The sequence below is a fragment of the Methylobacterium sp. 092160098-2 genome (assembly GCF_028920805.1).
GTDB classification, from domain to species: domain Bacteria; phylum Pseudomonadota; class Alphaproteobacteria; order Rhizobiales; family Beijerinckiaceae; genus Methylobacterium; species Methylobacterium fujisawaense.
The window spans coordinates 1-56992 of the sequence record NZ_JAQPZJ010000003.1 but is presented as its reverse complement, the minus strand read 5'-3'; the positions used below and the strand labels follow the sequence as shown (position 1 = coordinate 56992).

Here is a 56992-nt window from a genome sequence, read left to right as displayed (position 1 = left end):
GTCGAAGTCGGGGAACCAGCCGGTCGCCTCCAGCTTCGCATTGGACACGATGTAGTCGCGCTTGTCCGGATCCTCACCGATCGGGGCCTCGACATAGACGAAATTCGGCACATGCGCCTTGATGCGCGCGCAGAGTTCCAGCTTCGACAGGTTGGCGCTCGACAGGCCGAGATTGTACGCCTCACCGCGCATCCGGTCGTAATTGTCGATCGCGTGGATGAAGCCTTTGGCCACGTCGCGGATGTGGATGTAGTTGCGCTTGAAGTGGCCCTCGAAGACCAGGAGCGCCCGGTCGGTCACGGCCCGGTGGGTGAAATCGTTGACGAGGAGGTCGAGGCGCATGCGCGGCGCCATGCCGAACACCGTCGCGAGCCGCAGGCTGACGCCGCGCCCGCTGTCGAGCACGGCCGTCTCGGCCTCGACCTTGGTGGTGCCGTAGAGCGAGATCGGCCGCAGGGGCGATTCCTCGGTGCAGAACTTGCCGGCCTCGCCGACGCCGTAGCCCGAATTGGTCGTCGGGTAGACGATCCTCTGCTCGCCGCCCGCGCGCTGGACCAGGGCGATCACGGCGTCGCGGTTCAGGGTCGTGGCGCCGATCGCGTCCTCCTTGCACAGGGGTGCGCCGACCAGGGCCGCGAGGGGGATGAGCACGTCGTGCTTCGGGATCAGGTCGTCGAGGATGCGCGTATCGCGGGCGTCGCCCTTGATCGGCTCGAACGTATCGTACTGGCAGGCCGAGGACAGGTCCGGCCCTCCGGACTTGAACGTGTCGAGAACCGTGACGTGATGCCCGCGCTCCAGGAGCATCGGCACCAGGATCGTCCCGATATAGCCGGCGCCGCCGGTGATCAGAATTCGCATCGTTGCCTCTCGTCGCGATGAGCCGTCGGGCCGCCTGCGGCCGGGCTGGAATGATGGGCGGGCGCCGCTCAGCGGGTCTGGCGATAGATCAGGGTCGACCCGTCGACATCGATGCCGATCGGAACGACGGATAGCGGCGCCACCCGTTCGGTCAGAGCCGGAAGCCGGTCCGGATCGATGAGGGCGAGGAAGAAGCCGCCCCCGCCCGCGCCGCACAGCTTCGCCCCGTAGGCCCCCGACGCGATGATCGCCTCGAACAGATCGTCGAGCACCGCATTCGAGACCTCACGCGACAGGGTCCGCTTGATGCGCCACGAGGCGGAGAGCATCTCGCCGAGCTGCGTGAGCCAGCCGCTCGTCCCCGCCTCCAGCAGCGAGACGCATTCCTCGACGAGGCGGTAGAGTTCGGACAATTCCTTGTCGATCGCGCGCGCGCGCGTCACGGCGATCTGGGCGGCGACCGTGGTCGTCGCGCGCCGCGCGATGCCCGTATGGACCAGCACCATCGACGCATTGAGCTGCTGTGTGGCCGTAGAACTCATCTGAACGGGGGAGATGCGAATCGCGGAACCGCTGAAATCGAATCGGTTGATCCCGCCGAAGGCGGCATGGAGCTGGTCCTGCACGCCGACATTCTCGCGCAGGATCTCGCGTTCGACTTCGATGGCCTTCTTCGACAACTCGATTTTTGTCGGCTTCTGGTTCAGAATTGTATAGATTGTCCGAAGAAACCCGACAGTGAAGGCCGACGAGGATCCGAGTCCGCTGCCTGCCGCAGGCAAATCGGATATGATGCTTATGTCGAGCCGACGATTGACATCGAAATGCTTGAGGACTTCCCGGACAACCGGGTGCTCTATGTCCTCAACATTGTTACAATGCTCGATCCGGGAATAGCTCAATCTATAATTGTAATCCTGGCAACCAATCAAATCGAGCGCAGCGATGATAATGTATTTGTCAATCGCCGTCCCGACCACCGCACCGGGCGCGCGCTCAAAATATTCAGGATAATCAGTGCCGCCACCGAAAAGGCTGATTCGAAGTGGCGTCCGAGTGACCGTCAGCATCTAGGCATTCCAGATCTTGCATGCGCGTCGTTGTTTTGAACATTGAAAACACGGTCTGACCGGATCAATCGAGCGCACTGCGACGCGCACACGCAAGAAACAGTGTCATGGCGCCTGTGACAGGAGCAACGGCAAGGGCTTTTCCTCAAGCGCGACACGTCAAATGTCCTTTTCGGTCTATTTATCGACAATCCTTCAAATCGAACGGGCGAAGATTTTCATATGGCTTTGAACCCGGGATCCCATGAGAACCGGATTTCGTCCTGCGCGGGCTGAGGCCGAACGGCCTCGTCCCGGGCGCTCTCTCGCGGAACGATGCGGGACCAGCCCATCCTGAAGCCGACCGCGCACGCCCCCGATCGCAGCGGCGAAGGCGCCAGACCGGACATCCTCGGCCCGCCGGAGAGCGCCCCTGCGGCGTTCGCGCCAACGCGTTACGCCGTTGCAGATCGCGCGCCCCAACTGCGAAGATCCCGTGGACACTCGTCTCCGGCCGCCGAGCACTGTCCCGGCCGTCACGATCCCGTCGGCTGTCGTCGATCGTCCCACCGGCCCCGTCCCGGCGCCGCGCCCTGCGGGAGGGATCGATATACGCATCCCATCGGACGACCGGTGATCCTGGCCCATATATCCCGACTGCGACCGCAGTTTCGAAGCGGTCGTTCCTGTGGATGCAGCTTCCGAAATCAGGGTTAAAGGTTCGTAAACGATCGTTTGGGCCCAGGATGAGGATCCGCGCATCCGTGTGCATCGGTCCGTCGGTTCGACGGCCTCCCGGCACGGCAACGGACAGCCCCGCGCCGGCCACGAAGTCTGCACGGCTGCCGGGTTCCCTCTGCAAGCCGTCTGCCGCCATCGGTCGGCCCGGCCTCCGGCAGCGCCTCGAACGGCCTCGCTGAAACCGCGGCGCGCCATCACGCAGGGCTCGCGGCGGCGTCCGTGCCGCGAGCACCGGGGCGGGTTCACCGGCTCAGGCGGCCCGCACGCCGGGCCCATCCCGCCCATGCGCCTGATCCATGATCTCGCCGATCCGCTCGCCGACGGCGACGGCGATCTCGACCGAGGCCGCCCCTTCCGAACCCTGCCGGCAGATCCGGGTGAGGACGTCGGTCACGCGCTGCTCCATGACCCCGAGGATCGCCGCGGCCGCCTGCGGCTGCGCGCCGCGCAGCACGGCGGCGAGGTCGCAATAGGCGTCCTGAAGAAGTCGGAGCGTGAGCCGCTCGACCGCTTGTTCATCCTCCGCCGACAAGGCTTGCATCAGACCCCACTCCCGACAGCGCCCCCAGCCTTGCCCCGACATCTTAACAAGCCGTGAAGGACGCCGCGGGACCGCAAGATTCGGCTAACCCTGCCGCAGGGCCGGGGGACGCCCGCTCACGCGCGGCGCGGATTCCGGGCGGCCGAGGCGGCGCGGTGCGATCCGCGGCCGGGCGGAGGGAACTTGGCGGGCCCTCGGCGGGTCGACCCCGCAAGATCCGTCAGCGCGAGAGCCTCCCCATGCGCCTCCTCATCACCACGAGCCTCTGTCTGGCCGCCATCGCCGCGACACCGGCATCGGCCCAGGTGCAGCAGGCCAATCCCAACGCCGCCAACCGATCCATGGAAACCGGCGGCCAGTTGCGCGCCCTGCGGCAGGAGCAGACGACCCAAAGCAACACGCTGCGGATGGACATCCAGCGCAACCAGGCCGCGACGCCCGCCCCGAATACCGGACCGAACGCGATCGGCCCGACCGGCGGTACGGGTGTGATCGGCCGCTAGGACCGGGACGGTGCTGGCCGGAACCGGTCCACGCTCCCTACACGTCCGGCAGGCGCCGCCCCTTCACGACCACCCGCGGCCACCGGTCCAGCCCGATCGGCATCAGCACGGCGATCCCGGGCGGCACCGCGGCGTCGCCGAGCAGGCTCTCGAGGGAGACCCGGCAGGCTTCCTCGAGCTCGCCCCGCGTGCGTGCGCCGGACGTCTTGATGTCGGCGATCAGGAGCGCCGCGATCTCGTGGGCAAAGGCGTCGCCGTCCAACATGCCGGGCTCCTGTTCTACGCGTGATCCCGTAGAGCCTCTCGCACAACGCCCGGAGCGCGGTTGCGGTCGGAGGCGAAGCCGCCGGCGCCCGAGAGTCTTGTGGGAAACCCTTAGCCGTCTCGGGCCCCCGCGAGCAGCCGGACAGAATTACGTATCCCCATACCGATTGCGGATGGTGTCACCGTCCGGTCCCGGGCGGCTATCCCCCGCGAGACGACCGTGTCGGCCCCCTACCCATAAAGGAGAGATAGTCCGCCCCGGACGGCCCGTGCCACGTCGGACCGGCAGATCGCGGCTCGGAAGCCGCTTGCCGATCGGCGGCGCGCTCCTGGGCTCGCGTGACGGGGACCAGGGTCCGGGTGCCGTGGGGACGCAGCCCGCGATGGCGCCAGAGGGATCGAGGACCGGACCGATGATCATCGTCGACGAGCGCTCCGGCCCCTTGAGCCCTGGCGCCGCCCCCGCCCGCATGCGCGCGTCCGCGGAGAGCTCGCCCGCCGGACGCCGGGGCGCCGGGCGACTGGCGATCCTGGTGTCGGCGGGCACGATCCTGTTTCTGATCCCGGCCCTCTGGAACGGCCACCCGTTCCTGTTCCCCGACAGCGAGCACTACTTCATCATCGGCCGGAGCATCCTCGGCGGTCTCGCCCGGCTCGGCGGCTCGGCGGCGGCGGCCGGCAGCGGCGGCGCCGTCATGGCCGATCCGGCCGCGAGTTCGGATGCGGCGGGCGGCCTTGCCGCGATCGCGGGCGGGCGCTCCCCGGTCTATGCGCTGCTGCTCTACGTCCTGTCCGCCCTGGCGAGCGTGTGGTGGATCATCGTCCTCCAATCCGTCCTCGTCTCCTGGCTGACCGTGACATTCCTCGATCTCGTCTGGGAGCGGCCCCGGCCCGGTGCGGTCCTGGCCGGTCTGGCGGCCTTGGCGCTGCTCACCTCCGCCGGGGCGTTCAGCGGCTTCCTGATGCCCGACGTCTTCGCGGCGACCTTCGTCCTGGCGGCCCTGCTGCTCGTCTTCGACACAGCGGCGTCCCGCGGAAAAACCCTCGCCTATGCGGGCGTTGTCGCCCTCAGCCTGGTGATGCATGCCACGATCGTCCTGCTGGCCGGATCCGCGCTCGTCCTGATCGCGCTGTGCCGGCTCGTCCCCTTCGCAGACCGACATGTCCGCAGGGCGTCGCTGCTCTCGATCGGCGGCGCGCTGATCCTGGGGCTCGCCTTCAATGCGGCCTATCTCCGGCTCGCGGAACGCGTCTCCGGGCATCCGGTCGGAACGCCGCCCTACCTGATGGCGCGCGTCATCGCCGATGGGCCGGGGCGTCTGCTCCTCACCGAGACCTGCACGCCGTCCGATCGCCCCTTCGCGGCCTGCGCCTTCGCAGGCCGGCACTTCGTCGACCACAATGACTTTCTCTGGGGCAGCGGGAGCCCCGGTCCCAACTTCAGCACCGCGCCCGCCGCCCTGCGCACGGCGCTCGGCGCCGAGGAGGGGCGCTTCGTCCGCGCGGCAATCCTGCATCATCCGATCGCGCAGGCGGCGGCCTCGACGCGCAACGCCCTGCGGCAGCTCGTCAGCGTGGACATGACCGAGTTCGTGATCGGGACGCATCTCCTCGTCGACGATGCCGAGTTCAGGACGGCCGCGATCCTGAAGACGATCCCCAAGCTCGACCGGTGCCTCGCGCAACCCGGCGTGTGCCCGCCGGAGGCCGCGCTCATCCCGACCCTGCAGGGTGCCTTCGGCGTCAACCTCCTATCCTGCTTGGCCGCGATGGCCGTCACCGCGCTCTACTGGGCACTGCGGCACCGGCTCGGGGCCGACACCCGGGCGCGTCTGGATCGCCTCATGCTGATCGGGACCGGGATCTGCCTCCTGCTGCTCGTCAACGCGGTGGCCTGCGGCGCTCTGTCCGGACCGCATGACCGCTACCAAGCGCGCCTGGCTTGGCTGAGCGCGCTGTTCATGGTGGCGCTCGCGGTCCATGCGGACGGGCCGGGCGAGCCGCAGCCGGCGCGCAAGCCGGTGTGACGGGCGCTGCGCGCGCCGAGCCGACCCGTCCGCGGCGGGACGGACGGCATGCGCCGGCGGAGACGCGAAGCGGCCGCCTCCGGGCGATGCACGGCGGCGGTCCCCCCGCGGTCGGGCATTCAGGCGCGGATCGCGCCGCCCGGACCTTCAGACGATCTCGCCGGGCAACGAACGGGCCCGTCCCGAGGCTGAACCGGCTCCAGCGCCTTCCGGCAGCCGAAGCCGACGGTGCGGACTGGTCCAGCACGGCCGGACCGAGAGGCCGGCTCCATCCAGGGAGCGATCCGGACACGGCCGTCCCCTGCGGCCGGACCCGTCCCGATATCGCGGCGCGGCCTGCGGATCGGAGGCTGGCCTGGGCAGCCGCGCCGCCCGGCTATCGAAGCTCGGGGGCGGACGACAAGTCGACCCGGGAGCCGACCCGGGAGAAGACGAGGAGGCGCGCGCCCGCATAGTTCAGGACGAGGGCGACCGCGGAGGCCAGGGCCAGGGCGGCGAGGGGGGCGGAGAACGGCTCGGGAAGCCGGAGGATCGCCAGAGCGAAAACCAGCATGTTGCAGGCGAAGCCGAAGGCCTGCACCAGCAGGTAGCCGGCCAGGGCGCTCAGGACCGGGCGCCCCCGCAGATCGGCGAAGCTGAGGCTCCTGTTGAGCAGGAACGTGACCAGCACCGCCACCGTGAAGGACACCGCCCGGGCGGCGAAGGGCCCGCAGCCGAAGCCGTGGATGCAGAGCGCCATCAGCCCGGCATCGGTGACGAATCCGATCCCGCCGACGAGGCAGAAGCGCGCGAAGCGCTCCGCCTCGCTGCGGGGTGCCCGGGCCTCAGCGGACATCGAGCTGCCGGGCCACCGAGAGGTAGAGCAGGCGCTTCAGCTCCTGACGGGTGCGGGTCGTCAGGTCGAGGACGATCCCGGTGAAGAAGGTCAGCACGCTGAGGATCACGATGCCGAGGCTCAGGACCGCCGTCGGCAGGCGCGGCACGAGGCCGGTCTCGACGAAGGTGACGATGACGGGCGCGACCAGCACGAGCGCGGCGAGCAGCAGCGCCACGCTGAGCGCGCCGAAGAACTGGAGCGGCCGCTCGTCCTTCATCAGGCGCAGGATCAGGTACAGGATGCGCGCACCGTCCCGGTAGGTGCGCAGCTTGCTGACCGATCCCGCCGGCCGCTCCTGATAGGCCGTCGTGACCTCGGCGGCGGGCATGCGCAGCTCCAGCGCGTGGACCACGAGTTCGGTCTCGGTCTCGAAGCCGCTGGACATCGCCGGGAACGACTTCACGAAGCGGCGCGACATGACCTTGTAGCCCGAGAGCATGTCCCGGAACTCGCGCCCGAACACGCCCTGGACGAGGCCGGTGAGGACGCGGTTCCCGAGGCGGTGGCCCGGCCGGTAGGCCTGCTGCGAGACCTCCGCGCGGGCGCCGTTGACGAAGTCGAGGTCGTCCTTGAGCACGCGTCCGACCAGGAACGGTGCCGCCGCGGCGTCGTAGGTGCCATCCCCGTCGACCAGGATGTAGATGTCGGCCTCGACGTCGCCGAACATCCGCCGGACGACGTTGCCCTTGCCCTGGCGCGGCTCGATCCGGACGATCGCGCCCGCGGCCCGGGCGACCTCGGCGGTCCCGTCGGTGGAGTTGTTGTCGTAGACGTAGATCTGCGCCGTCGGGAGGGCCGCGCGGAAATCGCCGACGACCTGCGCGATCGTCAGGCTCTCGTTGTAGCACGGGACCAGAACGGCCAGGCGGGGCGGGCGCGCGGTTTCGGCGACGAGGCCAAGGACGGACATGGCGGGGCTCCGCGGCCTCTGCCTGAGGCCTGCCGCCACCGTGCGGGCCGTCCGGATCGACCACAATCGGCCGCGCTCCGGAGCCGGACCGCGCTTTCGACGTAGCGGCGCCGGCCGAAGGAGGGCGGGCTACGTCCTTCGGCGGACCCGGCCGCGCGGGCTCACGCCTCGGCCCGCGCCCGCTTCCGCGCCTCCGGGACGGCGGCGGGCGCCGCGCGGCCGGGTCCGCCGAAGGGCAGGCGCAGGCCCGCGACCACCGGATAGACCGCCGGCAGCACCACGAGGGTGAGCAGCGTCGCGGAGATCAGGCCGCCGATCACCACGGTGGCGAGCGGCCGCTGCACCTCCGCGCCCGCGCTCGTCGAGAGCGCCATCGGCAGGAAGCCGAGCGCGGCGACCAGGGCGGTCATCATCACCGGCCGCAGCCGCATCTCGGCGGCGCGCGTCGCGGCCTCCTTGGCGCCGAGGCCGGTGGCCTCGAGGTCCCGGATGTAGCTCGTGAGCACCACGCCGTTCAGGACCGCGATGCCGAAGGTCGCGATGAAGCCGATCGCCGCCGAGATCGAGAACGGCATCCCGCGCAGGGTCAGCGCCAGGATGCCGCCGGTGGCCGCCATCGGCACGTTGAGGAAGATCAGGCCGGCGATGCGGATATCGGCGAACATCACCACCAGCAGGATCAGGATCGCGGCGAGCGCCGCCGGCACCACCACGGTCAGCCGGCCGGTCGCCTCCTGCAGGTTCTGGAACTGGCCGCTCCAGACCAGGGCGTAGCGCGGCGGCAGCGTGACCTGCTGCGCCACGGCGGCCTGGGCGGCCGCGACGAAGCTCTGCACGTCGCGGCCCCGGACGTTCGCCTGAACGGAGATCCGCCGCTGCAGCCGCTCCCGGCTGATCTGCGCCGGTCCCGTCGCGACCTCCACGCTGGCGACCATCGCCAGCGGCACCATCATCCGGCTGCCGGCCTCTCGACCCGCCTCCTGGCCGGAGCGGCCGACCGGCAGGGCACGGATGCGCTCGATGTCGCCGCGGTCGGCGGGATCCAGGCGCACCACGATGTCGGTGATCGAGTTGTCGTCCCCGTAGACCATGCCGGCGGTGCGGCCGCCGATGCTCTCGACGACGTCGAGCACGTCGGACACGGTGATGCCGTAACGGGCGGCCCGGGCCCGGTCGACCTGGATCGAGAGCGCCGGCATGCCGGCCTGCGCCTCGGCCTTCACGTCCGCGGCGCCCTCGACCCCCGACACCGTCCGCACGATGGCATCGGCCGTGTCCTTCAGGACCTTGAGGTCGTCGCCGTACAGGCTGATCGCGACGTCGCCGCGCACGCCCTCCAGCAGGTCGTCCATGCGCATCTGGATCGGCTGCGAGAAGCTGTAGGCGACACCGGGCACCTCCTCCTTCAGCCGCGTGTCGAAGGCGGCCACGAGGCCGTCCTGCGTCGCGGCGGTGGTCCAGGTGGCGGGGTCGGCGAGGGTGATGAAGCTGTCGGTCGATTCGACGCCCATCGGGTCGGTGGGGATCTCGGCGCTGCCGGTGAGGGAGACCACCCGCTTCACCTCGGGGAAGGATTTCAGGACCCGCTCGATCCGGCCGACCGTGGCCAGCGACGCGTCGAGGGCGATGCCCGGCAGCTTCTCCGAGGTGACGACGATCGCGCCCTCCGACAGCTTCGGCAGGAACTCGCCGCCGAGGCGCGTGGCCAGCACGCAGGAGCCGGCGAAGAGCGCGAGCGCCACCCCGACGGTCAGGACCACGTGCCGCTCGGCGCCGCGCAGCAGCGGCCTGTAGGCGGCGCGCATCCCCCGGACGAGGCGCGTCTCGCGCTCGCCGACGCCGCGACCGGCGAGGAAGAGGGCGGCCAGGGCCGGCATCAGCGTGAGGGTGACGACCAGAGCGCCGGCGAGCGCGAGGATCACGGTCAACGCCATCGGCACGAACATCTTGCCGGCCACGCCCTGCAGCGCGAGGATCGGCACGTAGACGAGGATGATGATCGCCACCGCGAAGATCACCGGCCGCGCCACGGCGGCGGTGGCGTCCCGCACCACCTCGGTGGCCGGCCGGTCCGGATGCTCCCCGCGCGCGCGCAGCACGTTCTCGATCATCACCACGGCGCCGTCGACGATCAGACCGAAATCGATGGCGCCGAGGCTCATCAGGTTGCCCGACAGGCCGAGCAGGCGCATGCCGGCGAACGCCATCAGCATCGCGAGCGGGATCGCGACGGCGACGATCAGGCCGGCCCGCAGGTTGCCCAGCAGCAGCAGCAGGACCACGATCACCAGCACCGCCCCCTCAAGGAGGTTGTGCGCGACCGTATGGATCGTGCGATCCACGAGGGCGCTGCGGTCGTAATAGGGGACGATCGCGACCCCGGGCGGCAGTTGCGGGCGCAGGTCGTCGATGGTCTTCTTGACCCGCTCGACCACCGCGCTGGCATTCTCGCCGTAGCGCATGAGGGCGATGCCCACGACCGTCTCGCCCGCGGCGTCGTGGGTGACGGCGCCGAGCCGGACCTTGGGCGCCTCCTGCACGGTTCCGAGCGTCGCGAGCGTGACCGGGACGCCGCCGGGGCCGGTCGCCACCACGACGTCGGCGATGTCCTGCGGGCCCTTGGCGAGGCCGAGGCCGCGGATCACCTCCTGCTGATCGTTGTGCTCCAGATAGGCGCCGCCGCGCGCGGCATTGTTGTCGGCGAGCGCCGTGTAGACCTGGGCGAGGGTGACCCCGTAACGGCGCAGGGCATCGGCGGAGATGCGGGCCTCGTAGGTCGGCATCTGGCCGCCGTAGATGTTCACATCGGCGATGCCCGGCGTCAGCTTGAGCTTCGGGGCGATCGTCCATTGCAGGATGCGCTTGAGCTGCATCGGCGTGTAGGCCGGCCCGCGCAGCTCGAACTGGTAGATCTCGCCCAGGCCCGTCGCCATCGGGCCCATCTGCGGGTCTCCGACGCCGGCCGGCATCAGGCTCTTGGCCTGCGGCAGGCGCTGGAACACCTCGGCCCGGGCCTCGGTCACCGATACGGATTCGTCGAAGGTCGCGTAGACCGCCGAGACCCCGGCCCGGGACGTGGAGCGCACATTGGCGAGGCCCGGCGCGCCCGCCATGGCATTCTCCACCGGGAAGGTGACGAGACGCTCGACCTCCAGGGGGCCGAGCCCCGGCGACAGGGTCAGGACCATCACCTGCCGGGGCGAGATGTCCGGCACCGCGTCGATGGAGAGGCCCTCGAGGTTGGCGATCCCGCCCGCGGCGGCCGCGAGCGCCACCACCAGGACCAGGAACCGGCGGCGCACCATCAGGGCGAACCAGGTCTTCATCGCGGTGCTCAATCCGTGGAGTCGAGCAGGCTGCGCATGAGGATCGCCTTGAGGCCGAAGCTGCCCGCCGTCGCGACGCTCTCTCCGGCCGCGACGCCGCGTGTCACCTCGACCCAGTCCGCCCGCTGGATCCCGAGGGTCAGGACGCGCCGTTCGAAGCGGTCGGGGGCGACGCGCACGAAGGCGATCGGGCCCGCCTCGGTCTGCTGGATCGCGGCGGCCGGGACGGTGACGCCCGACCGGCCGAGATCGGCGGCCACCGTGACCGACACGAACATGTTGGCGCGCAGCAGATCCTCGGGATTGTCGAGTTCGAGCCGCGCGGGCGCGGTGTTGGTCGCCGGATCGAGGGCGGCGTTGACGGAGCGCACCCGGCCCTCGAAGGGCGGCTGGCCGGGGATCGGGCTGTCCACCGTGGCCGCGTCCCCGGCCTTCACCCGGGTGATGTCGGGACCGTAGAGATTGGCCAGCACGACGACGCGGGCCGGATCGGCCACCGTGAACGCGTCGCGGGCGGTGTCGACGACCTCGCCGAGGGTCACGCCGACCTGCGTCACGACCCCGGCGATCGGGGTGACGACCGCGCTGGTGCCGGGCGCGGCGCCCTCCGCGGGGGCGAGGCGCTGATACTGCGCCCGGTACATGTCGGCATTGGCCTGGGCGGACTGGACCGCCGCGCGCGCCTTGGCGAGATCGACCTGCCGCCGCTCGACCTCGGCCTGGGCGACGCCGCCGAACTTGAGCTGCTCCTGGCCGCGCTTGAGCTGTATCTCCGCGGCCCGCTCGGAGGCCTGCGCCTCGCCCAGGGTCGCCTGGGCGGCCTGGAGGCCGTTGCGCGCGTCCAGGATCCCGGCGGCGTCGAGGGTCGCCAGGGTCTGGCCGGCCGCGACACGGTCGCCGGGCTGGACCGCGAGGCTCAGGACCCGCCCCTGCGTGCGCGGCTTCAGATGCGTCACGCGCCGCTCGTCGAAGGCGACGGTGCCGGGGGCGCGCACCGGCAGGACGATCCGGCGCGTCTCGGCCGTCCCGAAGGCGAGGCCAGACCGCTTCTGGCCGGCCGCGTCGAGGGTGACGAAGTCCGATTGTGCCGGCGCGTCCTCCGTCTTCGCGGCGGACGAGGCCGTCATCGAGGCGTCGTCCCCGGTTTGGGCAGGCCCCAAGCCGAGCCGGTCGCGCAGCGCGTCGCGCGAGATCCAGCCGGCGCCCAGGAGCGCGGCGAGGATCAGGACGAGCCAGGCCAGGCGTGCGCCGCCGCGCCGGGCCTTCCCGGGCCGGGCCTCCGGAGCGCCTGCAGCGGTCGGCCCCACATCCGGATGCGGCGCCTGCGCGTCGGTCTCGGCCTCCCGCGCGGCGTCGGAGGCGTCCATGGTCAGCGCCATCCGGTCCACCGCAGGCCTCCCCATCGCCCGGCGCCGAGCGCCGCAGCCGACTCGACCGGCCGCCTCACGCGTCGAGGCCCGGCTTGAGCACGTCCTCGGTCACGAAGCGCCCGGTCTCGACCTCACGGACCACGACCTCGTAGCCCGCACTGCGCAGATCCTTGAGGTGATCGAGGGTGACGTAGGCCCGGGTCTCGACATCGTACAGGCGGCTCGCCGCGTAGCGGTTGATCAGGCGCCGCGGGCGCCGCTTCCTAGGCATGCACCGACGTCCACGGATCGGGCGCGAAGCGGCGGGACGGGCAGGGAAGGCGAGACCAAGTCCGCATCGAGGGAATCCGGAAGCGCACCGTCCGGCGGCCAGGGGCGGGCGGGTACGGGCTAGAGTCATTCCAATAAAGAGGGCCAACGCGATGCGGTGCCATTAAATTCGGGTTCATGCGGACGGTCGCGGGGCGATTTGCGCCGCGAAGTCCGGCACAAGGGTCCGGGACCGGGAAACAGCCGCGCCTGCGCCGGGGCGTGGAACCGGGGCGGGGGCCGCGCGTGGCGAAGCTGCTGCTGATCGAGGATGATGCGGAGACGGCCGGGGACGTGCTCGACGACCTGCGCGGGCGCGGCCACGAGGTCGTCTGGACCGCGACCGGTCCGGACGGAGCCCGGGCGGCCCGGGACGGCGGCTGGGGCGCGATCATCCTCGACCGGATGCTCCCCGGCCGGGACGGCCTGAGCGTCCTCCAGGATCTGCGCCGCGACGGGGATCGGACGCCGGCGCTGGTCCTGAGCGCCCTGGGCGACGTCGACGAGCGGATCCGGGGCCTGCGCGCCGGCGGGGACGACTACCTCGCCAAGCCCTTCGCGCTGGCCGAACTCGCCGCACGCATCGAGGCGCTGCTGCGGCGGCCGGTCGACAGCCGCGAGACCGTCCTGCACGTGGGCAACCTCGCGATCGACCTGATCGCCGGCACGGGCCGGCGCGGCGCCCGCGACCTGGAGTTGCTGCCGCGCGAACTCAAGCTCCTGGCGTATCTCATGCGCCGCCCCGGCCAGATCGTGACCCGGGCGATGCTGTTCGAGGAGGTCTGGAACTACCGGTTCACGCCCAAGTCCAACCTGATCGACGTCCATGTCGGGCGCCTGCGCCGGAAGCTGGAGGCGGGGGGAGAGCCGCCCTTGATCCACAGCGTGCGCGGCACCGGCTTCACGCTGACGCCCGATGGTTGATCGGCTCCGCTCGGCGGACCTGTTCCGCTCCACCGCGATCCGCTGGGCGCTCGGCATCGCCCTGTGGTCGCTCCTGCTCGCCCTGGCGATGTTCGCCTTCGTCTACTGGCAGACGGCCGACTACCTGCGGGAGGAACTCGCCGAAACGCTCCGGCTGGAGGTCCGGTCGGCCGCGGCCGACCCCGGCGTCGCGGCGACCCGGGTCGATACGTGGATCGCGATGGATGTCCACGCCACGCATTACGGCGGCCTGTTCGCGCCGGACGGGACGCGCCGGGCCGGCAATCTCGGGGCGTTGCCGGCCCGTCTGGCGCGCGACGGCGACGCGTACCGGGTGAGCGCGACGGTCGATCTCGCCGGTCGCAGCCTCCAGGACGAGATCTGGGCGGCCGCGCTGGCGCTCGCCGACGGCAGCACCGTGGTGATCGCCCACGACACCGACGAGATCGACCGCGTGAAGGCCACGATCCTGCGCGCCCTCGGCCTCGGGCTGGTGCCGACGCTGGCGCTCTCGGCCCTGGGCGGCCTGTTGCTCACGAGCCGCGCGCGCCGCCGCCTGGCCGCCACCGAGGCCGCCGTGGCCGAGGTGATGCGCGGCGACCTGGGCAAGCGCCTGCCGGTCGGCCCGGGCGACGACGAGTTCGACCGGCTGACCCGGACCGTGAACCGGATGCTCGACGAGATCGAGCACCTCATGGGCGAGGTCCGCAGCGTCGGCGACGCCGTCGCCCACGACCTGCGCACGCCGCTCACCCGCCTGCGCGCCCGGCTCGAGCGCACCCGGTCCCAGGCCCGGACCGTCGCGGAGTTCCACGAGGCGATCGACCAGGGGCTCGTGTGGATCGACCAGACGCTCGCCATGGTCACCGCCGTCCTGCGGATCGGCGAGATGGAGGACGGGCGGCGGCGCGGCGCGTTCACGCGGGTCGATCTCGGCGAGGTGGCGGCCGTGGCGGTCGAGTTCCACGCGCCGCTCGCCGAGGAGAAGGACATCGACCTCGCGCTCGCGGCGCCGGACGGGCCGCACCCCGTCCACGGCGACCGCGACCTGTGCTTCGAGGCCCTCTCGAATCTCCTCGACAACGCCCTGAAATTCACGCCGCCCGGCGGCCGCGTCGCGGTGGGATTGCAGCGGACCGAGGCCGCGATCGTCGTGACCGTCGCCGATACCGGCCCGGGGCTGCCACCGGGGGAACGCAGTCAGGTGTTCCACCGCTTCTATCGCGCGGAGGCGGCGCGCCAGACGCCCGGCCACGGCCTGGGCCTGAGCCTCGTGGCGGCGATCGCCGACCTGCACGGCGCCCCCGTGGCGATCCGCGACGCGGCGGGCGGCGGCTGCCATGTCGAGCTGCGCTTCCCGCACGCCGAGGCGGAGGCCGGCCCTCGGACGGCCCGGTCAGCGCCGTCCATCACAAGTGGACCGTCATCCCCATAATTCGCCCGTGATGGCTCGGCCGCTCGGGTGCGAAAGCCGCGGTTAAGGCGCGCCATGTCAGTACCCGGCAACGAAACGACGCCTGTGTGGGGCCGATGAACGTGTTGCGGCGCGCCGGTTCCTGGCTCAGATCGGCCCGCACCTGGATCGCGCTCGGCGTCCTGGCCCCGTTGGGCATGGTGGTGACGTCCGGCCTGATGCTGGCCGATCTGCGCCGGGACGCCTGGGACAGCGCGGACCAGACCAGCCGGAACCTCCTCCAGGTTCTCGAGCGCGACATCGTGCGCAACATCGAGATGTACGATCTCTCGATCCGCGCGGCCGTCGACAACCTGAAGGTGCCGGGCCTGACCGAGGCCGATCCGCGGCTGCGCCAGCTCATCCTGTTCGACCGCGCCGCGACCGCCCGCGACATGGGCGTGATGCTGATCCTGAACGAGGAGGGCGATGTCGTCGCGGACATCGCGGCCGTCCCGCCCCGCAAGGGCAACTACGCGGATCGCGAGTACTTCCAGGTTCACCAGGCGAGCGCCGGGCTCGGCCTCCATGTCGGGCGCCCGATCGTGTCGCGGCTCGACGGCGAGCGGATGCTGCCGTTCAGCCGCCGCATCGACAGGCCCGACGGCAGCTTCGGCGGCGTGGTTCTGGGCACCGTGAAGCTGTCCTACTTCACGCACCTGTTCAGCGAGATCGACCTCGGGCCGGGCGGGGCCATCAACCTGTACCTGACCGACGGCACCCGCATCATGCGCTATCCCTACGTGGAGGCCGATCTCGGGGCGAACATCGCGCAGGCGCCGACCTTCAGGCGGTTCCTGCGGGAGGGGCGGGGCAGTTTCGTCAGCACCTCCGTGCGCGACGGCGTCGAGCGGAGCTACAAATTCACGCGGATCGGGACCCTGCCGCTGATCCTGAACGTCGCCCTGTCCACGAAGGACGTGGAGGCGGACTGGGCCGCGAAGGCGACGATCATCGGCGGCATCGTGCTGGCGCTGTGCGGCCTCACGATCGCGCTGTCGCTCCTGTTCGGGCGGGAGCTACGCCGCCGCGAGGCGATGCGGGCCGAGATGGCCGCTTTGTCGCGCACCGACGCCCTGACCGGCCTGCCGAACCGCCGCTGCTTCGAGGACATGTACCAGCGGGCTCTGGACGCGGCGCGGCGCGACGGCCATCCCCTGTCGCTGCTCATCGTGGATGCGGACCATTTCAAGCGCTTCAACGACCAATACGGGCACCCGGTGGGCGATGCGGTCCTGCAGGGCCTGGCGCGCAGTCTGTCGGCGAGCGTGCACCGCCCGCAGGATCTCGCCAGCCGCATCGGCGGCGAGGAGTTCGCCGTGCTCCTGCCCGAAACCGACGAGGCGGGCGCCCGGCGCGTCGCCGACACGATCCATGCCGAGGTGGCGAAGCTCCCCGTCCCGTCGGCCGGGCTCGGGGCAGGCGTCGTGACGGTGAGCATCGGGCTCGCCGCCGCACGGCCGAGCGGCGACCGGAGCGCGCCCCTGCCGGACCTGTACCGCTTGGCGGACGGCGCCCTCTACGAGGCCAAGACCGGCGGCCGCAATCAGACGCGCAGCGCGGCGCCGTCACCCGCGCCGCTCCAAAGGGGCGCGCTGCAGCTGGTGAAGACGTCCTGACGGGGCCCGGCTGCGATCGGTCTTCCGATTTCTTGACGGAATCGACACGAAAACCGTGATCTTCTCGCGCCGATGGCTGACGGACCGGCCCGTGCCGCCCGTCGTCATCGCGCGCCGATGGACGGGTAGGCAGCGGGACCCGTGCGTCGGATCAGCGATGCTCGTGTGGATTTCGCGTGGAATCCGGCCCCGCAAGCCAAGGGTAACGAGGATGGACGACAGACGTGTGGCGCCCCGCAGACGGACGCTTCTCGAGGGGCACATCGAACTCGCCGGTGGCGGTGCGATCGACTGCACGATCCGCAACATCTCGGACGGCGGCGCCCGCCTGCGCGTCGTCAGCGTGATCGGCGTTCCCGACGCCTTCGTGCTGTCCTACGGGATCAACGGTCAGCGTCGGCCGGTTCGCGTCACGTGGCGTCAGGAAACCGAACTCGGGATCGCGTTCGACGACGCCTGACGGCCCGCGCCGGACGAGGCTTCCACGCCCACCCGTGTTGAGGGGCGGATCGGAGGGGCGTGGAAGGCCTGCGTCCGGCTGGTGGCCCACCGATGCGCCGACAGGGTTAACGTTTCCTTACCGGGCGGCGGGGCCCGCGCGCCGGGCGTGGAGCGTCTCGGCGATCACCACGCCGGTCCGCAGCACGTGGCGATGGGCGATGGCCCCGGCCTCGGCGGCGTCCCGCCCGGCGAGGGCCTCGAACAGATCCCGGTGCTCCCGGGCGGATTCCGCCCAGCGGCTGCCGCTGGAGAGCGCGCGCAGGCGCGCCCACTGAGCCCGGGCCTGGAGCGGCGCGTGGGCCTCCGCCAGCGGACGGTTGTGGGCGGCCGTGACGATCGTCCGGTGGATCTCCTGGTTGAGGGCGAAATAGGCGTCGAGCACCTGGTCCCGGTGCATGCGGTCGAGCTGAGCCTGCTTGCCGCGCAGGTCGTCCATCAGGGCCTCGGAAATCCGCGGCGCGGCGAGTTCCGCGGTGAGCCGCTCGATGCCGGCCAAGGCCTCGAACAGTTCGAGGATCTCTTCCGGCGTCCAGTCCGGGACGCGCGCGCTGCGATTCGGGTGCAGGTCGACCAGCCCCTCCGCCGCCAGGAGCTTGAGGGCTTCCCGCAGCGGGGTCCGGGAGACCCCGAGCGCGACGGAGAGGTCCGTCTCCACGAGGGTCGCGCCCGCCGGCAACACGCCGCGGACGATCATGTCCTTGAGCCGGGCCGCCGCCTGCTCGTGCAGGCCGATCCTGTGCACCTGCGCGGCGGGGACGATCAGGGCCTTGCGGGGCCGGCCCCGGCCTCGTGCGACGACGTCCATCGATCCTCCCGCTCCACCGCGCCAGCCTAGCGCGTGCGGCCGCCCGATCGATGATCCATTTTTCGGCCACTTGCGCTGCCATATCATGCATTTGCGCAAATTGCATGCAGCATGCAGAAAATACCTTGTCGCTCGTCCCGGCCTGTCGGATGCTCCGCGTGTCGGGGAAGGATGCGATGGAACGACCGAACCGCACGACGCGCCTGGGCATGCTGACGCCCTCGTCGAACAGCGTCCTCGAGCCGGCCACCGCCCATCTGCTGGCCGGCTGCGCGGGTGTGAGCGCCCATTTCGCCCGCTTCCGCGTGACGGAGATCGGCCTGTCGGCGGCGGCGCTGGACCAGTTCGACCCCGAGCCGATCCTGAGTGCGGCCGACCTGCTCGCCGACGCCCGGGTCGCCGCGATCCTGTGGAACGGCACCTCCGGCGCGTGGCTCGGCTTCGACGCGGACGAGCGCCTCGGCGCGGCGATCACCGACCGGACCGGACGCCCGGCCTCCACCGCCGCGCTCGCCTTCCGCGACCTGTTCCGCGCCCGGGGCTTCCGGCGGATCGGCCTCGTCACGCCCTATACCGGCGACGTCCAGCGCCGGATCCAGGCCAACTGGGGTGCGGCCGGATTCGACTGCGGCGCCGAGCGCCATCTCGGCCTGTCGGAGAATTTCGCCTTTGCCGAGGCCGGTCCCGAGGCCATCGCCGGCATGGTTCGGGCGGTGGCGGCCGAGGGCGTCGACGCGGTGGCGATCGTCTGCACGAATCTCGCGGGCGCCGTCCTCGCTCCGGATCTGGAGGCCGAACTCGGCGTGCCGGTGATCGATTCGGTGGCCGTCACCCTGTGGAAGGGCCTGGACCTCGCCGGCTGCCCGACCGCGCATCTCGCCGCCCATGGCCGCGCCTTCGCGGCGGACGGGGAGGGCCGTCCGTGAGCGCCGGAGCCGGAACCACCCTGATCCTCGACGGGATCACCCAGCGCTACGGGACGGCGCTCGCCGTCGACACCGTGACCCTCGACATCAAGGGCGGCGAGCTCGTGGCGCTGCTCGGGCCCTCGGGCTGCGGCAAGACCACCCTGCTGCGGGCGGTGGCGGGCTTCCTGAAGCCGACGGAGGGGCGCGTCATCATCGGCGGCCAGGCGGTCGACCACCTGCCGCCGAACCGCCGAACCGTCGGCATCGTGTTCCAGAACTACGCCCTGTTTCCCCACATGAGCGTCGCCGACAACGTCGCCTACGGCCTCGCGGCCCGGGGGGTCGGGCGGGCCGAGCAGAAGGCGCGGGTGGCCGAGATGCTGGCGCTGGTGCGGCTGGAGCACCTCGCCGGGCGCTACCCGCGGGAGATGTCGGGCGGCCAGCAGCAGCGGGTGGCGCTGGCCCGGGCGCTCGCCGTGCGCCCCTCGATCCTGCTCCTCGACGAGCCCTTCGCGGCCCTCGACAAGAACCTGCGCCTCGACATGCAGATCGAGATCAAGCGCATCCAGCGCAGCGCCGGCACCACCACGCTGATCGTCACGCACGACCAGGAGGAGGCCCTGTCGATGGCCGACCGGGTCGCCGTGCTCAATGCCGGCCGCCTGGAGCAGTTCGCACCGCCCACCGACGTCTACGACCGCCCCGAGACGCTGTTCGTCAACACCTTCGTGGGCACGGCCAACGTCCTGCACGGCCGGCTCGCGACCGGGCCGGGGGGCACCCGCGTGGTGGCTCTGGAGACCGGCGGCCTTCTCCCCACCGTCACGGCCCTGCCGGACGGGACGCGGGTGGCCGCCTGCCTGCGGCCCGAGCACGTCGCCTTCGCGACCGGAGGGGAGGGGCTCGACGGCGTGGTCGAGATCGGCCTGCCGCTCGGCGCCACCCTGGTCCACGAGATCCGCCTCGACGGCGGCGCCCGCCTGAAGACCGCCGAGGCCCGGGCCGCGGGCGCCCGGCCCCGGCCGCCCGGCACCCGCGTGCGCCTGTCGCCGACCGCGCCCGAGCGGGTCAGCGTCTTCCCCGATTCCCGCCACTGAAGCCGAGCCGCCCGAGTCCGAGCCAGGAGAGCCGACCATGACCCTGCACCGCCGCAGCCTCCTCGCCGGCGCCCTGACCCTCGGCGCCGCGCAGGCCTTCCCGGGCCTGTCCCGCGCGCAGGCGCGCAAGCTCGTCTTCGCCACCTTCACGGGCAGCTGGGAGGAGGCGCACCGGGCCGTGCTGGTGCCGGCCTTCCGCAAGAGCTCGGGAGGCGACGTCATCCTCGATCCGATGCTCTCGGTCGACCAGATCGCCAAGGTCCAGGCCGCCCGCGCCAACCCGCCGATCGACGTGATGCTGCACGATCCGGGCCCCGCCCTCACGGCCATCGCCCAGGACCTCGTCGAGCCCTATCCGGTGGCCCAGTCGGCCCATTACGGCGACCTGATCGCCGACGCGCAGGAGCCGATGGGCCCGGCGCCGTTCTTCCAGATCGTCGGCCTGACCTACAACCCCGAGAAGGTGAAGACGCCGCCGACCTCCTGGGCCGACCTGTGGAAGCCCGAGTACAAGGGCCGGGTCGGCATCACCAACCTGAACTCGACGCTCGGCACCGGCTTCCTCGTGGAGATCGCCCGGATGCACGGCGGCTCGGAGACCGATGTCGAGCCGGGCTTCAAGGCGCTGGAGGCGCTCAAGCCGAACCTCGCCGCCGTGGCGGCCAACCCGGGCGCCCTGGCGGCCCTCTACCAGCAGGAGCAGGTCGACATCGGGCCGGGCAATTTCAACGCGATCCAGATCCTGAAGGCCCGGGGCGTGCCGGTGGAGTTCGCGATTCCGAAGGAGGGCATCATCGCCTTCAAGACGACGATCCACATCGTCAAGAACACGCCGGTAAAGGAGCTGGCCTTCAAGCTGATCGAGGCCGCCCTCTCGCCGGAGGTGCAGGCCAAGCTGATGCAGAGCCCCTACCTGATCGTGCCGACCAACCGGAAGGTCGCGATCGAGGGCGCGATCGCGAAGGTGCTGGCCAAGGACGCGGACGAACTGAAGCGCAAGTCGGTCTTCCAGGACTGGGCCGCGATCAACCGCAGCCGGTCGGCCTGGATCGAGCGCTTCAACCGCGAGATCCGGGTGTGACCGCCGGCCCGGCCATGGCGACGGCGGGCCCGGTCGCGGCGCCCGGCCGCCCGGTCCGCGCCTGGACGGCGGCCTACGACATCCGCCTCGCGCTGCCCCTCGGGGCGTTCTTCCTGGTCTTCTTCCTGGCGCCGCTGGCGCTGCTGCTGCTGGTGAGCTTCTACGCCGATCCGGGCATGACCCGGTTCGGCCTCGACCAGTACGCCCGGTTCCTGCTCGACCCGTTCTCCCTGCGGGTGCTCGGCGCGACCCTGTGGCTCGGCGTCGAGGTCACGGCGCTGACCCTGCTGCTCGGCCTGCCGCTGGCGCTGCTCCTGACCTGGGCGCCCGGCCGCCTGCGCGGCCTGCTGACCCTGATCGTGCTGCTGCCGCTGCTCACGAGCGTGGTGGTGCGGACCTTCGCGTGGATCGTGATCCTCGGGCGCCAGGGCATCGTCAACGCCGCCCTCCTCGGCCTCGGCCTCACCGACACGCCGCTGAAGCTGCTCTACACCGAGGGCGGCCTCGTCCTGGCGCTGGCGCAGGTGCAGATGCCCCTGATGGTTCTGCCGCTGGTCACCGCCCTGTCGCGGATCGACCCGAACCTCGCCGACGCCTCGGCGGCTCTGGGGGCGGGGGCGTGGCGCACCTTCCTCCGGGTGACCCTGCCGCTCTGCCTGCCCGGCATCGTGGCGGGCTGCCTGCTGACCTTCGCGGCGGCGATCACGGCCTTCATCACCCAGTCGCTGATCGGCGGCGGGCAGATGCTGTTCATGCCCATGTACCTGTACCAGCAGGCCTCCTCGCTCAACAACTGGCCTTTCGCGGCGGCGATCGCGATCGTCTTCCTCGTGGCGGTGCTGGCCTGCGTGACGCTCCTCAACCTCGTGGGCCGCCTGTCGCGCGGCTACGCGCAAGCCTGAGGTCACCATGCGGACGTCCCTGCGGCGCGACTTCGACTGGTTCAGCTTCCACGGCACCGTGCTGCTGCTCGCCGGCCTCTGCCTCGTCCTGCTGGCGGCACCGACCGTGATCGTCGTGGTGGTCTCGTTCACCAACGGCTTCTCCCTGCGCTTCCCGCCGCCGGGCTATTCCCTGCGCTGGTACGCGGCGCTCGCGGAGGCCGAGCAGCTCCAGGCCGCCGCCTGGAACAGCCTGGTGGTGGCGGGCTGGGCGACCCTCCTGTCGGTGGTGCTGGGCACCGCGGCGGCGCTCGCCATCGCACGGTCGCGGCGGCTTTCCGCGCGGCTCCTCGACAGCCTGTTCCTGTCGCCGCTGGTCCTGCCGGCCCTGGCCTTCGGGCTCGCCGCCCTGATGCTGTTCAGCCTCGCCGGCATCCCGGTCTCGCCGCTGACCCTGATCCTCGGCCACACCGTGGTCTGCGTGCCCTTCGTGGTCCGCACCACGGTCGCGGCCCTGTCGCAGATGGACCCGGTGCTGCTGGAGAGTTCGACCTCGCTCGGCGCCTCGCGCCTCTACACGTTCCGCCGGGTGACCCTGCCGCTGATCCGGCCCGGGATCCTGGCCGGGGGCTTCATCGCCTTCATGGCGAGCTTCGACAACGTCCCGGTCTCGCTGTTCCTGCGCGACGCCGCCACCGACATGCTGCCGATCCGGATGTGGCAGGATCTGGAGGGGCGCCTCGACGTCACGGTAGCGGCGGCCTCCAGCCTGCTGATCCTGGTGACGGTGGTGCTGGCGGTGGTGATGGAGCGGGCCGCCGGCCTGTCCCGCCGGATGGCGGGCTGACCCGCCATGCGGATCCTGCTCCTCAACCCGAACACCTCCGCGGCGATGACCGAACGCATGGCGCGGGCGGCGCAGGCGGCGCTGGCCCCCGATGCGCGGATCACCGCGCTCACCGCCACGACGGGCCTGCCCTACATCGCCAGCCGGGCCGAGGCGCAGCTCGCCGGCGCGGCGGTGCTGGAGACGCTCGCCGCGCACCAGGCCGGCCACGATGCCGCGGTGATCGCGGCCTACGGCGATCCCGGGCTGATCGCGGCGCGGGAGCTGTTCGACCTGCCGGTGGTCGGGATGGCCGAGGCGGCGATGCTGACCGCCTGCCAGGTCGGAGCGCGCTTCGCGATCGTCACCTTCGCCCCCGCGCTGCTGCCCTGGTACGAGGATGCGGTGGCCCTGGCCGGCCTGTCGGCCCGCTGCGCCGGCCTCTACGCGGTGCGCCGGCCGTTCCAGGCGGTGACCGAGGTCCAGGACGACTTGCGGCCCGAGATCCTGGCCCTGGCTGAGCGGGCGGTCGAAGAGGGGGCCGACGCGGTGATCCTGGCCGGGGCGCCCCTCGCCGGCCTCGCCACGACCCTGCAGGACGCGGTGCCGGTGCCCCTGGTCGACCCGCTGGCGGCCGCCCTCGGCCAGGCGCAGGCGCTGGTGCGGCTCGGGACGCGGCCGCCCCGGGCCGGACGCTTCGCCCGGCCGCCCGCGAAACCGGCCACGGGCCTGAGCGGGCCGCTCGCCCGCTGGATCGCGCATCGCGAGGGAGAGCCATGATGCAGACCGATGCGACGGGCCCGCTCTGGACCCTCTCGGCCACCGCCCTGGGCCGACGCTACGCCGCCGGGACGGCGAGCCCGGTCGCGGCCGCTCGCGCCTGCCTGGACCGGGCCGAGGCCGTGAACCCGGGGCTCAACGCCCTGGTCGCCGTCGATCCCGAAGGTGCGGCGCGCGCCGCCGCGGCGAGCGCGGCCCGCTGGGCGGCGGGCCGGCCGCTCGGCCCCCTCGACGGCGTGCCGGTGACTATCAAGGACAGCCTGAACGTCGCCGGGTTCGCCACCGGCTGGGGCAGCCGGCTCTACGCGGGGCAGGGGGCGGACCGGGACGAGACGCCGGTGGCCCGCCTGCGCGCGGCCGGAGCGGTGATCCTGGGCAAGACCAACGTCCCGGAACTGACCGTCCAGGGCTATACCGGGAACCCGGTCTCCGGCGTCACCCGCAACCCCTGGGATCCGGCGCTGACCCCGGGGGGCTCCAGCGGCGGCGCCGTCGCGGCGGTGGCCGCCGGGATCGGGCCCCTGGCCCTCGGGACCGATGCGGGCGGCTCGATCCGCCGCCCCGCCTCCCATACCGGCCTCGTCGGCCTGAAACCCACCGCCGGACGGGTGCCGCGAACCGGCGGGCTGCCGCCGATCATGCTCGACCTCGAGGTGGTCGGGCCGATGGCGCGCACGGTCGACGACCTCGCGGCGCTGATGCGGATCCTCGGGGCGGCCGATCCGAACGCGGTCGCGCCGAACGGCTTCGGCCCGTTCGGGACCGCCGCAATGCCGGAGCGCCCGCTGCGGATCCTCCATGTCCCGGCCTTCGGCACCGCCCCGGTCGATCCCGAGATCGCCGACAGCGTCGCCGAGGCGGCCGGGCGCCTCGCCGGCCTCGGCCACCGGGTCGAGACCGGCCGCTTCGACGCGGCGACCGCCATCACGGAGGCGTGGCCAATCCTCGGCCAGGCCGGAATCGCCTGGCTGATGCGGGCGCATCCGGGCCGGCGCGACGACCTCGGCCCCGACATCCGCGCCCTGGCGGAGGCCGGGGCGGCCCTCTCGGCGGCCGACCTGTTCGACGTGCAGCGGATGGCGCTGGCGCTGCGTCAGGATCTCGCCGCCCTGTTCGCCGCGCATGATCTGCTGATGACGCCCACGGCGGCGGCGCTACCCTGGCGGGCGGAGGACACCCATCCGGAGCGCATCGTCGGGGTGCCGGTGGGCCCCCGCGGCTCGGCGACCTTCACGGGCTTCGTCAACGCCGCCGGCTGTCCCGGGATCTCGATCCCCTGCCGCCCCTCCCGTGCCGGGCTGCCGATCGGGTTCCAGCTCGTGGCGCCCTGGGGCCGCGACGAGGCTCTGGTGGCGATGGCGGCGGCCTACGAGGCCGCCCATCCCTGGCGGATGCTCTGGGAGGGCGGCGCCCCGTGACCGGCCTGTCGCTCCACGCCGTCGACGCCGCCACGGGCCGGCCGGCCGCGGGGATGCGCGTGCGCGTCCTGCGGGCCGGGTCCCGGCGGCGGGTGCTCGCCGAGGGGCGGCTCGGCGCGGACGGGACGCTCGATCATCCGATCGTGCGGACGCGGCTCGCCGCCGGACTCTACGAGGTCGTGTTCGCGATCGGGGACTTCGTCGGGGCGGCGGGGGAGGGGTTCCTGGAGGAGGCCGCGATTCGCTTCCGGATCGACGACCCCGACGGCCACTGCCACCTGCCGCTGAAATTCACCGCCTTCGGCGTCGCCCTGTTCCGCGGCTGCTGAGCCGGGGTGCGTCGTCCCGGCACGCGCCTGCGGCGGCGCGGCCCTGCCGGCTCCCTCTCCCTTTGAGGTGACCGAGGCCCCCGGAGCGCCTAGACTCGATTCCGATCGGAGCGGGGCGCAGGAGGAAGCCGATGCGGGTTCAGGCGATGACGATCCCGGCCGCGGCCGGGCGCGCGACGCGCGGCGCCCCTCCGGCGCGCATGATGCTGGCCGCGCTGACGGTCCTCGCACTTCCGCTGGCCTGGATCGCGGCCGGACGCTCCCCTGCGGCCGAAATCGACACCGATCTCGTGCGGGTGATCCGCTTCATGGCGCTGATCAAGGGCGGGTTTGCCCTGGCGGCGCTGGCCGGCTGCCTCTGGCGCCTCGGACGCCCCGCGGCCGCGTGGCGGAGCCTCGTCTACGTGGCCGGGCCGCCGCTCATGGCGGTCGGTGCGGCCGGCCTGTGGTCCCTGCACGATGCCGGCTCGGCGGCGCTCGCCCTGCATCTCGGTCTGTGCGCGCTCCTCGCGGCGGCGCTGACCGACCCCGATGCCCTGCCCGACGGTCCCCTGCGGCACGCCGTCAGATCGTCTCGTAGGCGAACAGAACCGAGATCAGCGTCAGGCCGATCAGCCCGATGACGAAACAGATGTCGGCGCAGCGCTCCAGGCGGATCGCGAGGTCGCTGACATCCCCCAGACGGATCGACAGGTAGGACGCGATCGCGCTGACCAGGAACAGGACCGCCGTCAGGGCGGCGGCCTCGTCGACGTGGCTCGGCCCGATCCAGCCCTCGGCGATCTTCACGAGGCCGATCAGCGTGGTGCAGACACCGACCATCGTACCGGCATTGGGGAGGATGTGGCGCGACAGGCCGTCCTCGCCGGATCCGGTGGCCTTCCGCCTTTCGGCCATGCGCTCCTCGTACAGCTCCGCGCCGGCCGATCCCCCTTAGATATCGCGCCCGTGGAGGTTCGTCATGAAGCGACCGCTCACCACCAGCTTCTCCGCGCCGCCGCCGGCGCAGGCCGCCTCCCCCGAGCCGGCGACCTCGGCGGCGACCGCAGCGGCGACCACAGCGGCATCCTGGCGCGACGTCGCCCCGTTCGCGGCGGCCCTGATCGCCACCCTGGAGGGGATCGAAACGGGGCCGAAGGCGGGGCCGGCGATGCGGGCACACCGCTCCGCCATGCGCCGCCAGGGCGCGGCGGCCGCGGCGCTCGGCGGATCCGAGGCGCTGGAGGCGGTCCTCCACCAGGTCGCGGAGGCCGACGCGGCGCGGGCCGCTCAGCGCCTCGCGCTCATCCGCGAGGCCTGGACCGGGCTGCCGGGGGCGGGGGCGTGAGGCGTTCGGTCGGCCTACCGGACCGGGCTGGCGGCAGGTCCCGGACGCAGGTCCCGGACGAAGCGCGCCGTCGGGCGGGGCGCCGCCGCTTCGCGCCCCGGATTCAGACCGTCGCGTAAAGATTTGATACAGGATCTGGGATAAATTCGGGCTCAGCCACGCCGCGTCACACCGAGATCGATCGTCAGGAATTTGTGATGAACGACCAAGACAAGCAATTCATCACCCAGCAGATTCTTGATGTGGGCCGCCAGCTCTACGCCGCCCTCGACAGCAAGATCATGGCGGCTCACGCGCAGCAGCTCGCACAGATGCAAGATGTCAGGCGCCTCGCCGTCGTTCAGCTGGCGCCGAAAAACAACTTCTGTCTCGTGACAGATCATCCGATCGCCTACGAGAGCAACGACCACACGGTTCCGCGCGGAACAAAGGATGACAATACACGCAATCAGCGGTTTTGTCATGCGATCGAAAGCCATTTCGGCCGAAAGGTCACCGCCCTGGACCTCGGCTGCGCAGGGGGCGGCCTCGTCTTCGATTTCCTCATCAGAGGCAACGCGGCATTCGGCATCGAGGGAAGCGATTACTCCCTTCGCGCGCAGCGCGCCGAATGGTCTATCATTCCAGATTATCTAAAGACATGCGATATTACCAAGCCATTTTCTCTGATAGATCAGAAGACGGGTACGAAAGCCAAATTTGACGTCATCACGATGTGGGAGGTCCTCGAGCACATCGAGGAATCGTTGCTTCCTCAGCTGTTTGCCAATGTGAAATCTCACCTGGCCGACGGCGGTCTTTTCGTGGGCTCCGCCGCGACATACGACGATGTCGCCAACGGCGTGAGCTACCATCCTACAGTCAAGCCGGAGACGTGGTGGCGCGAGCTTGTCCGGCAGCACGGGCTCGAATTCGTCCCGAAGAGCATGTTTCAGTTCAAGGATTTTTGCCGAGGTTCCGGCAATGAGAACGCATTCTACGATGCCGATTTCAGCAAGAACCCCGAACTCGGCTTCCACTTCGTGATGAAGCACGTCGCCGCTTAGGTGCGGGGCATCCGAACGCAGCCATGAGGGCGCCGCACGCTTGAGCGGACCGAGCGCGCGCCCCACATGGACGGGAGCGACAGCATGGGGGCCGGCCGTGTACGACCTCATCCACACCCTCCGCCTCTGGCTCTGGCGCCGACAGGTATGGGCCATGGCACGGGCGTGCCGGGTGCCCGCGACCGGCGACGGCGACTGGATCGCCGCCACCGTGGCGGCCTCCGCGACGAGCTCGGGCGCGCCGGTCTCGTACGTGAGCGGCGCCGGCCTGTAGCGGATCCCGCTCCACCGGGAGCGATCAGCCTTCCGGAGAGGGCTCGGCGGCGGCGGCGCCCGGCTCGGGTGCCGGGCCGGTGTCGAGGGTGCCGCTGTGGACCAGGGCGCCGGCCCAGGCGCTCGCGATGATCCGGACCTGCTCGATGGCCTCGGCGCGGGTGAAGGCACTGTCGCCTCCTCCCGGCCTGCCCTCGTCCCAGTAGACGAAGCCGGTGCGCCGGCCGCCGGCATCCTCGACGCAGGCGGCGTTCTCGAGGACGCAGATCCGGAGCGGGAGCTTGAGGCCGAGTGTGGGCATGGGGCCCATATAGGGCGCCGATCCCGCAGGAAATCGGCGCGCCCGCCGCGTGACGGTGCGCCTCAGGCAGGCCTCAGGTGGGTTTGGCCGCGTTGAGCGCCCGCGTCAGGTGCGCCACGACCTCGTCGCCCTTGGGCGGAGGCTCGGCTTCCTCGACCCGCCGGGCGACTTCCATCACGAGGTATGTCACCGATGGCGGCCACGATACGCCGTTGTCCAGGAGCATCCGGGCGGCGCTCACGAGCATCCTGAACTGGTCCGGCGGGATCGTGAGACCGGCCTCGTGCTGCGCGAGGATGTGGTCGGCGATGGCGGCCGCCAGTCCAGCAACCTCGGCCATCTTGTCGGGCGGACCCTCAGCCGTCATCTCAGATCGCGCTTCGTCTTGGAACGCTCGGTGCGGAGCATCTGTCACCTCTCCCAGGCACACACGGTTCCACAAGCAATCCTGGGCAGCAAGCCACGCGGGCGGTTCGCAACTCCGACGTGTTGGATCGTGAACCATCGACGTCATGCGGCGGATCGGGCGACCCATGCGTCTGCGCGGCTGGCCGTGCGCCCTGGCATCCCCTCATCGAGGCTCCCCGTTCGTGGCCGCTCTTCACCCGGCGGTCGGCCCCGTGCGGCCAGGGAAGCGGGCCATTGCCGCCCATGAACGGGATCCGGGGCTCGCGTCCGTGCGGAGCCGCGCGCTCGGCCCTCCGCCGTCCACCCGAATGCGATGTGACGGGCGCTCCGACGCGGCTCGACCGGTGAGCCAGCTGCGCTGGTCTGGGAGGCAACCGCGTCCTGACCGAAGCCGCGGGCCTCGAAGATCCTGTGGACGACGCCTGTCCGCTTCGCCTCGTCCAGCCATGCCGTGACGCAGGCGAGGGCAGCGGGGCGGCCCTGCGGGACAGCGACCCGCATCTGCTGGTCGACCGGCCACAAACGGAACGGCGACGGGCCGCGCGTGCGTCAGCGTGCGGGCGGCGGCGCGGACGGTCGTCGTCCCATCGATGGCCACCGTCACGCCGTCGGGTTTCCCGTCATCCGAGCGACTGACAAAGATCAGCCCGGCGGTCGGCGCCCCTATCCGGCCGACCCGGAGCGGGCCGGTCGGGGCAATGTCGAAGTAAGAGCGGACGGTCCGTCTCCGATCTAATTCGGCCCCTCGGCGGACTCGGACGACAGCCCGAAAACGGATGCGGCCGACGGCACGTCCTACCTGTGCGCCCGCCGGTAGTCACGCGGGCTCATGCCGTGGCGATCCTTGAAGCGGCGCGCGAAATGCGCCTGGCTGCTGAAGCCGCAGCCGTAAGCCAGCATGCCGATCGACAGGTGGGCGCAGGCCGGATCGGCTAGGCGCTTGGCTGCCGCCTCTAGCCGGCGTCCCCAGATGTAGTCGGAAATGTGCCGGCCGCGCTCGTGGAACAGCTCCTGCAACCGGCGCAGCGACACGCCGACCGCGGCGGCGAGCTTCGGCGGGTCGAGGGTCGTGTCACTCAAGTGCGCCTCGACGTAGGCCTTGGCGCGCTGGACGGTGGCGTTGCCGTGTATGGAGCGGGGCACCGCCTGCGCCAACCGTTCGGCGAGACTGGCCACGACCAGATCGATCCCGATCGACGCCATGCGCGCCGCACCGTCGGGGTTGAGCCGATCTCCCACCCGGATCAGTTCCTGGACGTAGGTGTTCGCGAGCATCGTAGAGGCGAGGTTGGCCTCGACCGCGAGGGCAGTGAACAGTTGAGACGGGCCCAGCACGCTCTCCAGGCGCTCCCGCGGCAGGTCGAGGATCAGGAAGGTGCCGGTCTCGATCTCGCTCACGCCCGGTCGATGATCGAGCACGACGAAATCGCCGGCCCGAGCCAGCGCCTCACGCTCGTTCTGCTGGACGGCATGGCGGCCGGATTGGCTGAAGACCGCGTAGAGGCGGTCACCCCGGCCGTTCCGCCGCACCGCCTCGGGTGTCACTTCGGTCCGGGTGGAACTCTGAACGCTTCGCGTGATCGGCAACGCTCCGATCGCGGTGACCTCGATCCGGCCGTGGAACGGCGCAGCGTCAAGATACCGGATCTCGTTCGGAACCATCTGATCGCACATCATCTCCCGCCATCGACGGAAGGCGATCCTGGGGTCGAGGCCCTCAGTCGAGAAAAGCGGTCGCATCCGCGGCCTTGGTCCACAGCTCGCCATACGAGGGCGGAGATTGGAGGGGCCGCCCGTCTATTGTATATAATCTAATGATTCAAGCATTGCGGGCCACCCGAAAACGGACCGGCGGAAACCCACCCCGAGCCGCCTTTCCGGACGCGACCCATGCCAGACGCTTAGGCGACGATCAGCGCATCCCGGAAGCGATCGTAACTCGTTCGCGCCCCACTTTCGTTCGAGGCCAGGTTGGCTGTCGCCGTCGTTTCAACTCGGCGACAGGGGATCCTGTCCAAGGAGCTTTGCACCCATATCCGCCGAACGGCGAACCACCTCGAAGCCATAGGTGGTCATCTCCCGCTCATACGCCTGAAGCGCTGCATCGCAGGACAACTCGCCTTTGTGATGCTTCACGATCCAGTTCCTCAAAAGCCCCGCATCGCGCAAGGCGACGTTCGCGCCTCGCCCCAGGCTGGGCGTCATCGTGTGGATCGCGTCGCCCAGGAGCGTGACCCTCGTCTCCGGCTGGAGATCGAAGGGAATGCAAGAGGCCATCTCGACATAGAAGAATGAACCCGCTTCGCCCGCCCGCGGCACCTTTGCAGCCCCTGACGGCCACTCTGCCAGAAGCCGGCTCGCCAGATCCTGCAGCGTGTCGCTGGAGGCCGCGCGCAGGGCGGCTTCGTCGTCCCCGAACAGCTCCTTGCGCCCCGCGATGATGCAGCCGATGTAATCATCCTGCGTCCGAAGCCTCGCCTGCGGCAGCAAGGCGCGGGCCGCTTGATCGGGCGCCATCGGATAGATCACAGGCCCCACGCCCAGGATCAACTTGCGGGTGTCGAAGGCGGCGGTGAAAATATCGGCCAGGGCGTGAGGCGGCAGAACCCGCCGCGCGTCGCTCAAGGCCAGGCGGCCATAGATGGCGCGGGCACCCGAATCCATCATCTTCGCGTCAGGCGCCCTTTGACGGCGCAACGCCGACCCCGCGCCGTCCGCACCCACCAGCATTGTGCCGCGCGCCGTCCGGCCATCGGAAAAAATCGCGGAGACCCCCGTCTCATCTGTCTCATAACCTTCGAGCCGTGCATCCCAGTGACAAACATCCTCCAGATCCTGCAACAGGATCTCGCGCAGGGTCGCACGGTTCACGTTCAGATGCTGGGCAATGCCGTCGGTCAGGTGATGCTGCGTCTTGCTGTAGTCGTCGGTCTGGAACCGGCGCTGGATTGCGAAACTCGTGTCCATGATTGTCGTGTAGGGCAGCGGGTGCATCGAGGTGGCCTCGAACAGCGCAAACAGCGGCCCAGGCAAGGCGGCTTTCAGCGCCGAGATGCCATCGGCATCCAGATGCAGGCGGTAGCCTTGCTTTCGATCCCAGGGGCCTGCATCTCGATCATAGACCGCGACCTCAATTTGCGATGCGCGCAAATGTTGCGCAAGACAAAGACCGCCGATCCCCGCACCGATGATGATGATTTTCACGTTTGTTGTCCTTGATATAGGCCTAGATCGAGCGACCAGCCGCCGGAGCGGCCTGCGAAAGGACCTGGAGCTACCAAGGTAAGCGCTGAGATGGTTTTCGAGACGATGTCTGTTAATCGATCAGACATAAGGCGCCCATCTCCACCGGCGCGCAACGCGCACGCCTACGTTCACCTTGGCGTCTGCCAGGTTTGAACGTCGTGGAGCCAGTTGGGCGATGAGAAACCGCAAGCGGCGACCGCGCTACCAATCGGTCTGCTCTCTTCTCGACATGGAAATCATATTCGGAGTCGCGCCAAAATCAACCTGCCGAGCGCGAAAATCGAAGCGCGAAGGGTGGTGATATCCTGGTTCCAAAACGTCGGCCCATAGCCGAGCAATAGGAGATCATCACGTGCATCAGACGGCCATCGACTGAGTGTCCTTCTGGATCCTCGTAAACGCGTCTGCTTCTTGCGTTTTGCGCCCGGAAGCGGATTGTCAGAAACCCACCCTGAGCCGCCGGTCCGCACCCAACCCCTGCCAGCCGTGCCGCCAGCTTTCGCCGACACCCGGAAGCAGCCATTCACCGCCCCTCCGACACCTTCGGCTGGGGGTGGACAGCGGACCGTAGATCGTCGTCCAGAAGCCGACGTTCAGCCTCCGACCGACCATCGTTGCACATGTTGCGGCCTGACTCGCGCCAGATCTGACAGAGATTCCGATCCAGATCTCAAACAGGAACTGCGATCTATCCACCACGTCTCGATCGCGAAGGTTCGGACTGCATCATGGATCGGGGCCAATCAGCGGCCGAGCGCTCCCTGACTTGCTGTTGAAGCCAGTACGCCTCCGCCATCAGGGCGCGCTCCCACGCGGGCGGATGCCGTCCGCCGCTCCCGTTTCCACGATGGTGACAGAAATTGTCACCACGGCGTCGTAGGACGCCGCCTCGGGTGAAAGGCGAGTCCATGAAACGCATTCAATATCACTCCTACGGCGGCCCCGAAGTCATGCGGCTCGAAGAGTTTGCGCTGGGAACGCCAGGGAAGGACGAAGTGGCGGTCGCCGTCCGTCGCGCCGCGCTCAACCCGATCGACTGGAAGGTCCGCAACGGCGCGATGAAGATCGTGACCGGGCGATCGTTCCCGCGTGGAATGGGTCTGGACCTGGCCGGCACCGTCACCGCGGTCGGGGCCGACGTGACCCGATTCAAGATCGGCGACGCGGTCTTCGGCATGGCGCGCTTCAAGGAGGCCGGTTCACTGGCCGAAGCTGTCATTGCCAAGGAAGCCGCGCTCGCGAAAAAGCCGGCGACCGTCTCCTTCGAGCAGGCCGCATGCCTCGGGACGGCGGGCGTCACGGCTTGGAATGGCCTCATCGACAAGGCGCAACTGAGGCCCGGTCAGAGCGTGTTCATCAATGGATGCTCGGGTGCGGTCGGAGAGGCCGGCGTGCAGATCGCACGCATGTTCGGCGCCAAGGTGTCGGGCAGCTGTGGCGCCGAAGGGATCGAGCGTGCCCGCTCGCTCGGGCTCCAAACAGTCTATGATTATCGGGTCAAGGCCGCATCCACGATTTCCGAGGTATTCGACGTGGTGTTCGATGCTGCAGGAACGCTCTCGACGTCAACCGGTATCGGCCTGCTGCGCAAGGGCGGCACCTTCACCACGGTCGAGCCTACGCCCGTACGGTTCTTGCGTGCCGTGTTCGACCGGCGGATGAAACCGATCGTCGGAAAGCCACGTGCGGACCTGCTCGACCGCCTGGCAAAGGCAGCCCATGACAGGACGCTGGTTCTGCCGATTGCCGAAACCGTGCCGCTCGCGCAAGCTATTCCGCTGATCTCGGCAATCGAGGCGGGCCGCAAGCTGCGCGGCAAAGTGGTCGTCACGATCGGGTAGCCGTGTCGCGCAGTCACCGTCTCTTCGACCTCCTCCAGCGTCTCCGCCGTCACCGAGGGGTGGTCGCGGGCGCGGTGCTCGCTCGCGAAGCCGGCGTCTCCTTGCGCACCATCCGCAGGGATATCGCGACTCTGCAAGCCATGGGGGCCGACATCGATGCGGAGGCCGGCGTCGGCTATGCTCTCCGCCCTGGTTTCTTGCTCCCGCCGCTCTCATTCACCGAAGAGGAACTGCACGCACTGGTCATCGGTGCGGAATGGGTGAGCCGTCAGACCGACGCCGCCCTGGCTGAGGCCGTTCGCAATGCTCTCGCCAAGATCGATAGCGTGCTGACTCCGACCCTGCGGCCGGCTCTCGACGACAGCAGTTTCTACGTCGCCTCCGGCCCTCCCTCGGTCGCCACGCGCTTCGATCTGGCGCAGTGCCGCCGCGCGATGCGCGAGCAGCGTAAGATGCGGGTTGTCTACCGTGAAGAAAGTGGCGGCACGTCGGAGAGGATCGTCTGGCCGATCATGCTTGGTTTCGACGGATCCGGGCGAAGCTTTGCAGCTTGGTGTGAGAGAGAGGCCGGTTATTGCATTTTCGACGCCGAACGCGTTGTCGATATGACCCTTCTCGTGGAGCACTACCCGGGAAGCCGTCGACAGCTGGTCAAAGCGTGGCGCGCCGTGGCAGAACGACTGTGCGCGCAAAGGGTCCGATAAGGCCGCGGTCCTCCGCAGGGCTGCCGAGGAAGCGGCCGCACCAGCCGTGCAGTCGGCGATCGGCCCGCCGATCAGCAGGAAAGCGAGCGGGCGGCAGGCGCGGTCGGGGGGGCGCGTGGATCCCGGCCGTGCGTCCACCGCGCGAGCGCCCGCTTGCCCGCATCGGTTCTCCCCTTCGCCTCCCGTGGAACAGCGATGGGCCTCCACCCCGGATGGGTCGATCAGACCCTGGGCCGGCGGTCCGCCAGCCTGAGCCAGAGCTTCGAACAGACCGCCCGTCCTTGCCTGCCCAGCGCATGAAACGGTCGACGATCTTCTTCGGGCCGTAGATCTCGCGCGGTGCGTCCGCCCGACGTCCGCCGGATTTCAGCCCGTGACCGATGCCGCCGATCACGCGCGGGTCATCGACGCGCTCCTTGCCTCGCGTATCGGTGGGCAGGTGCGGAGCGATCTTCGCAGACTGCTCGTCCGTCAGCCAGAAATGATCCATCGGCGCCTCCGGCAGGAGCCGTGAACACATCCTGCCGGGCCGCGCTATCGTTATGGGGACGACACTAAGACGGCAGGCTGCCGGCTCACTTTTATTGAATTAATACGATCCATTTTCGATTAAAAGCAGAAGCTATTCCTTACTTTGCACCCTGAATGGTCGACGACTCGTGGCGATTTTCCGATATGGCCAGTGGTGGGATGCAAACGAATGCCTTGAGACTCGGATAAGCCGCGTTCATTGCCGCATCGATCGTGTTGTTTTCGATCACGACCCCACAGCCCGGAAATTCGATCAGCTGATTGGAAAGCGGAAGACAGATCTTCATGAGGTTTCTCGCGCCGAGGGGTGAAACCGTGTACGCCATTACCCCGAAGCTATGACGCAAACGGAGCGGCACGTTCAGCCCGGCACGATCACGGAACTCTGCAACCCGAGCGCGAAGATCATCCTGTTCGAACTGCAGCTTGCAGCGAACCCCTTCGACAACCTCAAGCCAGAGAAAGGCGTCGAAGTTCACCCCCCAAAGAACGACATCCCAATCGGAGGGAAGCGCGTCCAGGATTGTGCGTGCCCCGGCATGAAAATCTCTCGAAAAAATCGCGTCGTCTTCCGCAATCGTTACACAGACATCCTCGTCCGCTGCCTTGGTCCAGAGACCGATATGGGAGTGTGCATTGCCCAAGGCTGGATTTGTATAGCGCAAATCTCGATGGATCATCCCGGTCCTGGCAAGTTCGTCGCGATCCAGGTTTCGGCCTTCCACAGCGTCCGGCCGGACAACCTGGAGAAAATCGTTGCGATGCATGAATGTTTTCAATCGCTCAGCGTCGCGATCCAGGTTGATGATGTGAACGGGGACATTCCGGTCGGCATCGATCATCGTCTTGTGCCTCGGCCACACGGGACATCGAAAACTATTGATTCAAAAGAGCAGACAACAACACAGAGCGAGTTTCTTAATAATTTTTCTCGTCGAGCAAAGGCTTGTGCGTTCGTGCGCAATACGAAAAATCTTTTGCTTGTATCTATGAATATAAATTTCAGATTTTCCATCAAGACATTGCCTTTTCGTCCGAATATCAATCAAGCCGCAGTACGGTGATCGTATTTGCCTGGTTCCGGACTCCCTGCTTTCCGCTCCCGATCCGCAAAGCCAATTCGACTTATCCAAGTGGCGAGCTCATGATAACGCGTGATGTGCGGCTGCGGCAGGAGCAATCTGGCGGACAGAGGCGCATTTACATCTGCCTGAAAGTCATCCACACGATGTGCGACAATCGAACCTGCGCCAGATGCCTTCCATCCGTCACGATGAATTGCAAATAAAGTATTTTGTTATAAATTTGTAAGCGCCCTCATAAGCCATATTGTGCCCACCGGTCGACAACGCATCTCGATCGGCATGCGCCATCCAGCCTTCGACCATATACGGAACATCGTCAGAAGGGACGTTGTGCAAGAATATTGGCACCTGATGATGATTGAAATACATGGCTAAAACGATGTCGTCATTTGCGCGACAAAATTTATCGCTTGATGTGTCGACTAAATATCGATCAAAATCGTCCTTGATACAATTCGGAGGATACAGGACCCCACCAAACCCTTCGAGCATCGTGCATGCGCCGTGCCCGTACCAGGGTTCGAAGAGACCTCCTTCTTTCAGGTTGCCTCCATAACGGGTGAGTATCCGATCTTCGTTCGGACCAGAGATAGATGTCAGCAATCTCAATTGATTTCGCGGATATCGGCAATCGTCGTCAACCGACCATATGTACGCATCGTCATGTCGATGCCGGAGCAGGGTGGGGGCGATCTTCGTGATCGGCCCATAATCATCGGTTCGAAAAACCGCGATCTGACCTTCCGAAACGAGCCAATCCGGAAGAATGTATTCTTCTCCATTGCGCTTGCAATGGAACGGAATATTGATCTCCAGACGATCGACAGCCACGTCCTGATGGAGAACAGACTCGATGACGGGCTCGATCTCCGCGATACGGGACGGTATCGTCGTCATAGAGGCAATGATGCGCATCTCGATCCCGCCTCGCTGATGCAAGGAAGACTATTATTGACGCAACTGGACAACATTCGCAAGAACCTTGCTCCTGCATCAGTTGCCCATTCAGGAATCGGAAGCGATCGCCGCCAGTTCTGCCAAGAAACTCCGCGTCTGCCGCCGGTCGCGGGACGAGCGGCAAACGGGGCGGCGACCCTCGCGCCGATCGGGTCCACCGAAGCGCCTGCGTCGGCATCGCCACCCCCCTCGCGGTCGCGACTCCCGACAAGGGCCAGGAGCGTTTCGCCGTTCGGACGTGCCGCCGTCGCCTTGAGCGGATTGTCGACCGGCTCGCCCCGTGTCGAAGACTTGCGCCGCTCCCACGATGCGGCCCCCTGATTGCCGCCTCACGGCTGGCAAGACCTCCAGAGACGAGGCGCCGCTGCCGAGGACTGTGCAAACCCGGATGAGCAGAGATCGATCCCGATCAGCGCGAGCAGATCGTCGTCTTGATCAAATCGGGTAATAAACCGGCCGATCCCAAGCTCTTGCAACTCGCACGCCACCGACTGAGATACGCACCCAGAGGCAATGCCGCCCGTTCCGGCCAGCGATTGAGCGCACCGATGTCTTCCAACAGTGCGGGACGCGCCATCAGGGCGGGTAGAAGTATGGAAACCGCCGCCTTCGCATGGTCGGACAGTCCGACGAAACCCTCCAAGGCCGATCTATTGCGGTCGAACCAAGAGCTGGACGTTCCGAGGCCTTGAAATGACGCAATCTGATTGTACTGGGTCAGAATGTTATCTCGATAATGGCTTATCTCCTTCCCATAGCCCGCATCTCCCGGAAACGGCGGGGTCCTCTCCCAATCCGCCGCCAGGTTGGCGAGACCGCGGAGCGAGAAGCTTTCAGCGATCATTTCTTCAACCCACTGGCATGGCGCGCTGGGTTTCGCTTCGCTGTCCCAAGAATTACTCACGACATGACCCAGTTCGTGGCCGAACTGATAGGCCAACTGGGTCCAAGCACGCTCGCCCACGTCGACATGGATGATGGCAGTATCGCTCGCATCCCGATGCAGCCAGACCGCGGGTGGACCGGCAGGGCAATTCTCGATCCGTAATATCTGCGGCTGCCGATCGGACACCATACGGATGCCGGAGCAGCAGGCCTCCCGCATGCGGCCGATCACGAGCGCGGCCGACCGTGGCGGCGCGAGCCATTCGCCCCGGACTTCGACAGGATTCGCCAGGATCGGAGCGCTGCCTGCTCTGGTACGGCCGAGGCTTATCATGTATAAACCTCCAGCAAAAGCGACGCTCCGACGTGAGATCAGCCTATCCCGCATGTGTCGGGCTGCGGCTTAGCAGGATGCGCGCCTGTTCGGTATCGCTTCGTATGTCATCGCGCGCCATGTAGCCGTAGATCTGACGATTATCGATGTACTGTACGACATTGCTCTTCCGAGCGCTGTCGGAAAAAATCACATACTCGTGCCTGTCTGTTCCGTCCTGATAGTTGAGCAGCGGGATGACGTCGGTCCGGACGAGGTAGGTGCAATGGACCACCGGCATTTCGACGACACCTGTGATCCAGCGGTTCAACACCCAATCGTACTGGTCGCAATGACTGTAGTATCCCTGATCATCGACCGCCGCATGGTAATTCGAGTAATAGCTTCCTCTCTCCACCGATCGTAGAAAGGGGGCCACGATGGGCAACTGCAGCGCCACCAGTTCGCGAAGCGTGTTTGGCCGAATGAAATTGTCGACATCGGCCGTGAAGTAGAAATCGCATCCATGATGGATCGTCCGTTGAAGGCTTTCCTGACGGATGCGCCCCAGGACCCGGAACCGCGTCGCGTTCCACTCGTGCAATTCGTAGGTTTGGACGGGATCTTCGACGTCGCTGGCATCGAACTCGACGGCCGCATACTGAGCGCCGAATGTCTCGATCCACTGCGCCAGGATGTTCTCCGTCTCATCCGTATTGTTGTTGGTTCTTATATAAAGTACGATCTTGGATTTCGGATAATCCATATTTCTCAAGCAGTCGAGATAGAGTGGGAGCGCTGCGGCCATCTGCTTCGCCAATATCGCGACCAGCACGCGGGCATCTGCGGCGGCGGGTTTCAGCTCCCGCGCGGGGCCGATCTCGTACTGCTCAAGGAAATTCGGCGTCGCGCGCGAGCCCAGACGGACGGCGGTCTTCTCGTCCTGGATCTTCGTCAACGACGCACGGGCATTGGCCTCGACCCGAGCGCGTTCCGACAGCGGGAGCCTGTTGTCCGCCAGAAGCTTCAGACAGGCCTCTAAGCATTCGCTATAATGTCCCGCCCAGTAAGCGTTGATGGCGAGCTTGTCCAATAAGCCGTAATCGTAGACCCATTTGGAAAGAAAGAGTCCGCCTGCGGGTTCGACGAGATGAGAACCCGCTTTGGCCGCAGCGAAGCCCTCCTCGTTGCGGCCGTGTCGAAAATAGAGGTCGCTGATGTGATAAAAAGCTTCCGCGCGAGTCCCGCAAACCGCTATGGCGCGTCGGTAGACGTCAGCGATCTCGTCGACGGGCCGGCCGAGACGATCCATGAGGTGGCCGGCTTCCAATAAACTGATGTACACCTCTTCGGTCCAATAACCCATCTCGCTCCGTGCGAGATAGGCATCCAGGGCCTTCTCGAGCTGATTGCTGTCTCGGTAACTTTGGCCAAGATAGAACGTATACCTTGACCGAAGGAAACTGTCGCTCTCAACATCGAGGGCGTCCTCCAATCTGCGGGCGTCGCGGCGATAAGTGTCCGGATCCTTTTCTCGGGCGCCGCCCGATGCGCCCGATGCGATGTGAAATCCGATGGCGTCTCCCGATGTGACGCCGTCCGGTGCCTCGATATACTCGTGCAGCACGCCCTTGTAGTAAAAATCCCTTTCGTTCGACATGATTTGAGGGCGCCAATATCTTATGCCGCCACGTCGGATCTCGACGTTGTAATAATCATGGCTCAAAGACGCTTTGAATTTCTGCGGGTCGAAACCGTCGTCGAAGGTGAGCGTTTCGTCCGCGTCCATGACGAAGGCGTATTCGACGACGTTCCGCGCTCTGAGATGGCGCAAAGCCGAGCTTCGATTTGTGGCAAAGTCCTGCCACGTCTCCTCGACGACGTCCCCCGATACATGATTCCGCTCGAGCCAGGAACGAATGATGTCCTGGGTGCCATCCGTCGATCCGGTGTCTGAGATGAGCACGTGGTCGATCAGAGGAAGCATGCTCTCGAGGCAGCGCTCGATCACGCGCGCCTCGTCCTTGACTATCATGGACAAGCCAATTTTTGCCATGGTCCCGTTCTCTCCCGATCAAAGAGGCGAGCGGCTGACAAGAATTTTCAGTACCCCCGTCCGGACGCATGGCGCACATGAAAACCGGACTTCGTTGATATATTACAGATTTCAGGGCGCCGATAAGACGCATATGTTGCCATATCTTCGCCGGGTAGTATAGCTCGCGCGGTGTAACATCAATCTGTCGGCAGGAACGATCTGGACCGAATCGTCCCGGCTCGAAAAGCTCGCATGGGGTGAGATCCCGATCTCGGAGGGCACAGAACCGCCCCTCGGTCAGGTGCCGGACGACGGGGCCGCGGACCGGCTGGGCTATGCCGACGTCTGGTCGACCAGCCGCTGAGGCTATCCCGGACAAGGTCGCAGGCCTTCCCGTGTCGCGAGGTGCTGCTGGATGCGACGGTCGGCGAGGGCTTCCGTGCGTGTGGGCGGTGTCTGCCCGCAGGCGTGAGGTGCGTCTGGCGCTGCCGAGGGAACGTCGCCGTCGGTCGGGACCAAGAATTACCATTCGGTATGCGCGCGGCCACGGCGCATCGAAGCCACCCGCGCAACACCGATGCCGCCCCCATGCGCACCGCTCGTGGTCTCCGTGGCGGTCCGGCACCGGAGCGGTTCGGGCGCCGGACGCATCTCGCCTCGCCCTGCGCGGCCCGCGCCGAACGTGGAGAGGCCGCAGCGGCGAGCTGCGGCCTCTCTGTTCCGGAGGGCGCCCGGAAAGGCGCCCTCCGCATGTCACCCCAGTCAGCTCGGCCGACCCAGATTGTTGAGCAGATCGGTCGGCGAGGACGTGGTCGAGGACGCGCCACCCGCCGTCGACCGGCTCGCTCCGAGCGAAGCGCTCGCTTGGGTCGTCGCGTCGCCCGAGCTTCCGCCGAGCCGGAACGCGTTCATGAGAGTTAGGATGTCTTGTTGCGCGGCCGTATCGCTGAGTAGGCCACTCACCGAGCCGTTGTTGGAGATCAACCGGCTGATGAGGTCTCCCAGCGATCTCAGGACATCCATGTCGGACACGCTCGAACCCTGAGTCGACTGAGCGAAGACCGGATCCATCCCCGTGCTGACGGATCCCTGATCGATCACAGCTCCAGCGCCGCCGTTCGATCTCGTCGCATCCGCCGAGTCGTAACCATGGTGATGATCGTGACCATGGTGGTGGTGGTGGTGATGGTGGCCTCCAGTGGCACCCGTCGCGCCCGTGCTGCCGGTCGAGCCGGTGGCACCCGTCGAGCCGGTGGAACCGGTCGCTCCGGTGCGGCCCGTGGCTCCAGTGGCACCCGTCGAGCCGGTCGAACCCGTCGCTCCGGTGCGGCCTGTGGCTCCAGTAGCACCCGTCGAGCCGGTCGAACCCGTCGCGCCGGTGCGGCCCGTGGCTCCGGTGGCACCCGTCGAGCCGGTCGAACCGGTCGCTCCTGTGCGGCCCGTGGCTCCAGTGGCACCCGTCGAGCCGGTTGAACCCGTCGCTCCTGTGCGGCCCGTGGCTCCAGTGGCACCCGTCGAGCCGGTTGAACCCGTCGCGCCGGTGCGGCCCGTGGCTCCAGTGGCACCCGTCGAACCGGTCGAACCGGTCGCGCCGGTGCGGCCTGTGGCTCCGGTGGCACCCGTGGCGCCGGTCGAACCCGTCGCTCCGGTGCGGCCCGTAGCTCCAGTGGCACCCGTCGCGCCGGTCGAACCCGTCGCGCCGGTGCGGCCCGTGGCTCCGGTGGCACCCGTCGAGCCGGTCGAACCCGTCGCGCCGGTGCGGCCCGTGGCTCCGGTGGCACCCGTGGAGCCGGTCGAACCGGTCGCGCCGGTGCGGCCTGTGGCTCCAGTGGCACCCGTCGAGCCAGTCGAACCCGTCGCTCCGGTGCGGCCCGTAGCTCCGGTGGCACCCGTCGCACCGGTCGAACCGGTCGCGCCGGTGCGGCCCGTGGCTCCAGTGGCACCCGTCGAGCCGGTCGAACCCGTCGCGCCGGTGCGGCCCGTGGCTCCGGTGGCACCCGTGGCGCCGGTCGAGCCGGTGGCACCCGTCGAACCTGTGGCTCCGGTCGAACCTGTGGCTCCAGTCGAACCCGTAGCTCCCGTCGAACCCGTGGCGCCGGTCGAACCCGTGGCTCCGGTCGAACCCGTAGCACCGGTCGAACCCGTAGCACCGGTCGAACCCGTGGCGCCGGTCGAACCCGTGGCGCCGGTCGAACCTGTGGCTCCAGTCGAACCCGTAGCACCGGTCGAACCTGTGGCTCCGGTCGAACCCGTGGCGCCGGTCGAACCGGTGGCTCCAGTCGAACCCGTAGCACCGGTCGAACCCGTAGCACCGGTCGAACCCGTGGCACCGGTCGAACCGGTGGCGCCCGTCGAACCCGTAGCACCGGTCGAACCGGTGGCGCCGGTCGAACCCGTGGCGCCGGTCGAACCTGTGGCTCCAGTCGAACCCGTAGCACCGGTCGAACCCGTAGCACCGGTCGAACCCGTGGCGCCGGTCGAGCCGGTGGCACCCGTCGAACCCGTGGCGCCGGTCGAACCTGTGGCTCCGGTCGAACCTGTGGCTCCCGTCGAACCCGTGGCGCCGGTCGAACCCGTGGCTCCCGTCGAACCCGTGGCGCCGGTCGAACCCGTGGCGCCCGTCGAACCCGTGGCTCCCGTCGAACCCGTAGCACCGGTCGAACCCGTAGCACCGGTCGAACCCGTAGCACCGGTCGAACCCGTGGCGCCGGTCGAGCCGGTGGCACCCGTGGCGCCCGTCGAACCCGTGGCGCCGGTCGAACCCGTGGCGCCCGTCGAACCCGTGGCGCCGGTCGAACCCGTGGCTCCCGTGCTGCCGGTGGCTCCCGTGGCACCGGTCGCCCCCGTGCTGCCGGTCGCGCCGGTGACGCCGACCACGCCGGTGATCGGGTACCCGCCATCGTTGGTGAACGTTACGCTCGTGCTTCCGGCACCATTGGTGGCGCTCTGCGTGCCACCGCTGAATGCGACCTGCGCGGTGGTGATATTGATGCCCGTTCCCGTCGCATCGTAGATCGCGAATTGCTCATAAATCCCCTGGCCGAGCGCCGCGGAGAAGGAAAAGCTACCGCCCGTCGAGAAGGGATTCGGCGTATCGGCCACCGTAGATCCGAGCAGGATCCAGTTCCCATTCTGCCTGGCGTAGAAAAACAGCTGATCTCCGGCATCCGCTGTTCCGGAGAATGCAACGAGGCCGTCGCTTGAGGTTCCGGACAAGTTTTCGTTGGCCATTGCAATCTCCCTCGCTATGGCTCTTGCCCACCTTCAGTCTTGGTGGCGCCGGCCTCTCGAACAACGGAAATCAGATCTGTTTTCGCACAATGCAGCGCATACGAGGCAGCATGCCAGCACAGGGGATCCTCCTATCGCGAGACAAATTGGCCGAGCCATATGCCAGAGGTTATAATTCGTTAACTAAACACGCCGGACCCAAAACCGAATCACGGTCAGGCGGATGCGAAAGCAGATTTCACGAGACGATCTGCGGACCCGGGAGGCGCCGAAGTCGAAAAGGTTAAGAAGTCTATAACCAGTGGCCTATTCCAGCCCGAACCGCGGGCCGGCATGATCGTGAGCGGCGGGCGCGCCCGCATGAGACGCACCGAGCGGGCGCCCCCTCAGGGTGCCTGCCCGAGCTTCGCATGACCCGATCAGACGACGTGGAGTCGCCATGCACCAGCGCCCGACACCCGCGGGGCCGCGTTCGGAGTTCGAGAGGTGAGCGTCTCAGACCGTGCGATGTCGCGCGAGGCGCAGGCGCGTATCATGGCGGTCGTGCGGGTCGCACACCACCATGGCGCTGACCTCGATCCCGCCGACTACCCGCGCGAGTCCGAAGGTCCGGTACCGGCGCCGGCCTCGCTCGCGGCATGGGCAACGGCGTCCGGCCTTTGGGCCAGGGCGGTGCGCATGCGCCGGTCCCAGCTCATGCGGCTGGAACACGTCGGCCCCATCGTTGTGTTTCTTGCCGACGGGCATGCCGCCCTCATCACGCGCCGCGATCGTGAGCGAGGCGTCTGCTTCATCGAGGGACCGACGGGCCCCAGCGGCACCGGCATCGAGATCGACGAGCTGCGCCTTGAGCGGGTCTGGAACGGCGAGGCCCTTCTCGTCCGCCGCTCGCGCGCGACGACGGACGACGAGGCCGCCTTCTCGCTCGGTTGGCTCGCCAGGCTCGTCCTCACGGAGAAGCGCAATCTCCGCGAGATCCTGACCGCCTCCCTGGCGGTCAGCGTTCTGCAGATCCTGCCGCCATTCCTGGTCATGGCGGCACTCGACCGGGTTCTGACCCACAACACGGTGTCGACGCTCACGCTGATCACGCTCATGCTGGTCCTCGTGACGGTCTACGAAGCGCTGATCAGCTACGCGCGGCGCGAGATCGTCGAGGTGATGTCGACCCGGATCGATGCCCGTCTGAACGTTCACGTGTTCCGGCGCCTGCTGGCCTTGCCGATCGAGTTCTTCGAGCGATCCCCGACCGGCGAGACGACCCATAAAATCTCGCAGGTCTTCAAGATCCGCGACTTCCTGACAGGGAAGCTGGTCTCGACCGTTCTAGACCTGCTCACGCTCGTCGTCCTGCTGCCGTTCCTGTTCTACATGAGCGTGACCTTGGCGTGGATGGTGCTGGTCGCGTCCGCCTGTGTCGGGGGGCTCGTGCTGGCCTTCCTGCCGGCGATCCGGACCGTCTATGCGCGGCTGATCGCGGCCGAGATCCAGAAGGGCGGGACCCTGGTCGAGACCGTGCACGGGATGCGGACGGTCAAGTCGCTGGCGATCGAGGACGTGCGGAAGCGCGAATGGGACGAACGCGTCGCCGAATCGGGCAAGGCGCGGCTGGCGGCCGGCCGTATCGTCAACTGGGCGCAGACGCTCTCGCTGCCGCTCGAGCGCTTCATCGACCGGGGCATCCTCCTCTGCGGCGCGTACATCGTGGTCCTGGCCCCGGCGGGAACGACCGGCATCACCGCGGGCAGCCTGATCGCCTTCATGATGCTCGGCGGCCGCGTCGCGAGCCCGCTGATCAGCTTCGCCAAGCTGCTTCAGGACATCGAAGAGATCCGCATGTCGATCAGCCAGGTCGCGGAGGTGCTCAACCATCCGACCGAGACCGAGGCGGCACGGAGCGGCCTGCGCCCCCAATTCGCGGGACAGATAAGCTTCGAGGAGGTCGGCTTCCGGTACCCGGGCGCGCAGTCGGCGGCCTTGCGCGAGGTTTCCTTCAGCATCCCCGCGGGAACGATGCTGGGGCTGGTCGGCCGCAGCGGGTCCGGCAAGTCGACCATCGCGCGCCTGCTGCAGGGGATCAATCGCGATTACACGGGCCGGTTGAAGATCGACGGCTCGGACCTGCGCGAGATCAACCTCACGCACCTGCGTCGGAGCTTCGGCGTGGTCATGCAGGACAACTTCCTGTTCCGGGGGACGGTGCGCGAGAACATCATCGCCGGCCGGCCGGGCTTGACCTTCGAGGACGTGATCCGCGCCGCGCGGCTTGCAGGCGCGGAAGAGTTCGTCGAACGGCTGCCCCGCGGCTACGAGACCTGGATCGAAGAGGGCTCCGCGAACCTGTCGGGCGGCCAGAGGCAGCGGCTCGCGATCGCCCGCGCCCTGATCACGGATCCGAGATTGCTCATCCTGGACGAGGCGACCAGCGCGCTGGATCCCGAAAGCGAGGCCCTGGTGAACGCGAACCTCCAGCGGATCGCGAGCGGCCGGACCATGATCATCGTGTCCCACCGGCTCTCGTCCCTGATCCGTTGCGACCAGATCCTGGTGCTCGACAAGGGCAGTGCGATCGCCATCGGTCCCCATGACCATCTGGTCGAGCATTGCACGATCTACAAGCAGTTGTGGCAACAGCAGAATCGGCATCTGGAGGAGGCGCGTCCGTCCCCGATCTACCTGAGCGCCACGTGAGCGGAGACCGCAGGCTGCGCCGTTCGCTCCGGACGAACGCGGCGCCGAATGGAGCAAGCCCTCAGGTTGTTCTGAGCCACGGCCATACGGAAACAAAGGCTCGCCGATGAGTAACTCTCTCGCAAGCTGGTTCAATTTCCGGATCAGGCGCCTCTCGCCCGTGGAGGCGGATGTCGGTCCGGTCCTCCTGGAGTTCCAGTCTCCGACGGCGGCGCTCCTCGCGATGCCGGTTCAACCTGCGGCGCGCAGCATGCTCGGCGTGGTCCTCACGCTCGTGATCGCCTCGGGCCTCATCCTGGCCACGTGTCCCGTCGACGTCGTGGTCACGGGCGGGGGGCGGATGGTGTCGACGAGCCCGACGATCGTCCTTCAGCCCTTGGAAACGTCGATCGTCCGCTCGATCAAGGTTCGCGAAGGCCAAGTCGTCCGCGCCGGCGAACTCCTTGCCGAACTCGATCCGACCTTCACCGGCGCCGACGCACGGGCCCTGGAGAACCAAGTTCTCAGCCTTCAGGCGGAGGTGGATCGGCTGACGGCGGAGAGCACGGGATCGCCGTTCCATCCGTCCTCGGCCGACGCCGCGACCGTGATTCAAGTCGCTCTCTACGGGCAGCGACAAGCCCAGTACCGGCACCAGATCGAGAGCTACGATCAGAAGATCAGAGGTTTGGAGACGCAGCTCGCGCGCGCGGACCTCGATGCCAAGGCGTTCGGCGAGCGCGCGGAGATCGCCGGGATCCTCGAATCGAAACGCCTGCAGCTGGAACGCCTCCAAGTCGGCAGCCAGATGAATCGCCTGGTCGCTCAGGACCAGCGCATCGAGATGCAGAGGAACCTGAAGGATGCGACCGCGTCCGCGGGCCGGGCCCGGAACGACCTCAATCAGATGATCGCCGAGCGGGATGCCTTCTCGCAGCACTGGAAATCGCAGATCAGCCAGGAGATCACCCTGCGGCGCCGCAGCCTCAACGAAGCCCAGGAAGGCCTGCGGAAGGCGACCCTCCGTCGACAGCTGGTCAATCTGGTGGCCGAACAGGACGCGATCGTCCTGAATGTCGCCAAGGTGTCGGTCGGTTCGATCCTGCAATCCGGCGAGCAGCTCATCACCCTGGTGCCGCGGGACACGCCCCTGGAAGTCGAGACGCGCATCGCGGCCGACGAGGCGGGTTACGTCCATCCCGGACAGAAAGTCAGCGTGAAGTTCGATACGTTCCCCTTCGTGCAGTACGGCATGGCGGACGGCGTCGTGAAGAGCGTGAGCGCCGATAGCTTCACCGGGCAGCAGGAGACGCAGCGAAGCAGTGTCGGCGGGCAGGCGGCCAACGGGGTCTGGTTCCGCGCGCGCGTGGAACTGACCGCGATCAAGCTTCACGGACTGCCCGATAACTTCCACATGACCGCCGGTATGCCCGTGACGACCGATGTGATGGTCGGGGATCGAACGATGCTCAAGTATCTGTTCGCCCGCCTGCTGCCCGTCGGACTTGAAGGGATGCGGGAGCCGTGAATAATCGCCACTCTTCGGAGGCGTGCGGCGGATGAAGATCGTCGACAGGTTCCTGGCTCCGGCTTCTCCGACCGCGCGGCTCAGGCTCGGCCTCAGCCTGCTGGAGAGCGGCCGGTTCAAGGACGGCGTCGCTCAGATCAGCCGGGCGGCCCAGGGCGGCTTGCCGGACGCGCAGTTCCACCTCGGGCAATGCTACCTGGACGGGACGGGCGTCCCCGAGAGCATCACCGAAGCCGTCCGCTGGATGACCGCCGCGGCAGAAGGCGAGCATGCGGAGGCACAGTTCAAGCTCGCGTTGCTGTGCATGCGCGGCGATACCGGGATGGCGGAGCAGAGGTCTTCGCTCGCGGACGAGTTGGCCTTCGACCGCGCCGACGAGCGAAAGCAATCCGATCCCGTCTCCGCCATCCTCTGGGCGCGACGGGCCTCCGCCAACGATTCGCGCGAAGGGCAGGCCCTGCTCGGCTACATTCTGACGGCGGGCCCGAACGCCCTGCGCGACGAAGCCGAGGGGGAACGCTGGTACATGGCGTCGGCCGGGGCCGGCTGTCCGCAGGGGCATCTCGGCCTGGGACTGCTGCGTCTGCGGAAGCAGACGCCCGAGGACATTGCGCTGGCGGTCGCCGAGATCGAGAAGGCGGCGGCGGCCGGCTTGGGGGATGCGTTGTTCCTGCTCGGTGCGCTCACGCATGCGGGTATCGGCGTGCCGAGAAGTGCGGCACGCGCCGTCGAGCTCTACGCGCGGGCGGCCGAGGGCGGCATCGTCGCCGCCCAAACGAGCTTGGGTCTCGCACTGCTCAATGGCGACGGCGTCGAGCGGAATCCGATCCTGGGGGAGACGTGGCTCAGACGCGCGGGTCTGGCCGGAGACGCACACGCCGCCGCGCTGGTCGGGCACCTGCATGCCAGAGGTGGCGATCTGGCGCCCAATTTCGCCGAAGCGGCGCTCTGGCTCGAGCGCGCGGCAAAGGCCGGCTATGCCGGTGCGGCGCGAACGCTGAGCCAGCTCTACCAGGTCGGCCTGGGCGGCGCTCAGGACCCGGACAGGGCCGCGCACTGGCTGCGGGAGGCGGCCAACCTCGGCAGTGAAGTCTCCCAGGTCGATCTCGGAAATCTGATCCTCGCCGGTGAGGGCGCGCCCGGCGACGATGTGCGGACCCGCCACTGGTTTGAGCGCGGCGCCAGGCAGGGCAATCTGGCGGCGGCCTTCAACTTCGGCATCTGTCTGTCGCACGGCATCGGCGGTGGATACGACGAGGCGCAGGCGGCCCTGTGGCTGCGCAAGGCGGCCGAGGAGATGCCGATCGCCCAGTTCTGGTACGGTCGGATGATCGCCGAGGGCCGAGGGGTCGTCGGCGATGCCGTGGAGGGCCGGGCCTGGATCGCGCGCGCCGCCGAAGGCGGCGTCGCGGAGGCGCAGGCGATGCTGGGCGAGATGATGGTCAACGGCCGAGGGGGCCCCGTCGACCGCGTCCAGGCCTTCCATCTGTTCGAGCGCGCGGCCGAGAGCGGGCATGTCGGGGCAATCTATGCTCTGGCCGCCATGCTCGACGGCGGGTACGGTCTGAAACCGGACTTCCCCCGTGCGTTGAGCCTGTTCAGAGCAGCGGCGGAGGCAGGACATGCGGATGCGCAACTGGCTGCAGGTCGCTACCTGGCCCGCGGGCTCACGGGCTCGAAGGACGAGGCCGAGGCACGGCGCTGGTTCGAAGCGGCACGCGGGCAGGGTGTCCGTGAGGCTGCCGCGGAACTCGAACAGCTCGATCAAATCAGCTTTCCGAAACGCGACGACAGTGGATCCGCTTTTTTCGCGGCTTAATTATACTTTGACATCGCGGCCTTATCGGCCTAATAAGGCCACGTATCTCACATGTTCCTTAGTTCTGCTCGGCTCGATCCTGATGCGACCTGCCGAGGCGGACATGTTGCGGAGACAAGCGATGAGTGGCTGGGTCGTAAAAATTACGAAGGCCGGGAATTTCACTGCGCCGAAGCTTTACGCGGTCGCGGAGGCGGATCCGCGCCGGGCGCTGTACCTCGTCAACAAAGCCGCCGACGGCGCCCCGCCAGCCGATCGCGTCGAGACGGTCGGCGAGCTCTCGCCGGATGCGGTTCACAATCTCGGGCTTGGGCCCGAAGAGATCCGTGACGTGACGGCCAATCCGCCCGCTCACTGACCGGCCCACGGCCGCACCATGGCTTGCAGGCCACGCATCGGCCGGTGAACCTGATCGAAGCACCGTTCACGGGATCCGGAGCAGCCGGATCCCGTGCGCGCGCGTCGGCGGCAGGGCGATGACCCGGACGCTCATGCGCCGCGATGCCGGAGATGATCCGGCTGATCGTTCGCTGCGGCGCACGGGCGGTGTCCGGTTGCAACGCGCACGGTCCACAACGGTGAAGCTGTGACGGGCGCGGCGTGCCCCCTCTCCCGTCCAGGGGAGGGGACCCGCGTCTCATCCGGACGACACGGCAGCCTCGTGAAATGTGCCGTGCGCACCGCGATCGGGCAGGATCCGGACGCCTGCCGCGGCCTCGAACGTCATGTGCGAGGGCAGGGGCGCCCAAGCATCCCCGCGCCCACCGGATATCGACCGGGGCGATGCCATCGTGCGTGAGGGGGCAAGGCTGAAGTGTCGGACCGGTCCTCGCGCCGCCCCGTGCCGGCCGACGCATCTCCCACCCGGAACGGACCAGAGCGTCCAGTCCTCAAGGCCGAAGTCCCCCTCCGCGCGACTGACGACGGGCATCGGCGCCGCGTGTGACGGCCGGTTCGGTCCGCGCTCAAACGCAAGCGATCGTCAGGACCTCGGGACAAAGGACTGAAAATTCAGATTTTACAGACAATCGCGATATACAGATTCATATCGCGACTTGAATACAATCTTCTGTCGATGAAAATAGTTGACCCACCGGGAAACCGCTCCATTCTCATGGCCGCGAACCGCAGACGGCGACCGAGACTGTAACCTGCTTCCGATCCACGAGGCACGCCCTCATGCGTCAGATGAAGCACATCATCGATGGGCTCACCCGACCCGCCGGCGGCAACTGGATTTTTGCAGCCGCCTTCGGCGCCGTTCCGATCCTCTATCTGATCCCCGCAGCAAGCCGCTTTTATGTGAACGATCACGCCGTCTTCGCGATCATACCCTGGTGCGCGAACAGCCTCTTCCTGGCCATCCTGCTCCGTACGCGCCGGGAAGCGTGGCCGCCGGCGATCGCGACCGCCGCGGCCGCCAACTTCGCCGCTCACCTGTTGATCGGCAAATCGATTCTGGCGACATCCGGCATCGTCATCGCGGACGTGTTCGAAATCTGCGCGACGGCGGCACTTTTCAGGCAGATAAACTGCGGAGCAAATTGGTACTTATCAGTCAAAACCATCCTCCTTCTTACGGTCTTCAGCTCGCTCGCCTGCCTGCTGAGCGCGGCATTCGAATTCGCCTGGATCCGTCTCCTTGTTCCCGTAACGGAGCGGCCGATCATCCAGGCCCGGTCTGTCACCGAAGCCCTCGACTTGCTCGTAGCCCTGCCCTTGGTGCTGAGCTGGACTGAACGGTCTCTTCTGGAAAAGCTCGACACCCGGAAACTATCTCGAATCGCCGTTCTGACGATCGCGAGTGCGGCCGTCAGTTACGCTCTGCTGGTGTCCCACACGCCGTTTCTTTTTCTCGCGATACCGCTGTTGCTGTTGGCAACGCTCAGCGGCGGATTGTTGGGCAGCAGCGCGGCGGTCTTCGGTGTGTCGCTCGCCGTTCGATTGTTCACCTTCAACGGATCGGCGGCCCTCAGCGCGACCAAGGGCGCTGCGAGTGCCGAATTGCTGATCATCTACAATTTGTTCGTCCTCACGGCCCTCTTATCGGCCATCCCGTTGGGCGTGCTTCTCGCCCGACTTGAAAACGCGGCGCACCGCTTGCGTGAGGCGGGCGCGGCGGCCGACCGCGCGCGTGAGGAAGCCGAAGCGGCACGTGACAAGGCCGAGACCGCGGGCCGGGCGAAGAGCGATTTCCTGTCCGTCATGAGCCACGAGCTTCGAACACCCATGACCGGCGTGCTCGGCTTGGTGGACCTGCTCGCGAAGGAATCCCTGACGGACAATCAGAAAATAAATCTCGATCTCGTCAGGCAATCCGGCCATCATCTTCTGAGTGTGATCAATAACATTTTGGATTTCTCAAAGATCGAGTCCGGAAAATTCGAAATCGAGTCCACGATCTTCTCGCTGAGATCCCTCTTCGATGAAGTATGCGCGACGACGCAGCCGCTCTGCCACGACAAAGATATCGCGTTCAAGGAAGACTATTCCGAACGTATCCCAGCTTGCGTGATCGGTGATCCGACCAAGATCCGGCAAGTCTTGCTGAATTTCGTCGGAAATGCGATAAAATTCACACATCATGGAACGATCAGGATTATCGCAACACATCGCTCGATCAATGAAAACAAGCTCTTGCTCCGGATCGAGGTGCAAGACAGCGGCATCGGCATCGCTGAAGAGAATCAAGCGGAGGTTTTTACGGCCTTCACACAGGAAGATAAATCGACAGCGCGCCGCTACGGGGGGAGCGGTTTGGGACTGGCGATCTCCAGACGTCTCGTCACCGCGATGGGCGGAACGATCGGTTTTACCAGCTCGCCCGGTTCCGGCAGCCGCTTCTGGTTTGAGATCCCCCTTCTTGAGCATGACGGATCTGACGTCGTGGCCCCCATCCCATGCAGGCCATCGGATCTGCAACCGCGTCGCATCCTCGTGGCCGAGGATATTCCGCTGATCCGCAGTATCATTCGCTCGATGCTGGCATCGGATCGTCATACCCTGATCTTCGCCCAGGATGGCGCCGAGGTTGTCGAATTGGCCAAGCAGGGTTGCTTCGATCTGATCCTGATGGATGTCCAGATGCCGGTCATGGACGGTGTCGAGGCGACGCGGGCGATCCGGCGCCTCGAGGGCCCGGAAAGGAGCCTGCCGATCATAGCGCTCACGGCCAACGTCTACGAGAGCGAGCGCCGGCGCTACCTGGAAGCCGGAATGAACAGCTGCATCGCGAAGCCGATCGATTGGGGTTCGCTGAACGCATCCATTGCTCACTACACGGCGAGAACGCGAAATCTCGTGAGCGGCAGCGCGGTCTCGCCGACGCCTCCACCTCAGCAGTCCGATCTGCTCGACGATCGTAAACTTCAGTCCTTGCAAAAGAGACTGGGTAGCGAGCTCGAATCCCTCCTGCTTCAGGCACTCCGAAATGCCCATGGCACCTGTGCCTATCTCGACCGCACCGATGCCAGCGGGAAGGCGAAAGCGAAGGAGGTCCATGCGCTCAAAGGCATGGCCGGCATGCTCGGGCTCTCAGGGATGCAGCGTCTTTGTCTCGGGTTGGAGATCGAGCTGGGATGCGATCAAAGCATCGGCACCAGTAACGCCGATCTGCGCGCGATGATCACGTCGACCCGGGCAGCCCTCGTCCGAAAGAATTTCCTGACCGAACCGGAATTCGCCGCGCAAACAGGATTGTGATACGGCGGTTGCGGACGGGATCCTTGCCAGTATCTCGCGCCGTTGCGGGTGGCGCAGCGCGCATCGCCGAAGCCCGCGGGAGGAAATCCGCGCACGCGGTCTGCGCGGGGCGCCCCCCGCTCGCGGAGCCGCTCATCGTCGGCGCCCCGCGTTGTGCGGCTCGGGCGGGCAACGTCCGGCTGCCGCGCAACCACCTGCAGAGCGGCACATCGCGCCGAAGGCACCGGCAAGGTCTCCGGGGTCGCACGCGGCGTGGACCAGAGTTCTGATGACATCCGGTTGTCGCGCGACGATCCGATCGCCGATTCGCCAGGTACGCGGACACTGAACACGCATCGCGGATCGTCAGGCCGTCAATATTGTAAATAATAAAACCGCATCCTGCGACCGGTCGAATCAGAAGCGCTGCTCCTGCAATCCGACAACTGAACGGACATTGGCGTAATTTGCCAGCTCGGTCCGATTAGAGAGAGACAACTTCTGAAATATATTATACAAATGGATCTTGACTGTCCCCTGCGAGATATTGGCCTCTCGCGCGATCTGTTTGTTCGTCAGGCCTCTTGCAACGAGCATTGCGATCTCGCGTTCGCGCGCCGTCAGGTTCCGCGTGCCACCGTCCCCGTCCTCGCCATGGTGTCGATCATAGGATTGGCCTTGGCGTTGGATATGGCCGCCTTCAATCCAATCCAGAAGGTCGTCGCTGGCGGAGTCTTTGTGAAAGATCGCGATCGCACCACATTCCGAGGCCGTGGCAAACTCTTCACGAGCGACTGAGCCGGTCAGGACAATGAACTGCGTCTCTGAACCGGCCTGCCGCGCAGCCTGGATGACCTCGACACCTGACAATTTCGGCATCTGCACATCGAGGCACGCGAGATCGGGTTGCAGTTCGAGGATCACCTTCAATGCCGTTTCGCCCTCGCAGCAGGTGGCCACGACATCCAGATTGTTGACCTGCCGGAGCAGGGCGGCCAATCCAGCGAGGACCACCGGATGATCATCCGCGATTATGATACGACGACCGGGGGAACAAGCCATAACGCGTCTCTATACGCCTGCTGTTGCGATCCAGTTATTCTCCGATACGCGAGATCAATTTTTGCCGTATAAAATTCTTATTGAGCGGCACGACTTGCGGACTCGCCGTCTTTCAGCATCGTCCTTCAAATCGACACTCTCAAGCTCACAATCAATCATTCAAATCCGACCGCGAAGATATGATACGTAAAACAACTCCATCGACGGCTCAATTTATGACACATCGACATACGATATGCATCTTCACGCCGCGAAGCCGGAAAGAGCAACATCGATAGACAATGTCTCTTTATAGATGCGCCAATATTGAAAGCTCGGTCGGTATAATTGTATTTAATAGCGGAATTTCGAAGGATTCATCTGTACAGACGGGAAAAACAGGTGTCAAGATTGATTTCTGGCGATGCATATAGGTTAATATTTTGACGATCCGCCGCGGCGAACGGCTCTGCCGGCAGGCCGGTCTTCCGCGGCGCGACCGCGACTGTGATACCGTTCCGACGCGGCGGCGTGACGGACACGAGAGCCGTTTCCGAACGCGTTGCGATGAATCGCGCCACTGGCGCCGCGGGTCCGGACTTGCGCAACGGGCTCCTCTCCCGGGCGGGAGAGGGCCGCGGCGCGGGACGAGACGCTTCAGGACCGAGCGCCGTGGACGCGCGCCGGACTCGGTCGAGATAGTGCTCGTCGCCCCTGCCGCACGGAGCTAAAGACCTTCCCGCACGGTGTCATGATGCCCCGGATCACGGCGGCTGCCGTCATCGCCTATGAAGAGGCGAGTGCGATCCCCGCTCAACGCTGAGCCCTAATGGAAGCGGCCGCTCGGATCGGACGCGGTCATGCTCCGCGCAAGCAGTACACCGGCCTGCATCAGGGCCTGCCGCAAAACCGGCAGCATCTCCTTGGCATGATCCTGCTCAATGAGCCCATGGGCTATCAGCAGGTGGTCGGCCACGAGTTCCAAGGCTGAGCCCGGTGGCGTCGTCGGGCTCACGGGCGGCGGCACGAAGCGCGCCAGCGTGCCGAAGGCACCCAACGGTTCCGAACCGCTCACGGCGATCTCCGTGACCGAGCCGAGATAGCCGAGGAAGGTGCGGCCGGGCGGCCCGAACGAGGGGACGGCCCCGATCATCGCCCAGGCGTAGCTTCCGTCCGCACGGCGCAAGCGTAGGCGCAGGCTGTACTCGCACTGCTGATCGCGAGCCTCGCGCAGGAACGTGACCGCAACCTCATGGTCGTCGGGAAGCACACAAGCGAACCAGCCATGCTCGACGGCCTCGGCCGCCGCCTGGCCGGTGAAAACCGTCCATTCGGGACTGACGTAGCTCACGCCCCCGTCCGCCTTCGTGACGAAGATCATCTAGAACGCTCCTCGGCTTCTGACTCGCATCGGCGCGGAAGCCCGAGCGCCAATCCCCAGACCCACCGAATTCAACTGGAGCGATACTTTTAATTTTCAACCGAGCTCGTTGATTTTAGTCAATTCGTGATCGCGGAACATACATCTTCGATCTAAGGTTTTGCTGATGACATGAGAAAATTTGACGAGCCCGATTGGGCGACGCTGCACCGGCTCGCTGATGCTCTCGGCGTCCCTGTCGAGCGATTCTTCGCCGAGAAGCCGCCTGCTGGCGAAGCCGCGAGCACGGACGAATGCCTGCGCCTGTGGTTCAAGATCGAGACGGAGGAGGGACGACAACAAGCGTTGGAAGCGCTGCGAGGCGTTGCGGAGAGAGAAGAGCCATAGCAACCGGTGAATCCCGACGGCGGAGATGGGCCGCCGAACACATCACCGAGCGCCTTCCGCCCAAAAAGCGTGCGCCGCCGCCGATCCTCCGGCCCGGCGTGGATCATGTGGCCGCGCTGGCAGAAGGCCGCGAGGCTGGCGTCGGCGTTGTTCGAGGTGTCGTGATCGCGGTGTGCGACGGCCAAGACCGTCCGGGTCCAGCGGGCGAGGATGTCGGTTTCTGCCGCGACCCGGAAGGGGCGACCCCGTCCATCGCGCCACCGGCCGGCTTCCGCGTCCCACCAGCGACCATCCAGCGACCATCGCCGAGGGGGTAGACTATCCCCGCCCGTATGGCCGCCCCCAGCCCTTACGGCAGTCTTCCGCCTGCCCCAACCGGCTCACGTCCGAGAGCTGGGGCCAGCCGATGGGGTTGAAAAAGCGATGCTCAGGCCGGATCGGCAACGCGGGGCTGAAAATCCGGTGCGGGGCCCAAGCTGCGGCGAGCCGGCCCACCCATCCTGTAGCCATTTAGCCACAGCCACCCGGCAACGTGCCGGCGGAATGCAACCAACGCGCCGGCGAGATGTTGTGGCGCCCGGATGAGGATCGAGCGGCATATCTCCCAAATCTAACTCATTTTTACAGATAGTTTACTATGCCGCCCCGCCTCATCGCCCAATGGTGTGCCCATAAAACTACAGCTATTTTCGGCACGAACCGGTAGCCATACATCCAGATCGAAATTTGGACCTTACCTCATGACCAAGCTCCTGGCCTCGCTGGCTGCCTTCACCGCTCTGACCGCCGCCGCCTCGGCCGCCGACCTGCCGCGCCGCGCCGCCCCGCCGCCGGTCTTCACCCCCGTCCCGGTCTTCACCTGGACCGGCGCCTACTTCGGTATCAACGCCGGCTACGCC

50 protein-coding genes and 1 pseudogene (1 of these 51 cut by a window edge) are annotated in these 56992 nt (G+C 67.5%); 27 read left to right on the top strand and 24 right to left on the bottom strand.

Annotated elements, in window-relative coordinates:
• The 3 genes from PQI07_RS32565 to PQI07_RS32555 all read right to left on the bottom strand — a co-directional run.
• Positions 1-861, bottom strand: the 5' portion of a protein-coding gene (locus tag PQI07_RS32565; RefSeq protein WP_043756300.1) for an NAD-dependent epimerase/dehydratase family protein. It extends 72 nt beyond the left edge of the window; the window shows 861 of its 933 coding nt (coding positions 1-861); its start codon is at positions 859-861; its stop codon lies beyond the left edge, outside the window.
• A gap of 68 nt (positions 862-929) precedes the next feature.
• Entirely contained in the window at positions 930-1931 is a 1002-nt protein-coding gene (locus PQI07_RS32560) for a GHMP family kinase ATP-binding protein (protein ID WP_182593010.1), read from the bottom strand.
• A gap of 970 nt (positions 1932-2901) precedes the next feature.
• Entirely contained in the window at positions 2902-3192 is a 291-nt protein-coding gene (locus tag PQI07_RS32555; protein ID WP_043349792.1) for a hypothetical protein, read from the bottom strand.
• A 239-nt stretch (positions 3193-3431) separates the two neighbouring features.
• On the opposite strand from PQI07_RS32555, the gene PQI07_RS32550 reads away from it, so the two are divergent.
• On the top strand, positions 3432-3695 hold the full coding sequence (locus PQI07_RS32550; protein WP_043349789.1) for a hypothetical protein: 264 nt from the start codon (positions 3432-3434) through the stop codon (positions 3693-3695).
• Positions 3696-3732: 37 nt separating this feature from the next.
• Here PQI07_RS32550 and PQI07_RS32545 read toward each other — a convergent pair whose 3' ends face one another.
• Complete coding sequence (locus PQI07_RS32545; protein ID WP_043349788.1) at positions 3733-3960, bottom strand: hypothetical protein; 228 nt, start codon at positions 3958-3960, stop codon at positions 3733-3735.
• 412 nt (positions 3961-4372) lie between these two features.
• Here PQI07_RS32545 and PQI07_RS32540 point away from each other — a divergent pair, with 412 nt between their 5' ends.
• A complete protein-coding gene (locus tag PQI07_RS32540) occupies positions 4373-5986 on the top strand; it encodes a hypothetical protein (RefSeq protein ID WP_274928958.1) in 1614 nt (537 codons plus the stop codon).
• Between the two features lie 376 nt (positions 5987-6362).
• Here PQI07_RS32540 and PQI07_RS32535 read toward each other — a convergent pair whose 3' ends face one another.
• The 5 genes from PQI07_RS32535 to PQI07_RS32515 form a co-directional block, all read right to left on the bottom strand.
• A complete protein-coding gene (locus PQI07_RS32535) occupies positions 6363-6821 on the bottom strand; it encodes a GtrA family protein (protein ID WP_075379906.1) in 459 nt (152 codons plus the stop codon).
• Positions 6811-7773 (bottom strand): glycosyltransferase, encoded by a 963-nt coding sequence (locus PQI07_RS32530; RefSeq protein WP_043349781.1) that lies wholly within the window; start codon positions 7771-7773, stop codon positions 6811-6813. Before PQI07_RS32530 ends, PQI07_RS32535 begins: the two co-directional genes overlap by 11 nt.
• A gap of 161 nt (positions 7774-7934) precedes the next feature.
• Positions 7935-11099 carry an efflux RND transporter permease subunit gene (locus tag PQI07_RS32525; RefSeq protein WP_043756307.1) on the bottom strand — a complete coding sequence of 1055 codons (3165 nt, stop codon included), beginning with the start codon at positions 11097-11099 and terminating at the stop codon, positions 7935-7937.
• 8 nt (positions 11100-11107) lie between these two features.
• Positions 11108-12478, bottom strand: coding sequence for an efflux RND transporter periplasmic adaptor subunit (locus PQI07_RS32520; protein ID WP_274929152.1), 1371 nt, complete (start codon positions 12476-12478; stop codon positions 11108-11110).
• A 64-nt stretch (positions 12479-12542) separates the two neighbouring features.
• A complete protein-coding gene (locus tag PQI07_RS32515; RefSeq protein WP_043349771.1) occupies positions 12543-12740 on the bottom strand; it encodes a polyhydroxyalkanoate synthesis regulator DNA-binding domain-containing protein in 198 nt (65 codons plus the stop codon).
• Between the two features lie 284 nt (positions 12741-13024).
• Here PQI07_RS32515 and PQI07_RS32510 point away from each other — a divergent pair, with 284 nt between their 5' ends.
• The 4 genes from PQI07_RS32510 to PQI07_RS32495 all read left to right on the top strand — a co-directional run bounded on the left by PQI07_RS32510 (position 13025) and on the right by PQI07_RS32495 (position 17234).
• Positions 13025-13702: a response regulator transcription factor gene (locus PQI07_RS32510; RefSeq protein WP_043386537.1), complete on the top strand. Its 678-nt coding sequence runs from the start codon at positions 13025-13027 to the stop codon at positions 13700-13702.
• The gene (locus tag PQI07_RS32505) at positions 13695-15137 is read left to right on the top strand and encodes a HAMP domain-containing sensor histidine kinase (protein WP_274928957.1); all 1443 of its coding nucleotides are present in this window, start codon (positions 13695-13697) and stop codon (positions 15135-15137) included. Before PQI07_RS32510 ends, PQI07_RS32505 begins: the two co-directional genes overlap by 8 nt.
• A gap of 95 nt (positions 15138-15232) precedes the next feature.
• A complete protein-coding gene (locus tag PQI07_RS32500) occupies positions 15233-16774 on the top strand; it encodes a sensor domain-containing diguanylate cyclase (protein ID WP_075379910.1) in 1542 nt (513 codons plus the stop codon).
• Positions 16775-16985: 211 nt separating this feature from the next.
• Positions 16986-17234, top strand: a complete 249-nt coding sequence (locus PQI07_RS32495; RefSeq protein WP_043386543.1) for a PilZ domain-containing protein — start codon at positions 16986-16988, stop codon at positions 17232-17234.
• Between the two features lie 117 nt (positions 17235-17351).
• Here PQI07_RS32495 and PQI07_RS32490 read toward each other — a convergent pair whose 3' ends face one another.
• Positions 17352-18080, bottom strand: coding sequence for a GntR family transcriptional regulator (locus tag PQI07_RS32490; RefSeq protein ID WP_274928956.1), 729 nt, complete (start codon positions 18078-18080; stop codon positions 17352-17354).
• A gap of 176 nt (positions 18081-18256) precedes the next feature.
• Here PQI07_RS32490 and PQI07_RS32485 point away from each other — a divergent pair, with 176 nt between their 5' ends.
• From PQI07_RS32485 to PQI07_RS32445, 9 genes are all read left to right on the top strand, one after another.
• Positions 18257-19006 (top strand): maleate cis-trans isomerase family protein, encoded by a 750-nt coding sequence (locus PQI07_RS32485; RefSeq protein ID WP_043349762.1) that lies wholly within the window; start codon positions 18257-18259, stop codon positions 19004-19006.
• A complete protein-coding gene (locus PQI07_RS32480; RefSeq protein WP_043349755.1) occupies positions 19003-20085 on the top strand; it encodes an ABC transporter ATP-binding protein in 1083 nt (360 codons plus the stop codon). The genes PQI07_RS32485 and PQI07_RS32480 overlap by 4 nt, the downstream gene beginning before the upstream one ends.
• A 37-nt stretch (positions 20086-20122) precedes the next feature.
• Positions 20123-21166 (top strand): ABC transporter substrate-binding protein, encoded by a 1044-nt coding sequence (locus tag PQI07_RS32475; RefSeq protein ID WP_043349754.1) that lies wholly within the window; start codon positions 20123-20125, stop codon positions 21164-21166.
• Positions 21163-22068, top strand: a complete 906-nt coding sequence (locus tag PQI07_RS32470) for an ABC transporter permease (RefSeq protein ID WP_043349751.1) — start codon at positions 21163-21165, stop codon at positions 22066-22068. Before PQI07_RS32475 ends, PQI07_RS32470 begins: the two co-directional genes overlap by 4 nt.
• Positions 22069-22075: 7 nt before the next feature.
• On the top strand, positions 22076-22894 hold the full coding sequence (locus PQI07_RS32465; protein WP_043386552.1) for an ABC transporter permease: 819 nt from the start codon (positions 22076-22078) through the stop codon (positions 22892-22894).
• Positions 22895-22900: 6 nt separating this feature from the next.
• Entirely contained in the window at positions 22901-23653 is a 753-nt protein-coding gene (locus PQI07_RS32460; RefSeq protein ID WP_111474076.1) for an aspartate/glutamate racemase family protein, read from the top strand.
• A complete protein-coding gene (locus PQI07_RS32455; protein WP_274928955.1) occupies positions 23650-25071 on the top strand; it encodes an amidase in 1422 nt (473 codons plus the stop codon). Before PQI07_RS32460 ends, PQI07_RS32455 begins: the two co-directional genes overlap by 4 nt.
• A complete protein-coding gene (locus tag PQI07_RS32450; RefSeq protein WP_043354274.1) occupies positions 25068-25400 on the top strand; it encodes a hydroxyisourate hydrolase in 333 nt (110 codons plus the stop codon). Before PQI07_RS32455 ends, PQI07_RS32450 begins: the two co-directional genes overlap by 4 nt.
• 131 nt (positions 25401-25531) lie before the next feature.
• Positions 25532-26023, top strand: coding sequence for a hypothetical protein (locus PQI07_RS32445; protein WP_274928954.1), 492 nt, complete (start codon positions 25532-25534; stop codon positions 26021-26023).
• On the opposite strand, the gene PQI07_RS32440 is transcribed toward PQI07_RS32445, so the two are convergent.
• The gene (locus PQI07_RS32440) at positions 25965-26297 is read right to left on the bottom strand and encodes a hypothetical protein (protein ID WP_043354278.1); all 333 of its coding nucleotides are present in this window, start codon (positions 26295-26297) and stop codon (positions 25965-25967) included. The genes PQI07_RS32445 and PQI07_RS32440 overlap by 59 nt on opposite strands.
• A 64-nt stretch (positions 26298-26361) precedes the next feature.
• Between PQI07_RS32440 and PQI07_RS32435 the strand changes: the two genes are divergently transcribed.
• The 3 genes from PQI07_RS32435 to PQI07_RS32425 all read left to right on the top strand — a co-directional run bounded on the left by PQI07_RS32435 (position 26362) and on the right by PQI07_RS32425 (position 28047).
• A complete protein-coding gene (locus PQI07_RS32435; protein WP_179698468.1) occupies positions 26362-26727 on the top strand; it encodes a hypothetical protein in 366 nt (121 codons plus the stop codon).
• A gap of 197 nt (positions 26728-26924) precedes the next feature.
• Positions 26925-27773: a methyltransferase domain-containing protein gene (locus tag PQI07_RS32430; protein ID WP_043354281.1), complete on the top strand. Its 849-nt coding sequence runs from the start codon at positions 26925-26927 to the stop codon at positions 27771-27773.
• 97 nt (positions 27774-27870) lie between these two features.
• Positions 27871-28047 carry a hypothetical protein gene (locus PQI07_RS32425; protein ID WP_182593000.1) on the top strand — a complete coding sequence of 59 codons (177 nt, stop codon included), beginning with the start codon at positions 27871-27873 and terminating at the stop codon, positions 28045-28047.
• A gap of 24 nt (positions 28048-28071) precedes the next feature.
• On the opposite strand, the gene PQI07_RS32420 is transcribed toward PQI07_RS32425, so the two are convergent.
• From PQI07_RS32420 to PQI07_RS32405, 4 genes are all read right to left on the bottom strand, one after another.
• Positions 28072-28356, bottom strand: a complete 285-nt coding sequence (locus tag PQI07_RS32420) for a hypothetical protein (RefSeq protein ID WP_236961499.1) — start codon at positions 28354-28356, stop codon at positions 28072-28074.
• 64 nt (positions 28357-28420) lie between these two features.
• Complete coding sequence (locus PQI07_RS32415; RefSeq protein ID WP_043354282.1) at positions 28421-28714, bottom strand: hypothetical protein; 294 nt, start codon at positions 28712-28714, stop codon at positions 28421-28423.
• Between the two features lie 836 nt (positions 28715-29550).
• Positions 29551-30495, bottom strand: coding sequence for a helix-turn-helix domain-containing protein (locus PQI07_RS32410; protein ID WP_274928953.1), 945 nt, complete (start codon positions 30493-30495; stop codon positions 29551-29553).
• A gap of 249 nt (positions 30496-30744) precedes the next feature.
• On the bottom strand, positions 30745-31959 hold the full coding sequence (locus PQI07_RS32405) for an FAD-dependent oxidoreductase (RefSeq protein WP_274928952.1): 1215 nt from the start codon (positions 31957-31959) through the stop codon (positions 30745-30747).
• Between the two features lie 950 nt (positions 31960-32909).
• On the opposite strand from PQI07_RS32405, the gene PQI07_RS32400 reads away from it, so the two are divergent.
• Positions 32910-33842 carry an NAD(P)-dependent alcohol dehydrogenase gene (locus PQI07_RS32400; RefSeq protein WP_274928951.1) on the top strand — a complete coding sequence of 311 codons (933 nt, stop codon included), beginning with the start codon at positions 32910-32912 and terminating at the stop codon, positions 33840-33842.
• 2 nt (positions 33843-33844) lie between these two features.
• Positions 33845-34546 carry a helix-turn-helix transcriptional regulator gene (locus PQI07_RS32395; protein WP_043756319.1) on the top strand — a complete coding sequence of 234 codons (702 nt, stop codon included), beginning with the start codon at positions 33845-33847 and terminating at the stop codon, positions 34544-34546.
• Between the two features lie 36 nt (positions 34547-34582).
• Here PQI07_RS32395 and PQI07_RS32390 read toward each other — a convergent pair.
• Positions 34583-34985, bottom strand: a pseudogene (locus tag PQI07_RS32390) (transposase family protein); the annotation flags it as partial.
• On the opposite strand from PQI07_RS32390, the gene PQI07_RS32385 reads away from it, so the two are divergent.
• Positions 34920-35060, top strand: coding sequence for a hypothetical protein (locus tag PQI07_RS32385; protein ID WP_274929157.1), 141 nt, complete (start codon positions 34920-34922; stop codon positions 35058-35060). The pseudogene PQI07_RS32390 and the gene PQI07_RS32385 overlap by 66 nt on opposite strands.
• A 115-nt stretch (positions 35061-35175) precedes the next feature.
• Here the strand turns inward: PQI07_RS32385 and PQI07_RS32380 are convergent, their stop codons facing one another.
• The 5 genes from PQI07_RS32380 to PQI07_RS32360 all read right to left on the bottom strand — a co-directional run bounded on the left by PQI07_RS32380 (position 35176) and on the right by PQI07_RS32360 (position 41426).
• Positions 35176-35919 (bottom strand): glycosyltransferase family 25 protein, encoded by a 744-nt coding sequence (locus tag PQI07_RS32380; protein ID WP_274928950.1) that lies wholly within the window; start codon positions 35917-35919, stop codon positions 35176-35178.
• A gap of 426 nt (positions 35920-36345) precedes the next feature.
• Positions 36346-37077: a hypothetical protein gene (locus PQI07_RS32375; protein ID WP_274928949.1), complete on the bottom strand. Its 732-nt coding sequence runs from the start codon at positions 37075-37077 to the stop codon at positions 36346-36348.
• 451 nt (positions 37078-37528) lie between these two features.
• On the bottom strand, positions 37529-38338 hold the full coding sequence (locus tag PQI07_RS32370) for a hypothetical protein (protein WP_274928948.1): 810 nt from the start codon (positions 38336-38338) through the stop codon (positions 37529-37531).
• A 43-nt stretch (positions 38339-38381) separates the two neighbouring features.
• On the bottom strand, positions 38382-40373 hold the full coding sequence (locus tag PQI07_RS32365) for a tetratricopeptide repeat-containing glycosyltransferase (RefSeq protein WP_274928947.1): 1992 nt from the start codon (positions 40371-40373) through the stop codon (positions 38382-38384).
• 744 nt (positions 40374-41117) lie between these two features.
• Positions 41118-41426 (bottom strand): hypothetical protein, encoded by a 309-nt coding sequence (locus PQI07_RS32360; protein WP_179696550.1) that lies wholly within the window; start codon positions 41424-41426, stop codon positions 41118-41120.
• Positions 41427-41553: 127 nt separating this feature from the next.
• Here PQI07_RS32360 and PQI07_RS32355 point away from each other — a divergent pair, with 127 nt between their 5' ends.
• The 6 genes from PQI07_RS32355 to PQI07_RS32330 all read left to right on the top strand — a co-directional run bounded on the left by PQI07_RS32355 (position 41554) and on the right by PQI07_RS32330 (position 53305).
• A complete protein-coding gene (locus PQI07_RS32355) occupies positions 41554-43368 on the top strand; it encodes a DUF4573 domain-containing protein (RefSeq protein ID WP_274928946.1) in 1815 nt (604 codons plus the stop codon).
• Between the two features lie 725 nt (positions 43369-44093).
• Positions 44094-46277 carry a peptidase domain-containing ABC transporter gene (locus tag PQI07_RS32350; protein ID WP_051044930.1) on the top strand — a complete coding sequence of 728 codons (2184 nt, stop codon included), beginning with the start codon at positions 44094-44096 and terminating at the stop codon, positions 46275-46277.
• A gap of 106 nt (positions 46278-46383) precedes the next feature.
• The gene (locus PQI07_RS32345) at positions 46384-47784 is read left to right on the top strand and encodes an HlyD family type I secretion periplasmic adaptor subunit (RefSeq protein ID WP_274928945.1); all 1401 of its coding nucleotides are present in this window, start codon (positions 46384-46386) and stop codon (positions 47782-47784) included.
• A gap of 160 nt (positions 47785-47944) precedes the next feature.
• A complete protein-coding gene (locus tag PQI07_RS32340; RefSeq protein ID WP_274928944.1) occupies positions 47945-49603 on the top strand; it encodes a tetratricopeptide repeat protein in 1659 nt (552 codons plus the stop codon).
• A gap of 121 nt (positions 49604-49724) precedes the next feature.
• Positions 49725-49961, top strand: coding sequence for a hypothetical protein (locus PQI07_RS32335; protein ID WP_043354299.1), 237 nt, complete (start codon positions 49725-49727; stop codon positions 49959-49961).
• An 821-nt stretch (positions 49962-50782) separates the two neighbouring features.
• Positions 50783-53305, top strand: a complete 2523-nt coding sequence (locus tag PQI07_RS32330) for an ATP-binding protein (RefSeq protein ID WP_274928943.1) — start codon at positions 50783-50785, stop codon at positions 53303-53305.
• Between the two features lie 396 nt (positions 53306-53701).
• Here the strand turns inward: PQI07_RS32330 and PQI07_RS32325 are convergent, their stop codons facing one another.
• The 3 genes from PQI07_RS32325 to PQI07_RS32315 all read right to left on the bottom strand — a co-directional run bounded on the left by PQI07_RS32325 (position 53702) and on the right by PQI07_RS32315 (position 56096).
• Positions 53702-54346, bottom strand: coding sequence for a response regulator (locus PQI07_RS32325; RefSeq protein WP_075379924.1), 645 nt, complete (start codon positions 54344-54346; stop codon positions 53702-53704).
• 805 nt (positions 54347-55151) lie between these two features.
• A complete protein-coding gene (locus tag PQI07_RS32320) occupies positions 55152-55706 on the bottom strand; it encodes a PAS domain-containing protein (RefSeq protein ID WP_043354302.1) in 555 nt (184 codons plus the stop codon).
• 96 nt (positions 55707-55802) lie between these two features.
• Positions 55803-56096, bottom strand: coding sequence for a hypothetical protein (locus PQI07_RS32315; protein WP_158713319.1), 294 nt, complete (start codon positions 56094-56096; stop codon positions 55803-55805).
• Positions 56097-56992 lie beyond the last annotated feature (896 nt).

Coding starts and splice junctions, on each gene's coding strand:
- PQI07_RS32345 (WP_274928945.1), top strand. CDS start 46,384: ATGAGTAACTCTCTCGCAAGCTGGTTCAATTTCCGGATCAGGCGCCTC.
- PQI07_RS32365 (WP_274928947.1), bottom strand. CDS start 40,373: ATGGCAAAAATTGGCTTGTCCATGATAGTCAAGGACGAGGCGCGCGTG.
- PQI07_RS32540 (WP_274928958.1), top strand. CDS start 4,373: ATGATCATCGTCGACGAGCGCTCCGGCCCCTTGAGCCCTGGCGCCGCC.
- PQI07_RS32475 (WP_043349754.1), top strand. CDS start 20,123: ATGACCCTGCACCGCCGCAGCCTCCTCGCCGGCGCCCTGACCCTCGGC.
- PQI07_RS32370 (WP_274928948.1), bottom strand. CDS start 38,338: ATGATAAGCCTCGGCCGTACCAGAGCAGGCAGCGCTCCGATCCTGGCG.
- PQI07_RS32530 (WP_043349781.1), bottom strand. CDS start 7,773: ATGTCCGTCCTTGGCCTCGTCGCCGAAACCGCGCGCCCGCCCCGCCTG.
- PQI07_RS32410 (WP_274928953.1), bottom strand. CDS start 30,495: ATGCGACCGCTTTTCTCGACTGAGGGCCTCGACCCCAGGATCGCCTTC.
- PQI07_RS32455 (WP_274928955.1), top strand. CDS start 23,650: ATGATGCAGACCGATGCGACGGGCCCGCTCTGGACCCTCTCGGCCACC.
- PQI07_RS32560 (WP_182593010.1), bottom strand. CDS start 1,931: ATGCTGACGGTCACTCGGACGCCACTTCGAATCAGCCTTTTCGGTGGC.
- PQI07_RS32360 (WP_179696550.1), bottom strand. CDS start 41,426: ATGGATCCGGTCTTCGCTCAGTCGACTCAGGGTTCGAGCGTGTCCGAC.
- PQI07_RS32545 (WP_043349788.1), bottom strand. CDS start 3,960: ATGTTGGACGGCGACGCCTTTGCCCACGAGATCGCGGCGCTCCTGATC.
- PQI07_RS32420 (WP_236961499.1), bottom strand. CDS start 28,356: ATGGGCCCCATGCCCACACTCGGCCTCAAGCTCCCGCTCCGGATCTGC.
- PQI07_RS32485 (WP_043349762.1), top strand. CDS start 18,257: ATGGAACGACCGAACCGCACGACGCGCCTGGGCATGCTGACGCCCTCG.
- PQI07_RS32430 (WP_043354281.1), top strand. CDS start 26,925: ATGAACGACCAAGACAAGCAATTCATCACCCAGCAGATTCTTGATGTG.
- PQI07_RS32555 (WP_043349792.1), bottom strand. CDS start 3,192: ATGCAAGCCTTGTCGGCGGAGGATGAACAAGCGGTCGAGCGGCTCACG.
- PQI07_RS32335 (WP_043354299.1), top strand. CDS start 49,725: ATGAGTGGCTGGGTCGTAAAAATTACGAAGGCCGGGAATTTCACTGCG.
- PQI07_RS32350 (WP_051044930.1), top strand. CDS start 44,094: ATGTCGCGCGAGGCGCAGGCGCGTATCATGGCGGTCGTGCGGGTCGCA.
- PQI07_RS32375 (WP_274928949.1), bottom strand. CDS start 37,077: ATGCGCATCATTGCCTCTATGACGACGATACCGTCCCGTATCGCGGAG.
- PQI07_RS32490 (WP_274928956.1), bottom strand. CDS start 18,080: ATGGACGTCGTCGCACGAGGCCGGGGCCGGCCCCGCAAGGCCCTGATC.
- PQI07_RS32415 (WP_043354282.1), bottom strand. CDS start 28,714: ATGACGGCTGAGGGTCCGCCCGACAAGATGGCCGAGGTTGCTGGACTG.
- PQI07_RS32515 (WP_043349771.1), bottom strand. CDS start 12,740: ATGCCTAGGAAGCGGCGCCCGCGGCGCCTGATCAACCGCTACGCGGCG.
- PQI07_RS32400 (WP_274928951.1), top strand. CDS start 32,910: ATGAAACGCATTCAATATCACTCCTACGGCGGCCCCGAAGTCATGCGG.
- PQI07_RS32330 (WP_274928943.1), top strand. CDS start 50,783: ATGCGTCAGATGAAGCACATCATCGATGGGCTCACCCGACCCGCCGGC.
- PQI07_RS32500 (WP_075379910.1), top strand. CDS start 15,233: ATGAACGTGTTGCGGCGCGCCGGTTCCTGGCTCAGATCGGCCCGCACC.
- PQI07_RS32440 (WP_043354278.1), bottom strand. CDS start 26,297: ATGGCCGAAAGGCGGAAGGCCACCGGATCCGGCGAGGACGGCCTGTCG.
- PQI07_RS32550 (WP_043349789.1), top strand. CDS start 3,432: ATGCGCCTCCTCATCACCACGAGCCTCTGTCTGGCCGCCATCGCCGCG.
- PQI07_RS32535 (WP_075379906.1), bottom strand. CDS start 6,821: ATGTCCGCTGAGGCCCGGGCACCCCGCAGCGAGGCGGAGCGCTTCGCG.
- PQI07_RS32495 (WP_043386543.1), top strand. CDS start 16,986: ATGGACGACAGACGTGTGGCGCCCCGCAGACGGACGCTTCTCGAGGGG.
- PQI07_RS32460 (WP_111474076.1), top strand. CDS start 22,901: ATGCGGATCCTGCTCCTCAACCCGAACACCTCCGCGGCGATGACCGAA.
- PQI07_RS32465 (WP_043386552.1), top strand. CDS start 22,076: ATGCGGACGTCCCTGCGGCGCGACTTCGACTGGTTCAGCTTCCACGGC.
- PQI07_RS32445 (WP_274928954.1), top strand. CDS start 25,532: ATGCGGGTTCAGGCGATGACGATCCCGGCCGCGGCCGGGCGCGCGACG.
- PQI07_RS32435 (WP_179698468.1), top strand. CDS start 26,362: ATGAAGCGACCGCTCACCACCAGCTTCTCCGCGCCGCCGCCGGCGCAG.
- PQI07_RS32520 (WP_274929152.1), bottom strand. CDS start 12,478: ATGGCGCTGACCATGGACGCCTCCGACGCCGCGCGGGAGGCCGAGACC.
- PQI07_RS32380 (WP_274928950.1), bottom strand. CDS start 35,919: ATGATCGATGCCGACCGGAATGTCCCCGTTCACATCATCAACCTGGAT.
- PQI07_RS32320 (WP_043354302.1), bottom strand. CDS start 55,706: ATGATCTTCGTCACGAAGGCGGACGGGGGCGTGAGCTACGTCAGTCCC.
- PQI07_RS32505 (WP_274928957.1), top strand. CDS start 13,695: ATGGTTGATCGGCTCCGCTCGGCGGACCTGTTCCGCTCCACCGCGATC.
- PQI07_RS32525 (WP_043756307.1), bottom strand. CDS start 11,099: ATGAAGACCTGGTTCGCCCTGATGGTGCGCCGCCGGTTCCTGGTCCTG.
- PQI07_RS32325 (WP_075379924.1), bottom strand. CDS start 54,346: ATGGCTTGTTCCCCCGGTCGTCGTATCATAATCGCGGATGATCATCCG.